Source organism: Streptococcus sp. 27098_8_12 (genome assembly GCF_041432115.1).
GTDB classification, from domain to species: Bacteria; Bacillota; Bacilli; order Lactobacillales; family Streptococcaceae; genus Streptococcus; species Streptococcus parasanguinis_V.
In genome coordinates, this window is record NZ_JAPVZA010000015.1 from 1 (window position 1) to 57,671 (window position 57,671).

General features: G+C 38.8%; 54 protein-coding genes and 1 pseudogene (1 of these 55 running past the window's edge). 38 read left to right on the forward strand and 17 right to left on the reverse strand.

Translation table 11 applies throughout. The features are described 5' to 3' along the window. The first annotated feature begins 416 nt into the window (after positions 1–416). The 4 genes from O3629_RS07135 (at position 417) to O3629_RS07150 (ending at position 4,635) form a co-directional block, all read left to right on the forward strand. On the forward strand, positions 417–1,193 hold the full coding sequence (locus tag O3629_RS07135; protein ID WP_150905024.1) for a dimethylarginine dimethylaminohydrolase family protein: 777 nt from the start codon (positions 417–419) through the stop codon (positions 1,191–1,193). 86 nt (positions 1,194–1,279) lie between these two features. Further along, on the forward strand, positions 1,280–2,716 hold the full coding sequence (locus tag O3629_RS07140) for an amino acid permease (protein ID WP_150905026.1): 1,437 nt from the start codon (positions 1,280–1,282) through the stop codon (positions 2,714–2,716). A gap of 32 nt (positions 2,717–2,748) precedes the next feature. Beyond that, positions 2,749–3,828: an alanine/ornithine racemase family PLP-dependent enzyme gene (locus tag O3629_RS07145; protein WP_150905028.1), complete on the forward strand. Its 1,080-nt coding sequence runs from the start codon at positions 2,749–2,751 to the stop codon at positions 3,826–3,828. A 27-nt stretch (positions 3,829–3,855) separates the two neighbouring features. Continuing rightward, positions 3,856–4,635, forward strand: coding sequence for a dimethylarginine dimethylaminohydrolase family protein (locus O3629_RS07150; RefSeq protein ID WP_150905030.1), 780 nt, complete (start codon positions 3,856–3,858; stop codon positions 4,633–4,635). Between the two features lie 309 nt (positions 4,636–4,944). Here O3629_RS07150 and O3629_RS07155 read toward each other — a convergent pair whose 3' ends face one another. The 12 genes from O3629_RS07155 to O3629_RS07210 form a co-directional block, all read right to left on the reverse strand. Beyond that, complete coding sequence (locus O3629_RS07155; RefSeq protein WP_150905032.1) at positions 4,945–6,429, reverse strand: RNA-binding domain-containing protein; 1,485 nt, start codon at positions 6,427–6,429, stop codon at positions 4,945–4,947. A 622-nt stretch (positions 6,430–7,051) separates the two neighbouring features. Next, positions 7,052–8,317 (reverse strand): site-specific integrase, encoded by a 1,266-nt coding sequence (locus O3629_RS07160; RefSeq protein ID WP_195412084.1) that lies wholly within the window; start codon positions 8,315–8,317, stop codon positions 7,052–7,054. Positions 8,318–8,407: 90 nt separating this feature from the next. Next, positions 8,408–8,668, reverse strand: a complete 261-nt coding sequence (locus tag O3629_RS07165) for a hypothetical protein (protein ID WP_195412083.1) — start codon at positions 8,666–8,668, stop codon at positions 8,408–8,410. Then, a complete protein-coding gene (locus O3629_RS07170) occupies positions 8,665–9,315 on the reverse strand; it encodes a replication protein (protein ID WP_195412082.1) in 651 nt (216 codons plus the stop codon). The genes O3629_RS07165 and O3629_RS07170 overlap by 4 nt, the downstream gene beginning before the upstream one ends. 302 nt (positions 9,316–9,617) lie before the next feature. Further along, positions 9,618–10,205: a hypothetical protein gene (locus tag O3629_RS07175; RefSeq protein ID WP_195412081.1), complete on the reverse strand. Its 588-nt coding sequence runs from the start codon at positions 10,203–10,205 to the stop codon at positions 9,618–9,620. Continuing rightward, positions 10,205–11,281, reverse strand: coding sequence for an ATP-binding cassette domain-containing protein (locus tag O3629_RS07180; protein ID WP_195412080.1), 1,077 nt, complete (start codon positions 11,279–11,281; stop codon positions 10,205–10,207). The genes O3629_RS07175 and O3629_RS07180 overlap by 1 nt, the downstream gene beginning before the upstream one ends. Continuing rightward, positions 11,281–11,595, reverse strand: coding sequence for a hypothetical protein (locus tag O3629_RS07185; RefSeq protein ID WP_195412079.1), 315 nt, complete (start codon positions 11,593–11,595; stop codon positions 11,281–11,283). The genes O3629_RS07180 and O3629_RS07185 overlap by 1 nt, the downstream gene beginning before the upstream one ends. A 96-nt stretch (positions 11,596–11,691) precedes the next feature. After that, positions 11,692–12,225 carry a helix-turn-helix domain-containing protein gene (locus tag O3629_RS07190; RefSeq protein WP_195412078.1) on the reverse strand — a complete coding sequence of 178 codons (534 nt, stop codon included), beginning with the start codon at positions 12,223–12,225 and terminating at the stop codon, positions 11,692–11,694. Positions 12,226–12,535: 310 nt separating this feature from the next. Next, positions 12,536–14,176 (reverse strand): ATP-binding protein, encoded by a 1,641-nt coding sequence (locus O3629_RS07195; protein WP_195412077.1) that lies wholly within the window; start codon positions 14,174–14,176, stop codon positions 12,536–12,538. After that, positions 14,163–15,524, reverse strand: a complete 1,362-nt coding sequence (locus tag O3629_RS07200) for an SIR2 family protein (RefSeq protein ID WP_195412076.1) — start codon at positions 15,522–15,524, stop codon at positions 14,163–14,165. Before O3629_RS07200 ends, O3629_RS07195 begins: the two co-directional genes overlap by 14 nt. A 4-nt stretch (positions 15,525–15,528) precedes the next feature. Continuing rightward, on the reverse strand, positions 15,529–20,217 hold the full coding sequence (locus O3629_RS07205) for a type ISP restriction/modification enzyme (RefSeq protein WP_195412075.1): 4,689 nt from the start codon (positions 20,215–20,217) through the stop codon (positions 15,529–15,531). Between the two features lie 179 nt (positions 20,218–20,396). After that, positions 20,397–21,191 carry a hypothetical protein gene (locus tag O3629_RS07210; protein ID WP_195412074.1) on the reverse strand — a complete coding sequence of 265 codons (795 nt, stop codon included), beginning with the start codon at positions 21,189–21,191 and terminating at the stop codon, positions 20,397–20,399. A 338-nt stretch (positions 21,192–21,529) separates the two neighbouring features. Here O3629_RS07210 and O3629_RS07215 point away from each other — a divergent pair, with 338 nt between their 5' ends. The 4 genes from O3629_RS07215 to O3629_RS07230 all read left to right on the forward strand — a co-directional run bounded on the left by O3629_RS07215 (position 21,530) and on the right by O3629_RS07230 (position 25,253). Beyond that, the gene (locus O3629_RS07215; RefSeq protein ID WP_195412073.1) at positions 21,530–22,303 is read left to right on the forward strand and encodes a hypothetical protein; all 774 of its coding nucleotides are present in this window, start codon (positions 21,530–21,532) and stop codon (positions 22,301–22,303) included. A gap of 13 nt (positions 22,304–22,316) precedes the next feature. After that, on the forward strand, positions 22,317–23,822 hold the full coding sequence (locus tag O3629_RS07220) for a serine/threonine-protein kinase (protein ID WP_371608967.1): 1,506 nt from the start codon (positions 22,317–22,319) through the stop codon (positions 23,820–23,822). A 16-nt stretch (positions 23,823–23,838) separates the two neighbouring features. After that, positions 23,839–24,501: a hypothetical protein gene (locus O3629_RS07225; protein WP_195412071.1), complete on the forward strand. Its 663-nt coding sequence runs from the start codon at positions 23,839–23,841 to the stop codon at positions 24,499–24,501. 62 nt (positions 24,502–24,563) lie between these two features. Beyond that, positions 24,564–25,253, forward strand: coding sequence for a hypothetical protein (locus O3629_RS07230; protein WP_195412070.1), 690 nt, complete (start codon positions 24,564–24,566; stop codon positions 25,251–25,253). 82 nt (positions 25,254–25,335) lie between these two features. Here O3629_RS07230 and O3629_RS07235 read toward each other — a convergent pair whose 3' ends face one another. From O3629_RS07235 to rpmF, 3 genes are all read right to left on the reverse strand, one after another. Then, on the reverse strand, positions 25,336–26,583 hold the full coding sequence (locus O3629_RS07235) for a hypothetical protein (RefSeq protein ID WP_371608968.1): 1,248 nt from the start codon (positions 26,581–26,583) through the stop codon (positions 25,336–25,338). 400 nt (positions 26,584–26,983) lie between these two features. Next, entirely contained in the window at positions 26,984–27,133 is a 150-nt protein-coding gene (gene rpmG, locus O3629_RS07240; RefSeq protein WP_001265622.1) for a 50S ribosomal protein L33, read from the reverse strand. 15 nt (positions 27,134–27,148) lie between these two features. Next, positions 27,149–27,331: a 50S ribosomal protein L32 gene (rpmF, locus tag O3629_RS07245; protein ID WP_003009516.1), complete on the reverse strand. Its 183-nt coding sequence runs from the start codon at positions 27,329–27,331 to the stop codon at positions 27,149–27,151. A 214-nt stretch (positions 27,332–27,545) separates the two neighbouring features. Between rpmF and ilvD the strand changes: the two genes are divergently transcribed. Both ilvD and O3629_RS07255 read left to right on the forward strand, forming a co-directional pair. Next, positions 27,546–29,249 carry a dihydroxy-acid dehydratase gene (gene ilvD, locus O3629_RS07250; RefSeq protein WP_247923734.1) on the forward strand — a complete coding sequence of 568 codons (1,704 nt, stop codon included), beginning with the start codon at positions 27,546–27,548 and terminating at the stop codon, positions 29,247–29,249. Between the two features lie 534 nt (positions 29,250–29,783). Further along, a complete protein-coding gene (locus tag O3629_RS07255; protein ID WP_371608969.1) occupies positions 29,784–31,058 on the forward strand; it encodes a uracil-xanthine permease family protein in 1,275 nt (424 codons plus the stop codon). A gap of 162 nt (positions 31,059–31,220) precedes the next feature. On the opposite strand, the gene O3629_RS07260 is transcribed toward O3629_RS07255, so the two are convergent. Beyond that, entirely contained in the window at positions 31,221–31,562 is a 342-nt protein-coding gene (locus O3629_RS07260) for a metal-sulfur cluster assembly factor (RefSeq protein WP_013904437.1), read from the reverse strand. A 170-nt stretch (positions 31,563–31,732) separates the two neighbouring features. On the opposite strand from O3629_RS07260, the gene hisS reads away from it, so the two are divergent. From hisS to O3629_RS07340, 16 genes and pseudogenes are all read left to right on the forward strand, one after another. Then, on the forward strand, positions 31,733–33,016 hold the full coding sequence (gene hisS, locus O3629_RS07265) for a histidine--tRNA ligase (protein ID WP_070586643.1): 1,284 nt from the start codon (positions 31,733–31,735) through the stop codon (positions 33,014–33,016). A gap of 180 nt (positions 33,017–33,196) precedes the next feature. Beyond that, on the forward strand, positions 33,197–34,681 hold the full coding sequence (thrC, locus tag O3629_RS07270; RefSeq protein WP_371608970.1) for a threonine synthase: 1,485 nt from the start codon (positions 33,197–33,199) through the stop codon (positions 34,679–34,681). A gap of 50 nt (positions 34,682–34,731) precedes the next feature. Then, positions 34,732–36,009 carry an MATE family efflux transporter gene (locus O3629_RS07275; RefSeq protein ID WP_155168346.1) on the forward strand — a complete coding sequence of 426 codons (1,278 nt, stop codon included), beginning with the start codon at positions 34,732–34,734 and terminating at the stop codon, positions 36,007–36,009. After that, complete coding sequence (locus tag O3629_RS07280; RefSeq protein WP_155168348.1) at positions 36,006–36,635, forward strand: HAD-IA family hydrolase; 630 nt, start codon at positions 36,006–36,008, stop codon at positions 36,633–36,635. The genes O3629_RS07275 and O3629_RS07280 overlap by 4 nt, the downstream gene beginning before the upstream one ends. Positions 36,636–36,903: 268 nt before the next feature. Then, positions 36,904–37,332 carry a MarR family winged helix-turn-helix transcriptional regulator gene (locus tag O3629_RS07285; RefSeq protein WP_003009542.1) on the forward strand — a complete coding sequence of 143 codons (429 nt, stop codon included), beginning with the start codon at positions 36,904–36,906 and terminating at the stop codon, positions 37,330–37,332. Positions 37,333–37,347: 15 nt separating this feature from the next. Continuing rightward, entirely contained in the window at positions 37,348–37,710 is a 363-nt protein-coding gene (locus tag O3629_RS07290) for a DUF1304 domain-containing protein (RefSeq protein ID WP_003009544.1), read from the forward strand. Positions 37,711–38,208: 498 nt separating this feature from the next. Further along, a complete protein-coding gene (trpE, locus tag O3629_RS07295; protein ID WP_201089607.1) occupies positions 38,209–39,567 on the forward strand; it encodes an anthranilate synthase component I in 1,359 nt (452 codons plus the stop codon). Further along, positions 39,564–40,124, forward strand: a pseudogene (locus O3629_RS07300) (aminodeoxychorismate/anthranilate synthase component II); the annotation flags it as partial. The gene trpE and the pseudogene O3629_RS07300, both read left to right, overlap by 4 nt. Before the next feature lie 9 nt (positions 40,125–40,133). Beyond that, complete coding sequence (trpD, locus tag O3629_RS07305; RefSeq protein WP_371608976.1) at positions 40,134–41,138, forward strand: anthranilate phosphoribosyltransferase; 1,005 nt, start codon at positions 40,134–40,136, stop codon at positions 41,136–41,138. Continuing rightward, complete coding sequence (trpC, locus tag O3629_RS07310; protein WP_201089603.1) at positions 41,135–41,902, forward strand: indole-3-glycerol phosphate synthase TrpC; 768 nt, start codon at positions 41,135–41,137, stop codon at positions 41,900–41,902. The genes trpD and trpC overlap by 4 nt, the downstream gene beginning before the upstream one ends. After that, entirely contained in the window at positions 41,889–42,476 is a 588-nt protein-coding gene (locus O3629_RS07315) for a phosphoribosylanthranilate isomerase (protein ID WP_049506841.1), read from the forward strand. The genes trpC and O3629_RS07315 overlap by 14 nt, the downstream gene beginning before the upstream one ends. Continuing rightward, positions 42,466–43,671 carry a tryptophan synthase subunit beta gene (trpB, locus tag O3629_RS07320; protein ID WP_049506843.1) on the forward strand — a complete coding sequence of 402 codons (1,206 nt, stop codon included), beginning with the start codon at positions 42,466–42,468 and terminating at the stop codon, positions 43,669–43,671. The genes O3629_RS07315 and trpB overlap by 11 nt, the downstream gene beginning before the upstream one ends. A gap of 1 nt (position 43,672) precedes the next feature. Beyond that, positions 43,673–44,449 (forward strand): tryptophan synthase subunit alpha, encoded by a 777-nt coding sequence (gene trpA, locus O3629_RS07325; RefSeq protein WP_371608971.1) that lies wholly within the window; start codon positions 43,673–43,675, stop codon positions 44,447–44,449. 141 nt (positions 44,450–44,590) lie between these two features. Continuing rightward, complete coding sequence (locus O3629_RS07330; protein WP_371608972.1) at positions 44,591–46,054, forward strand: alpha-L-fucosidase; 1,464 nt, start codon at positions 44,591–44,593, stop codon at positions 46,052–46,054. Between the two features lie 257 nt (positions 46,055–46,311). Continuing rightward, a complete protein-coding gene (gene polA / locus O3629_RS07335) occupies positions 46,312–48,957 on the forward strand; it encodes a DNA polymerase I (RefSeq protein WP_371608973.1) in 2,646 nt (881 codons plus the stop codon). A gap of 71 nt (positions 48,958–49,028) precedes the next feature. After that, positions 49,029–49,481, forward strand: a complete 453-nt coding sequence (locus O3629_RS07340) for a CoA-binding protein (RefSeq protein WP_021154247.1) — start codon at positions 49,029–49,031, stop codon at positions 49,479–49,481. Between the two features lie 58 nt (positions 49,482–49,539). Here O3629_RS07340 and O3629_RS07345 read toward each other — a convergent pair whose 3' ends face one another. Then, positions 49,540–50,409 carry a DUF975 family protein gene (locus O3629_RS07345; RefSeq protein ID WP_371608974.1) on the reverse strand — a complete coding sequence of 290 codons (870 nt, stop codon included), beginning with the start codon at positions 50,407–50,409 and terminating at the stop codon, positions 49,540–49,542. A 150-nt stretch (positions 50,410–50,559) separates the two neighbouring features. On the opposite strand from O3629_RS07345, the gene tgt reads away from it, so the two are divergent. From tgt to rpmC, 12 genes are all read left to right on the forward strand, one after another. Beyond that, positions 50,560–51,702: a tRNA guanosine(34) transglycosylase Tgt gene (gene tgt / locus O3629_RS07350; protein WP_371608975.1), complete on the forward strand. Its 1,143-nt coding sequence runs from the start codon at positions 50,560–50,562 to the stop codon at positions 51,700–51,702. 1 nt (position 51,703) lies between these two features. Then, positions 51,704–52,324 carry a uridine kinase gene (locus O3629_RS07355; protein ID WP_201089587.1) on the forward strand — a complete coding sequence of 207 codons (621 nt, stop codon included), beginning with the start codon at positions 51,704–51,706 and terminating at the stop codon, positions 52,322–52,324. Positions 52,325–52,881: 557 nt separating this feature from the next. After that, positions 52,882–53,190 (forward strand): 30S ribosomal protein S10, encoded by a 309-nt coding sequence (rpsJ, locus tag O3629_RS07360; RefSeq protein WP_003009585.1) that lies wholly within the window; start codon positions 52,882–52,884, stop codon positions 53,188–53,190. Between the two features lie 81 nt (positions 53,191–53,271). Next, positions 53,272–53,898: a 50S ribosomal protein L3 gene (rplC, locus tag O3629_RS07365; RefSeq protein WP_003010846.1), complete on the forward strand. Its 627-nt coding sequence runs from the start codon at positions 53,272–53,274 to the stop codon at positions 53,896–53,898. A 24-nt stretch (positions 53,899–53,922) separates the two neighbouring features. After that, positions 53,923–54,546: a 50S ribosomal protein L4 gene (gene rplD, locus O3629_RS07370; protein ID WP_003009591.1), complete on the forward strand. Its 624-nt coding sequence runs from the start codon at positions 53,923–53,925 to the stop codon at positions 54,544–54,546. Continuing rightward, positions 54,546–54,842, forward strand: coding sequence for a 50S ribosomal protein L23 (locus O3629_RS07375; protein ID WP_003009593.1), 297 nt, complete (start codon positions 54,546–54,548; stop codon positions 54,840–54,842). Before rplD ends, O3629_RS07375 begins: the two co-directional genes overlap by 1 nt. 17 nt (positions 54,843–54,859) lie before the next feature. Beyond that, complete coding sequence (gene rplB, locus O3629_RS07380) at positions 54,860–55,693, forward strand: 50S ribosomal protein L2 (RefSeq protein ID WP_000512900.1); 834 nt, start codon at positions 54,860–54,862, stop codon at positions 55,691–55,693. 96 nt (positions 55,694–55,789) lie between these two features. Further along, complete coding sequence (gene rpsS, locus O3629_RS07385; RefSeq protein ID WP_000533766.1) at positions 55,790–56,071, forward strand: 30S ribosomal protein S19; 282 nt, start codon at positions 55,790–55,792, stop codon at positions 56,069–56,071. Between the two features lie 11 nt (positions 56,072–56,082). After that, positions 56,083–56,427, forward strand: a complete 345-nt coding sequence (gene rplV, locus O3629_RS07390; protein WP_000818139.1) for a 50S ribosomal protein L22 — start codon at positions 56,083–56,085, stop codon at positions 56,425–56,427. 12 nt (positions 56,428–56,439) lie between these two features. Continuing rightward, a complete protein-coding gene (rpsC, locus tag O3629_RS07395; RefSeq protein WP_003002336.1) occupies positions 56,440–57,093 on the forward strand; it encodes a 30S ribosomal protein S3 in 654 nt (217 codons plus the stop codon). A 3-nt stretch (positions 57,094–57,096) separates the two neighbouring features. Continuing rightward, positions 57,097–57,510 carry a 50S ribosomal protein L16 gene (gene rplP / locus O3629_RS07400; protein ID WP_000960947.1) on the forward strand — a complete coding sequence of 138 codons (414 nt, stop codon included), beginning with the start codon at positions 57,097–57,099 and terminating at the stop codon, positions 57,508–57,510. Positions 57,511–57,519: 9 nt separating this feature from the next. After that, positions 57,520–57,671, forward strand: partial view of a 50S ribosomal protein L29 gene (gene rpmC, locus O3629_RS07405; protein WP_003002350.1) — the 5' portion only. The gene runs 55 nt beyond the window's last position; only the first 152 of its 207 coding nucleotides appear in the window; it begins with the start codon at positions 57,520–57,522; its stop codon lies beyond the right edge, outside the window.

Genomic DNA, 57,671 nt, shown 5'->3' on the forward strand with positions numbered 1-57,671 from the left:
TTGATTTCAAAGGCTTTTGTTTACTCAATTATTTAACTTCTATATAGATATCAACCGATATCAACTTTCTATTTTGAAATACCAAAATACTTGATATTATATGTTTTTGAAACTAGTTTCAAAGTGCTAATATTGACATGCAACAATTAAGTGGTAGAATAGAAATAGAACATGAATTGTTAACTAGAAAGGAATAATCTCGGAAACAATATTGTTAACATTTTCATGTAAAACAGGAAAAATGATGTGCAATGAACTTAGTTTTATTGTATTTCAATAGTTGCTCAAAGTAAAGATGGCGTCCATTATATGTCCCATTGTTATTTCCTCTACAAAAATGTAAGCGCATACACAATGGGGCATGTTTTCGGTTGTATCACTCAGACTTTACAGGATATATTAGAGAGGTGTAATTTATGAAACGCTTTAAGAATGTAATTGTTCGTATTCCTGGAAGAGGAATTAGTGAAGGTATTACTTCTAATCCAGAACTTGGAAAACCTGTTTATGAAAGTGCATTAGTTCAGCATGAACATTATGTTGAAGCTTTAACTAAATGTGGAGTCAAAATTAATGTGTTACCACCAAATGACGATTTTCCAGATTCATGTTTTATGGAAGATACTGCACTCTGTACAGATAAATGTGCTATAATTTCCAGACCAGGTGCGGATACTCGTCGAAATGAGACTCAACTAGAAGACTTCCGTAAACTGCTATCTAGTTTTTATTCAAATGTTCATGAAATTAAAGCTCCAGGAATGGTTGAACCTGGCGATATTATGATGGTTGGCGATACCTTCTATGTTGGGAAATCAGCCCGTACAAATGATGAAGGTTTTGCACAGATGAAAGAAATATTAGAGGGATATGGTAAAACGGTCATTCAAGTCCCGTTGGAAGAAGTATTGCATCTTAAGACAGGAGTCAATTATTTAGAGGATAATAATTTATTGGTTGCTGGTGAATTTGTTGATAATCCTTTATTTGAATCATTTAATAAGATAGTTGTTGATTCTGATGAAGCATATGCCGCAAACTGTATATGGGTTAATGGAACTGTTATTGTTCCAGCCGGATATCCTAAGGTTCAATCTGCCGTTGAACATTTAGGATATGATGTTCTTGTTGTCGATACCTCTGAATATCGTAAAATTGATGGTGGTTTGAGCTGTCTTTCATTACGTTTTTAATAAAACAATATATATGATGGGATAAAGATTTTCTTTTTCCCATCATATTTAAAAAATAATTTAATTTTTATGGGGAGGATAGTTATATGACTGAGAAAAATACTGTCCAACAAAATGTTAGTCTACTCGGCTTAGTTGCTTTAACAGTTACTACGGTAATAGGTGCAGGGGTTTTTAATTTACCACGTGATTTAGCAAAATCTGTAGCTCCAGGCCCTGCTTTAATTGCACTAGTATTTGCAAGTATTGCCTTTGCTGTTTTCGTTTACTGTTTGAAATATCTACAAGATCACTATCCAGATTTAGACGCAGGAATTTTTAGTTTTCCAGAACAAGGATTTGGAAAGTTTATTGGATTTTTATCTTGTGTAGGATATTGGCTATCTATTGTTGTAGGTAATATTTCATTAGGAGTACTTTCGGTAAGTTCTCTTGGATATTTTATTCCAATGTTTCGTGGGGGAAATAATATCCCTTCTTTAATTCTGTTATCAGTTATTTTATGGGTCTTCTACTATATATGTGCGTCAGGAGCGAGAAACGCTTCATTAGTTAATACTGTTATTTGGTTTGCAAAAATGATTCCAATTGTAGTATTTATTATAGCTTTATTGATGGCATTTAAGGTAGATGTATTTAACTCTGGACTGTGGGAAAACGCTTTTGCTTCAAATGATTTACCTTCATCTATAAATGGTCAAATTGGAACAGCTATGAGTTCAACTATTTGGGTGTATGTTGGTATTGAAGGGGCATTAATCTATTCTGCACGTGCGAAATCGAAATCAGATGCATCAAAAGCAATTGTGATTTCTTATATTGTAATTGCAGTGACGTATCTCTTGCTGACCTTCTTAACCTTTGGAGTACTTTCACAAGTGCAAGTTTCAAAAATGGAAGTACCTGCATTAGGTGGCATATTAGAGGCAGTCGTAGGCAAATGGGGAGCAATTCTAATGAACCTAGGTATTGCACTTTCAGCAATGGGATGTTGGTTCGGATGTTGTTTATTTGCTGGTGAAATTTTAGATGTTGCAGCGAAGCATGAAATTGTCCCTAAATTCTTTGGTGTTGAAAATACTGTTGGGCAACCAACAAATTCATTACTGGTATCCACAATTATTCAACAAGCATTTTTCATTACCATTATAATCAATGAATCAATTTATAATGTTATGGCTTTATTTGCTTCAAGTACAATGTTGGTTCCATATTTCACAGTTAGTTTGACTATGATTAAAAAATCAATCAGGTTTGATAACGGTTTTAAATTGAATGCTTTGCTTGGTTGTATTTCAACTATTGCAATGGGATATTTGATGTATTCAACAGGCTGGAAGTATATTATTATTACAGCACTTCTTTTCGCCCCTTGTATGATTGTTTACTATTTGGCTCGTAAAGAAAATAATAAGAAATTCCTCACTAATATCGAAAAAATTATTGCCCTAGTAATAGTAGCCTTGGCAATTGTCAGTCTAGTCCTGATTTTTAACGGTACAATTGATTTATCTACCATGTAAAAAATAATAATAATAGATTTGAGGTGAACAACGTGGGTTATCCAAAGTTTGTTATTGATAAGAAAAAGTTAAAACATAATGCCAAAAATGTATTAGACATGTGTAATGATATTGGAATTGAGGTTGTTGGTGTAATAAAAGGAATTAACGGACTTGAAGAAATTATTAAGACATTAATAGATGCAGGTTTTAAAACGTTGGCTTCTTCGCGACTATCTCAATTGAAAAGAGTAAAAGAGATTAATCCAAATATTCTTACTTACGACTTACGTATACCAATGCTTAGTGAAGTTGATGAATTAGTTTCTTGTGCAGATATTAGCTTGAATTCTTCGTTAGAGATTTTAAAAGAATTAAACCGGGCTGCTTCAGAGCAAAATAAAATTCATAATGTGATTATTATGACTGAATGTGGTGATTTGCGTGAGGGAATTTTTGACGAAGAGGAATTGCTGAATACAACACGTACTGTTGAACAAGAATTAAAAAACTTACATTTATTAGGCGTTGGAACAAATCTAGGGTGTTATGGCTCAATTATGCCTACCCCAGAAAAAATGATGGAACTGATTTCAAAGGCTGAAAAAGTTAGTAAAGCAATTGGACGTAGGATTGAGGTTGTTTCTGGGGGTGCTTCAACTAGTTTACCTTTAGTTGCAAAGGGATCTATGCCAGAGGGTATCACGCAGCTAAGAGTTGGGGATGCGTTGTATATTAGTGATTTGGATGATTGCTTTGATTATAAGGTATTTCCTGATGAAGATGAAGCATTTACGCTACAGGCGGAAATTGTTGAATTGAAAAACAAACCAAGTCATCCAATTGGTACAATTGCAGTTGATGCATTTGGAAACAAGAAGGAATATGAAGACAAAGGTATTCGTCGCAGAGCTCTGATAGCGGTTGGAAGGCAAGATTTAGGAGATTGTTTACATCTTCGGCCATTAGACTCAAACATTGAAGTAATTGGTGGTAGTAGCGACCATACGATATTAGATATTACTGAAAGCGAACATTGTTACGAATTAGGAGATATTGTTAGTTTCCATGTAATGTATGAAAATCTATTGATGTTAAGCCAATCTGAGTATGTTGAAAAAGAATATATTTAGAAGAATATGATTGCTGGAGGAAGTAATATGATAAAATATGAGAATATTATTGCTAGAAAACCATGTAAAGCAATGCTTGAAGGAATTAGTACAGGAATGTTCAGTGACGATAAGCCTATATATGAAAAAGCAATTAGTCAGCACCAAGAATATGTTGATGCAATTGAAAGTTTAGGAGTAAAAGCACTGGTTCTTGAAGCTTTAGAGGAATACCCAGATTCATGTTTTGTTGAAGATCCAGCAGTAGTAATGAAAGAATGTGCAATTATTACTAATTCCCCAAGAGAATCGAGGAACGGTGAAAAATTTGAAATTGAACCTGCTATAAAGAAATTCTACGCTGACGAACAAATCTTTCACATTGAATCCCCAGGAACGATGGAAGGTGGAGATGTAATGCTTGTAGGAAAACATTTCTATGTAGGTTTATCTGATCGTACCAATAAAGAAGGTGCTAAACAATTTGGTGAAATAGTTTCTCAATTCGGTTACACTTCTTCCACAATACCAGTGACAGAAGGTTTGCATTTGAAAGATTTTGTGATTTATCTAGAAAATAACAATATGTTGGTTAGTGCAAAAATGAATGAAGTTCCCGAGTTCAGAGAATTTAATAGATTTGTAGTTCCTAAAGAGGAATTATATGCAATTAATAGTTTGTATATAAATGGCACAGTGTTAGTTCCTGCTGGATACCCAAAAACATTAGAACATATAAAAAATCTAGGTTACCCTGTAAAAGTCGTTAATACAGACGAATTTAAGAAAATCGATGGTAGTTTAACCTGTTTATCTTTGCGTTTCTAATTTGTTTAGTTACCCTCAAGAATAAAAAGATTATTTTAAAATACTATTGAGAGTAATTTTCCATTACTTACAGCAAAAGAAACACTCTAATTCACATTCTGATATGAGACCTCTTAAGTAGACATGGTAAATACCCAAAATCTATTTAAGAGGTCTTATTATGGATTCCATATTTCCTATGGTAGTTTTACTCACTACAGAAATTATAGAGCCCAAAAATGCAGGCTTGTTAAGTCTGCATTTTAGATTCTGAAAATTTTGGAAAAGTAAGATAAAGGATAAACATTAGTTTTTGAACAGGTTTAATGTTTAATACATAGTCATGAAATCTCCAAGATTTTTGATTTGTTGTTTAATAATATGGTATTGTTCGGTTGAACTTTTGGGGAGAACATATCTTGTAGAGCGTCCCTTACCTTCTATCTCAATATACTTTTTATTTTGTAGAGATTTCAGGTTTTCTCTAAATTTATATTCGGTCATTAAAGAATTTTCGAGGACATCATTTTTAGTAATGCTACCATTTTTTATGATATATTCAAGTATTATCTTTTCATTATCTGATATGTCTGAATAAGAAGATAATAAATCTACTTTCCAGATTGTAACAACAGTACTATCAAAGGTAGTGCTTACTTCAGGAATTTTTAGTTTATATTTTTCGGAAATATCAAAAATTTTCGGTCCGCCTGACCCAGCTTTTTCTGACATCCCAATTCTACGGAATAATGAAGAGATTGTACTGTTTCGCGTTTTGGAAGTTCCGCCATGTATAAATTCAGGAATAGAAATTTTCATCTTACCTGGATTTTTAAATTCATAGAAGTCTTGATAAGCCGTAATAACTATAGGAGAATCAAAATCATAGTAAGCATGCATTAAGCAATTTACTAAAGCTTCACGTATAGATTCAGATAGGTCTTTCTTGAATGGTAAACGATGAGCAGATTCGTTATTAAACTCAAATCTATCATTTGTTGTAGTAGTTAATTTCTTATATGCTAAATTGAAAAAGTCGAACATGTTTAAATCAGGGTACATCATATCACCTGTTGAAATTCTATCGTTCCACCTAGTTGAAAGAGAGGTATCTTTTTCAAAATAGTCTAGTTGAAATTTTGGATAACGAGAAATGATAGAGTTATACTTTCCAAAGAATATCAGTCCTCCTGCGGTTAATTTATATGTATTATTTGTTCTATCTTTTTTAAATACACCAATTTCGATTAGAAAATCTCTCAAAGAAATGCTATTATATTTTGTGTTTCCAGTAAGTTCAATTAATAACTTTTTGTAATGTTCTATTGTATCTAAATTTAGGTCGTTTTCATCAAAATTATTAAGTAACTCACTATCAATATCATCATGAGAACTCGTCATCAGATACTTGAGCTCTTCTTTGTCAAGTCGAACATCACCTTCACCTAATCTTTTATATGATTCACGATAATCATTTTTTAGATGAACAGGTTTTTGGTCAGGGTTGGCTTCTCTTACAGTGACTACTATGAGTTGTTTATCTTTGTTTGGAATGTCAATGTATTCAATGTCATTATCAGTAAGTAGATTACAACTAACTTTTTGTTTGTTTGCAACCAAAGCAAATAAATTGTTTCGTATTTTTTGAGGATTATTGACTCCTTGGTAGGGGTCGATATTTTTTTCATCTATTCCGAGAATTATTTTTCCGCCATTGGTATTTGCAAATGCTGAGTAGGTTTCCCAGAAAGATTTTGGTAGACTATTTTCAGCTTTTTTGTATTCTAAATCAACCCCTTCAAAAATTAAGTTCATTTTTTCCCTTTCCTAAAATACAATATTTCTTAAAGTTTTTTACGATTATCACGCGAAAAAATAAATTTGATAGATAACTACTAATCCTTGATTTCATAGTCTTTATAAGATGTCATCTTAAACCGTCGTGCGAAAATCACGCGAAAATCACGCGAATATTTTCCATCAAAATTCGATTTAAAAGCTTGTAGGACTTTTAATTGTGAAAGATAAAACAGGCAGATTTAATTGGAACTTTTTGATGGAATTTTTAAAGCACTATTGCGTGAATATATAATTCACTCTATTATAACACAATGATAAGAATAAATAGATGTCGGAGTATACATAGGAAAAAGAGAAACCTTATCGTGAAGTTTCTCTTGCTTTTAATTGTCCGAATCTTTATTTTTATTTCAAAAAAAGTAGTGAAAAAGGTAGTGATTCGGTTGGTTTTTAGTGCAATAGTTCGCATTTGGCAAAAAGAAAAAAGTCGTTGAAATTGATTTTCAACGACTTTTTAAACGCAATTATTTAACTTCAGTAAAGGTTGTTAATGGTATTTTAGCACTCTTTAAACGCCGTCATATCAACGTTTTTAGATTGTTCTTTAGAAAATGTAGTCATAAATGTAGTCATTTTGCTATGCTGTCAATTTTGCAATTTCTTTGAGATAGATTTCAACTGCTTCTGCCTTCTTTTTCGGTGCCAATTCAGCATAAGTATCCATTGTCGTTTTAATCGACTTATGGCCCATTCTTATCTGGAGCTCTTTCCAGTTTGCACCAGCATTCAGCATTAAAGAAGCATGTGTATGGCGGAAAAGGTGAAAACCATAGTTTGGTAGTCCTAACTCGGTTAAACGCTTTTTAAGCGTTGCACGTTCATTTCTGTCACACATATAGTTCCCGTAAATTGTAGGGAAAATTAAGTCTACAGTTGGTAAATCGTGACTCACAAAATAATCACTCATCTCAGCATGAAAAGCTTTCAAGTCATCTAAGACTTGTCTCGGGACTGCAACTCTTCTGTTACCAGCATCCGTTTTGGCACTGTTCTTACAAACAATCTCGCCCTTAATCCCAAGTTTCTTATTTCCAGCTTTCCACATTAGCGTTTTATTGACGATAATTTCATTAGCATCAAAATCTAAATCATTGATCGTCAAAGCTAGAAGCTCGTTGATTCGAAGTGCAGAAGCTAATAGTGTATCGCATATAACCTTAAATCTTCGATTTGCTCGAGTATCAGGAAGAGTATCAAGATAGTTCAGCCAAATAGCCAAGTCATCTCCATGCAATACCATGATTCTCTCCTTTACCACCTTCGGTTTTGGAGGGATTTTTACTGTCCTAGCTGGATTATGAGAAAGTTCGAAATTCGTAATCCCATAATCGAAAATATCACTAAGCTTATAGATAACTGCACCGAAATCTTTGGCGTGTCCCTTTTTGGATTTTTTAACACCCGATTCAACAGACTTTTTAGATTGTAGAGCTAGCTCGTTAACCCAAATCTGAATATCAGCAGATTTTATCTCTTCAGGCTTATATTCTCCAAACTTAGGGATAAGATAGGTATCAAGATAGCTTCGAACTCGGTTGATCGTATTCTGAGAAGTCACCCAAGTTACAAAACTGACAAACCACGCTTCTGCTAATTCCTCGAAGTTATTAATCGACAAGGTCTCTTTTAGAGTTGATCCCTTCGCTTCAAAATCAATCCGAGCTTGAATGATTTTCCTATCCAGACTTTTTAGAGTTTTAGCAGTTATAGATGATGTAATTTTTTTTCCAGTCTTAACATCTACACCAATATACACACCACGTTGCGTATAGCTAATAGTTCCATTATTCTTGATACTTTTAATGACTTTTCGATTGTTGTGAATGATAGTTTCTTTCTGCATAGTAGCCTTTCACGTTCGGATATATAAAAGGCTAAAATAACAACCTCACATTATTCTATGTGATATTACTATTTTAGCACATTTTAAATATTATGGAGTCAAATAATCTATTACATCATTCATCTTATAATAGACTGTTCGAGTTCCTTCAATGGGTGGCTCAAGTCTTTTGAGTCCTGTATTTTCCCAAGATTTTAAAGTGTTTGGGGAAATCTTAAAAAGCGAAAGTAAATCTTTTTGAGTGAGAATATTGTAATGCTTATTTTCATAATTATGACTCTGAGCCAACGTTGTCAAAGAAATTAATAATCTCTCAATCTGAATTAATTTCGTTAATTCACTAGAAGTCATCGATCCAGATCTCCATCTCTTTTTTTATTATTTTTTTTAGGTTGCATGAGCAACTTACTTTTTTCCAGATCTTTAAATTGTTCTTCTCTCTTGCTATATCTCATAGAATCAAGAAGTCTCGAGAAAAAGTAAGTTTTTTGTATAATCAGACGAAGCAGATCAGGGTCATTTTTACGAGCATAACTTACTAAACTGCCAAATTCAGTGAATCCCATTGTATCAATAATATCAAGGGCGTAGGCTAATAGAGACTCATAATCATTTTCAAGTAGAAATTTTTTGCGATCAAATCCACAACCCGACTCAATATCATTTGGATCATACTTAGTTTTCTCTGGATTCTCAGCGTGAGTGAAGTAATTATACAATCCTGAAGCAGACATGACAATTTCGACATGTTGAGGAGTATGTAGTTTTTCAGTCAACAATTCAGAAACTTGTGAATAACTTTTTAGAGAATCAAAGAATAAAACACCATGTTTGTGAGGTTTTTTCAGTTCTCCTGTTTCTTTGTTAACATCTTTATCATGCCAAGGACTTAGCACGTAAGGAATTTGCGTCCCATCAAGAATATCTAAATAATCTGTTGGAGCACTATCTCGATACATTATGAACGTCCATTTATTTGAACGTCGATTTTTCACCATGATTTTTTACCTCTTAAATTACTAATTTAAAAATTTTCGATAGATGATTTTCGGTATATGTGGACTTCCTTTGTTTAACAATAATAAACATTTGATTGCTTGTTGCTTGAAATTTAACATCATTTTTACCTCTGCCTAATTCATTTTTTAAAAAATTTGTAAAAATTTCAGTGTAATGCCTAAAACTTTTGATTATTGATTATTGATTCAATGGGGGTCGTAGTAGCCCCATTGAATGTAAATTGTTTAAGAAAATAGAGTGTGTTTGACTTTCACGATGTGAGTCAAACACTCTATTTTCACTATCTTTTTGAACCTTTGTAAAACAGTCTATTTCCAATTCTCTCTGGAGATGAAAAATAAAATTTAGGATTGTAATTCGAGATTTCTTCCTTAACATGTGATTCCATGTTTCTAAAAATTTGTTGTGATTGTTGAGAAGTAGGATACTTTAGAACAACTACTACATTTTCATTTCTCACATCAACAATACTGTCAGAAACAGATTTGTTAAAATCTTGTGTAATTGGATTTCTTTGGAGACTATTTACACTAGAGATAGTCTCGTGTTGTATTAAAAAATAACGTAGTCTTATAGTTTGTTTCACTGATTCAAAATAGTTGGGTATTTTGTCTGTTTTATATCTATCCGTCAGCTCAATTGTTAATAAAATTGTAAGAAGGATAAACAACATAATAGCAACTAATAGAAATATCATAGAAATCAGATACAATTTATTTTGGATTATGATAATTTTTCTTGAAAAAACTTCATTATCAAACAAAATTATTAAAAGACGAGAAGTGATACTCAAGATAGCATTAAAAATTACAAAAACTAAAAGATATTTAGATAGATTGAATGTCTTCTGAAAAAATGTCTTCTCCATTACAAAATACCTTTCTTTGTATAATAAGTCGGACAGAGCAACGGAAGCACTTGGTAGGGATGTTCATTGTCAATGATTTGAATTAAACCTGTACCTTTGCCAATAGGAATCACAATCCCTTCTGGATCCAAATCTGGAAACAGAAATTGAGTTGTCTTCTTGTTGATATTACCAATTTGAATAAGCACATTCAGCTGTTCGCGAACGGAAACCGGTATTGTGTTATGATCGAAACGCTGACTAACTAACAGAAGATGAACTCTAGTCGCTCGCCCAAGAAGAGCAATCTGGGATAAGAGTGAAAAGAAGGATTCTTTTATTGTTTTATTCACACCTTCGGATAATGCCAAAACTTCATCTATGACAATAGTTAAATGCTTAAATTTCTCATCAGGATTATCGTATAGTGCTTCTTGTCGTTTTTGAATAAGATTCAAACACGAACTAAGGTTTTCATTAATTTCAGACACAAAGTCTGACTTAGAGCGATTGCGTTGAGGATGAATGACTGCAATACTATTTTCGCGTGCCCAGCGTGAAGGGGTGTCAAATTTAGGATCGACAATGATTAAGTCCGAAAAGTTTTTAAGTAAACTTAGAAAATAAGTCAGAGCATACGATTTACCAGATCCGCTGTTTCCTGCAATAGCCATCGAAGTTACTTTGTTAAAATCAAGAGTGAGATTCTTCATAATCGGGATAATATTTTTTTCTTGTTTCAAAACAAACTGATCTAAATCTGAAATTAAAAGCCGTTTGGAAATCCCTTGCTTCCAAGGGAAGAACAACCCTCGTTGAACATGAATATCATCTGTTTCAAGAGCAAGGAAATAAGCAGAATTTTGTTTAAGTACTGTATATCGTGGATAAAGCGCAGCGTTAGCAATCAGAAAAATCTTCTGATAGAGATCATCATCAATGATGTACCCAGCTGGCAATCGTGGGATAAATAGAAAACCATCTTGCAAAATCCTCGTTGAAAAACTGTTCGTGTAACTACTTTCTCCCTGCATAATACTGCCAAGCCCCATATTTAGGGCTTGGAGCAAGTATTGAGCGAGCTCTTTATCATTCATTATTTAACCTCTTTAAGATTATTAGCTCGAAAATAAACATTGTAACCAACTTCGCAAGCTTCAAGATTGTCAAAATCAACCATTGCTAAATAAGACGGAAGTGCAACTTCAGATTCAAATTTTACTTGAAACGGTGGTAGCCCTTTTTGAGTAAACCATGCTTTGTGTCCAATAATCTCTCCAGTTGGTTGACCGTCTTCAAATTTGATTTGCGCTTCGAATTCAGTACTTAGACAATGAATTGGTTGTTTCTGATCAACATATTGTTTAGCTGTGTTAGCTGAGTAGCCATTTTTACGATTATTTGTACGCATAAACGTACCTCCTTTATTTTTTCTTAGCTAAGATAACTACAGTTTATCAAAGAGATTATTGATAGACCGTCAAATTTTTTGACGGTTTAAAAAACATTATTGTGATAATAAACAAGCTAATTCACTAAGCCAGTCGCAGATTTTCTCTGAAATTTCATAGGATGTTTCTTCAACTGGAAACGTTGGAAAAAGATCTAACAAACTTACGATAAATTTGTCAATAATATGTTTTTCAAAATTTTCAAATTTAACTTCATTATTTCCATATCTCCTGTTCAAAAATTTAAGTAGTTGTAGTCGGAGCAATGAATTTTCAAAATGTGAATCTGTTTTTACAGCTTCTAAAATTTCTGAAATAAGTCTTGTACAAAACTCTTCGTTTGGGAAAAAAAGATTTTTAGGTATATTAATTCCCAAGCTTTCTTGAAATGCATCTGCTACTTCACTAGTCATATTTCGATTCCCTTTTAAAATTTCTCTAATCGTAGTACTACTGATCATTTTAATATCATCCTGACCACATGTTAGACCTATTTCATCTTGTTTCAATCCCTTGTTTTTCATTTCCTCTTTCAAATACTTACCTAATATTTTTACATATATTGGACAAATGATTTGTTTATTTCGCATTATACTACTCTCCTTTTTTGGGCAAAAAAAAAGAGCCATCTGAACGATGACTCTGATGGCTCTTTCATTTTTTAATATATAATAGTAGTATGCCATAAAAAGGTGAACTTAAAAAACAGCTTGGAGCACATTGCCCCCTATGTCAGATTTTAAATATAATAAATGTTTTATGTACAAACAAATACCTACTGAAGCGCTATACTTCAGTAGGTATTTGTTTGTATCAAAGTTTTAGAAAATAGTCTAATTCAACCGAGACTCTTATTACATGGATTGTTTTGTATGAGATTACTGTATAAAAGACATATAGTTATTTATTGGATTTAACCCGCTCTCCAAGACTAGGTGTATCATTATGATGAGGACGATTGCACCTTTCAACTTTTATATATAAATTTTTAAGTAAATTAATACTAGTCAGGACTGCTTCACCGGTATTTAACTTTTTAATTTGATTAATTTGATTCTCCATAAGATGGTTTTGAATAGCTTTTATTTCATCTGGAGAAGTTAGCCTATGAACTAATAAAGTGCCAACTTGCCCTAACAATATTTTATCAACATCATTTGGATTCTGAGTTGTCAAAAATAGAAATATACCTTTCTTTCTACCCTCGCGAGCAATACTATTTAATCCCGTGTAAAATGTAAAGCCCTTATTATTAATACCTTTTGTATATCTATGAACTTCATCAATAAACATAACAAACGGTTTTATTAATGATGAACTTAAATTTACTAAATGATTTGAAACGATGTCAATAATCATTCCTCCAATTCCATCAGTTGTTCCAATCTGAGAAACATCTATATATAATGATTTGTTAGTTTCTCCAGCTGAAAATCTATTGATAATATCAATTAAACTTTGACCATCTGAAGTAAAAAAATTTACAAGCGATGTGTTATTTAACTTATAATTGACCTTTTGAATGAGGTACTGGTTCACATTGAAGTTGAATAAATCCGCCTCAAATTCTCCCTTTTTATTCTGTTTAGTCGTTTCAACGGCTATTTGTGCAGATAAAAGATTAATATTAAAATTCTTATCTTCATCCGTCAGACTTGAAAGCTCTACTTCTACAGCACTAACAGATTTTCCTACTTTATGATATATTCCATCATTATTATTTTTATATTGAAAACGCAAAGAACGTATAGCTTCAGCCAATACTGCTGGTTGTGTTCCATCATTTGTTTCAAATAGAATTGACCATTGATTGATTGACATTTGTGATAAAGGTAAAAAAGCAGTTTTTCCAAGTACGTATTTATCTACTTCATCGGCTGTAAATGAGTCTGAATACTCCCCTGTTGGATCTATTATTAAAGTCCTTATACCATCATTGATTAGTTTATCCAATATACTCAAAGCTGATGTAGATTTTCCACTATTTGTAGTACCAACAGTCATTAAGTGTCTATTAAATAATGTTTTAGGCTGTAATTTAACAGAGTAATCCTGTGGACCAAAAGCAAGATTAGCAAAAGATGACAACTGTTTTTCAATACCAGGATCGACCTCTATTGATTGAATAAAAAGCTCCACAGCATTTTCATTTGCGATATAAACCTTATCAGTGATACCAACTGTCTTAGTTCCATTTAATTTAAAATACTTTTCACCAAGTGGTATATATCCCAATACATCAATACTTATGTCGGGAAATATTTTTTCCTGCTGACCATTTGTCAACATCTCATGAACACTATCTGAATTCGGTACCTTAGATTGAAATATTTCTCCGAAGAATAAACCATTGCTTGAATCAATTAAAACATAGTAATTAATCGTATTAGGTGAAAGTATATCTTTCCTTAACTTCCTATATGAGAATAAAGATAAGTTCTCAATTTGAATTGTTGCATAGGAACGATTTACTTGTGAAATCATTCCAAGATAATAATTACTCTTATCAGCTACTTCATAAAAAATATCAATCTTTGGCATTTAAGTACTTTCCTCTCAAGAAATCAACTAAATCACTGTTCATGGTCGCCTTTAAAAATGTAATTGGATATCCTTCATCCATTAAATCTATAAGTTCTGCCCAATTTTGATTGTATTTCGAATCAGTATCATTAATTAACTTGAATTTTCCCTCATCCTTGCTGTACTCTCTATTTGGATCAATATTAAAATCAGTAATCAAAAGTTTTAAACTTGTGTTATTTTTCAATGCCTGAGTAATCATTTTGGAAATGTGAACATCCGCGAAACTGAATCCAGATGAAATTAACAAGGTGTTTGGACGTTTTATAAGATCTTGAAATTTTGTAAAGAGTTCAAAATATGGTTCTTGGTAACTTTGGGCATATTTATCAGAACTTGGAAAGACCATTACCATTCTATCTGTATCTGTTATGCTATCTTTATCTTTTCTCAGAATGGTTCCATCATCTTGTTTTTCCCAGGTAAGTGAACCATGTATTTTTAAAAGATTGAATGTCTTATCCTTATATTCAACTTCTCTGGTGTTGATATTCTGAACCTCCTTTACAAGATTCCATTCAAACATACTGCTGTCAAACTTCGGTATTGGAGTGAAATTAAAACCATCAAAAATAACAAAATTATTTGCAGCAGCAGCTTCTTCGATTAAAACATCATAGTTTGTCGTAATAACCGAAAACTTATTCCCCTCCTTACCTGATAGACTTGACAAAAAGTTTAATAACGTACCGTGTTTCAATTCCTTACTGTCATATGAATAGTTTGTATTTTCTTTAATTAGCTGTAAAATCTTTTTGATACTATTATTAAATTTATCTTTATCTGTATCCGGTACATATGGTCGATAATGGAATAGTGTTGATAAGAAATCCTCTAGGTTAAAATTGTCTGCCAATTTATATGTCTCAGTTTCCTCAGATTCTTTATCTAATATATTCCCATCTTTGTATCTACATTGACTAGCCAATTCCTTTAGTGTATATAATTCATCCGATTTATCTAGTTTTAAAAACACATCATCAGCAATCATTTTTACTGTCTTTCCAAAATTTGGATTTAAATCTTGTGTCACTGATGCTCCTGCACCTACTAGAAAAACAATGTTTGAATATTTTTCACCGTAAACTATTTTGTGAATTCTTTCGCTAATCATACGTTGAAAGTCAATTTTTGTAAAGACTTTTGGCTGTTCTTCTTGAGAGTCAGGAAGTTCCAGTTTTCCGTTAGAATCATAAAAAAAAGAATTTCCATCTTCATTTTTCTCTATACCGTAGGAAATTGTATTAGATAGATAATGCAATTCAATTTTCTCATAATCTTTTTCTTTGTCGTAAAAGAAATCCATGTTCTTATTCCTCCACCTCAAATCTAGGTAAGCTATTGATTAAATCAACTGTTTGGACAGATACATTAATGATTCTCAATAGCAAATTGAAGATATACTTTTCATCCTCACTGTAGTCATTTGGATCATCTGTAATTCCAGATTTTTTATCAGTTTTAACTTGATACTGATCTATTATCCATTCAATAGCCGAGCGACCATTAACAACGTATTCATATGCTTTTTTTGGAATATTGCTAATTGTGATATCACTGTTAAATATTATTGTAGATAAATCATTCACCGATTTACCATTTTCATCACGTTTCTTTGCAAATTTCATCTTGGTTACTTTGTAGCTCGGATTAACAAGAGGTGTAATTTCAACTCCATCATAAACAGGAACCTCTTCATAGTTGAGATGTAGATCCATTAAAGCTTTACCAACTTCAACATATCTATCTGTATTTTTTACAATTGGAATTCTTGCGAAATCTTTCTTCAAATCGTTAGCATACTTTTCTTGATATTCTTTAGAGTTGAGTAACCCATAGACATAAGCAAAGGTGTCATCCAAATTTAAACCTAACTTATCAGCAAATTCCTGATTCATATTATCGTTATTTTGGAACAATGATAATTCGTCAACTTCATTGTCATAACGCATAAAGCCTTGTCCTTTCTCTTGCAAATCTAAATTTGGTATTTGAGTTGAAACTAAAGCAGAAAAATCTCTAGAAGCTCCACGACCAGTAGTGACTATAACTTTATTACTTTCACCAAACTTTTTGTACCATTGTCCTGGGCTTTCCACAACTTCATTTTGGTAATATATCCATTTTTTAGTAAAAGGTCTATACATTATTGGAATTAAGTTTTGTTCATCAAATTCAATTAATTTGCATTTATCTAATAATTGCTCTAATTTTCTTGTCCATTTAACAAACGACTCATTACGGTTGATGTCAATTGTAGCACTTTTACTAAGACGTTCCACCTCGCTATTATAGTTGGTTATCAATGTTCTTGCTTTACTCAATGTGGCTTTATTATTAAAACCAATTACCCATGAGTCACGATTTGTACTTACACCGACTGCACTATTTGTAAAAATAGCTCTACTTTCTCCAGCAAGTTTAGTATATTTCTGATAATTCGGGTCTCTTTGATTGAGCCAATCGTTGTTTTCATCTGGTTGAATAGTATTCCAAGTAATGTACGATATATCAGAGAAATTTTCAATAATATTTAACTTTTCCTTTTGCGATAAATAATCACCAATATCATAATAATGGAGTTCATGACTATCTGAGCCATCTTTAACCAGAATTGAAATTGCAACGGGTGTACGACTACCCGAGCCAAAGATTTTCCCACCCTCTCTTCGAGATTGTTCTCCTAGTGTTCTCTGGTCACCACGGAGATTAAAAATATAAAGATGGTTAAACTCTTCATAAAGTCCAGCACGTAAACCATCAGCTGAATTTGTATTAAGATAGTTACCATTCGTTACAAATCCAATCACTCCTTGACTTGTAAGACGATCAGATGCCCAACGGAAGGCTTTAATATAGGAATCATAAAGACCTTTAGACAAAGTTGTACTAGATCTGGAAACATATGTTTCTTCTAGTCTTTGCTCTAATTTAGGATATGAAATATTTTTGTTGTTATCGTTAGCGTTTGTTTGTCCAATAGAATAAGGTGGATTACCTATAATAGCAGTGATCGGTTTTTCTTGTTGGCGTTTCAAGCGTTTGTCATTGGTTCCAAAGAAGGTATCATCAAGAGTATCTTCTGTTTCAGTTGATTCAAAAGTATCCGTTAAGACAATCCCTTCAAATGGTACATACGGTTCATCTCCGTTAATTTCATCAAAGACAGCTTCGATATTGATAGCAGCAATGTAATAGCTCAGAAGAACAATCTCATTTGCATGCAGTTCTTGTGTATATTTTCTTAGAATGTCATCAAAGGTAATTTCACCATTATCCATCAGTGATTTCAAGTAATGCAATGTTCTAGTGATAAATGTTCCAGTTCCAGTAAATGGATCTAAAATATGAACATTTTCACTCGCTAAAGTCTTACCAAAGTGCTTTCTCAAGACTACATCGACTGATTTGACAATAAAATCTACAACTTCTACAGGAGTAAAGACGATACCTAATCTTTCTGTAGTTGATTTGAATCCTGTAGAAAAGAATTTATCGTATAGAGTAATAATGATTTTCTGCTTAGCCTGAGCGTTATCAATTCCCTCTGCACGTAGACGAACCGAATCATAAAATGGTTGCAACTCTTTCTGCTCTTTTTCAAAACCAAATTGTGATAATTCTTCTACAATTTGTTCCATCGCAGAACTTACTGGATTGTTCTTAACAAAACTGTATTCTCCAAAGAGTGCATCAAAAATTGGTAAAGTGATTAAGTGTTGCGCTAACATCTCAATCGCTTGACTTTGGTCAATTGATTCATTGATATTGTGTTGAAGGCTTTGAAGAAATTTTTCAAAAGCAGATTTACTATCAGGATTTTGTTCTAAGATGAACTCAATTCCTTGAATGTGACGTCTCGCAATATCAGCTACATCTTTAGACCAATCCTCTAGATAACGTCTATCACCGACTTTTTGGACAATTTTACCATAGATTGCCCCTTCAACAGCTTCCCAGTCTAGTTCTAATTCTGTCTGATAAGCCACTGTCGGCTCTTTCACAAAACCGTCATTAAAATTAGGGTCGTCTGGTGCCGCACCCACTCCAATAACTTGGATATTTTTAGGCTTCTGTTTGTTTAATTCCAGTTTATTAATAGTTGCTTCAAAGCGTTCATCAACTGAACGCAATGCGTTTAACACCTGCCAGATAACATCGTATGTTTTATTATTGTCTAAAATTGATTCTGGCGTTGCGCCCTCAGGAACTACAATAGGTAAAATAATGTAGCCATAATCTTTACCTTCAAATTTACGAATGATTCGACCGACAGCCTGAACAATATCCACTTGGGATTTTCGAGGAGACAGAAAGATAATAGCATCTAGGTTAGGAACATCAATTCCTTCTGTTAGGAAGCGGACATTTGATAAAATACGTGCTGAATCTTCTGGTATATCATTACTTGCTAACCAATCTAATGCTTCATTTTTTTCAAGGGCGTTCATACTGCCATCTACATGACGAACATTTACAGAATAACCTTCATCACTATTTAGATAGTCATTAACAACATTCTCAAACTGTTGTGATAGGCGCTTGCTATCTTCAATGGTTCGTGAGAAGGCTATAGCTCTTTTCATTGGTTCTCCAGAAACTTTATCCGAAAAACTTTCTCGTTTAATCATTCCATTCCAAACACCAATGATACGTCCCACATCATCAATATTTAGCCCATTCTCTGAATCAGCCAGAGATTTTTGCATGTCTTTCTGAACAACTGTTTCATCAACTGCCAAAACCATCAGTTTATAATCAGTTAGGATATCGTGACTAATAGCATCTCCAAAACCTAAACGATAGAACACACTGCCGTACAAGCTTTCATCATCCATACTAGAAATAACAATTGAATTTTCTTCAGCTTTTTTCTTAGCATCAGTACCATATAATTTTGGTGTTGCTGTTTGGTAAAGGCGCTTTGTCCCCTTTACATTTAGGTTACTATGTACCTTCGTAAACGCTGATGCTTCATCTCCTAAAGCTTTTGCTCCTGTAGTTCGGTGAGCTTCATCTGCAATAATCAAATCGAATTCTGGGAAACCGTCCTTTTGAGCTTTTCCAAGAACGTCAATTGACTGGTAAGTTCCAAAAACAACTAATAGTTCTTTTTTGGGTCTAGTCATTAATTCCAAATAGTTCTCAACAACCTTTTTTGAAGAAGTTGTTGCTGGATATCCAATGTCACTGGCTTTGATAGCTATATTGGACTCATCTTGCTTGACACTACCACGACTTGCATTTCTATCGCTAGTAACTGCCATAGAAGACATGGTCATTTCTGTATCATTATTCCAACCTCTCAATGTTTGAGTAAGAAGTTGAATACTTGGTACTAAATAAAGAATAGTATATTGTTCTTTTTTCGCTTCCTCTGCCATTGCTTCAGCAATTTTTAAACTTGTAAAAGTCTTACCTGTTCCTGGAGCCATTATAAGTTGTCCACGATCATTTTCTCTAAAATGATTCAATGCAGACTGAATCGCACTTTCTTGATAATATCTTAATTTCTTTTTAGCTTTAACAGTGACTACTTCTGGTGATTCAAAAGAGAATTTTGACCAATCAATCTGAGAATTTCTAAGATCTGAAAGACCAATACGAATAACATCACTACGATCTGCTAGAGCTTTCTCAGCATTTTTGCCCCATTTATCAGTCGAAGCAACAATAATACCTGATTCATAATAGTCTTTCCCAAGTTCCCCTAAAAAAGAATCAATATTAGATTTTTGTATTGTATGGTTATAGAATTTTGCCTGAATTGCCACCAATTCACCAGTATACTTTTCAGCAACTAAATCTACTCCGAGATCAACTTTGGGAATCCCATATTCCTCTGGAACATTAGCTAGCATCCATACATTCTTGAATTCATTTTTGTATGTGGGTTCATTTTGAAAGTATGCACGTGCTAGATACTCAAAATATGTCCCCCGGTCTCTTTGAGTTTCAGCAAGTTCATTAATTTGATGTACTAAATTATCAAAAGTCATTTAATTTCTCCGTTTTGAAATAAAAACTGGTATTAAATTGATAGCAGATAAAAAGCTAACAATAACTGTTTTTTTGTTACTATTATACCATACTTAGATACTTCATATTATTGCTATTTATATCAGAAAAATAGCAACTATAAGAATAGTTGCTACAGGATTTTATGAAGAAGTTAAATTTATAGTTGAATTACCTTTAATAGCTTAGAATGGGTTATTTTTCCATCAAAAAATGACGATTTTTTCTCAATTGTAGAGATAAAAGCTATTCTTGCAAGAACGGAATTTTCCATAGAGTTATTTACATCTAAATCTTTTTCACAAGGAATAAAATTAATTTCATCTGATAAGTAATTGAAAACATTTTTTGGAATTTTTAGACTACATAGAAAATTGGTAGTTTCATCATTACGAAAAATTCTCAGATAGAAGTTGTCCCACTTACCTTGCGCTATAAACAATCTGCATTCTCCATAGTACATTACTAAATGATCAGATTCTTCCATTTTTCTTAACTGTAATGACCTTCTAGGTAAGTATTTTCTAGTCCCGTTTTCATTTGTCAATTTGTAGTTGTCACCCTCGTCTTTGTTAACATCATCATTAAGATTCTGATTATGAGGTGGATTTACCACAGCTACTCTGTCTTCTAAAATATGTTCTAACATTTTTTCAGCTCTATCAGGAGAAATTTGATCATAGAATACTTTTAATTCTCGTTTAGTTGCAGGGTTAAGTAAATACTCGCAATTTTCAGAATGATGAGAGTTTGGATAAGCAGCAAGATAAATACTATTATTATTACTATTCTCTTTTATAGATAATCGTACTTGTCGGCACCCAGGGCATAGTAGTTGACCTCTGTACCTGTTTTTTGTTTCTTGCTTGTTTCTGTAGAATTCTTCTTCTAGTACGTGAAGTTCAAGCATTTCATTGTTGTTTATACAATACTGATATTTATTTGTTTCGGGCATAATTATTCCTTTCTAGTCATATGAATAAAATAAAAACTTTATAGATTAATATATATAGTATATCATAGTAAATAAAAAAAGTCTAACAAATAGGTAAGGTGTTGCTGCCATTCAATAAAAAGTATATGAAATGCTAACCAAAAGATCATAGTGATTAATATGTTTAGGATATCTCTCGTACGTTCTAATATATTAAGTTTGTTCCAGAAAATTTTATTATTTTTGTTATTAATAATTTTTTAAACGACGTATAATTGATTAATTAGAAATAATTGTTTATTATTACCAAAAATCTAAATCTTGACATATTAATGGTATAATAACATAGAGGAATTACTATGGAAGAAAATTTAAACCCTAATATTGATCCACGAATAAAATTTAAACTGCTGCCACCAGCTACTATTATTAAAAATTTTGTTGACGGAGAACCTGATTGTAATTATGAGAACTATTTGCTAGAGCTACTTAATAAGTCATCTCATTTTAAAGAAAAAGGTCAATCTCTTTTCTCTAAACCGTTAAATGAGAATAATGGTCAATGTGATGCAATATCGAAAAATTATGAAATAGACTTTAAATTATTATCATCTAGCACTAGATTACAAGCTAGTCATTTGTTTTCTCCGGGTATTAGCAATGATGGTGACGGTATAATTGGTATTCATGAAAGTAAAAATAAATTCGGTGAAGTAAAAGCTACTCAGATCCATGTGGCATTCAGAACAAGAGATATATCGGAGCTTACTCAATTAGGGGGAAACTCCTTAAATATTAGAAAGTATGGTATTGAAAGAGATATCATAAAAGTGTTGAAAATGCTTGAAAAACAGAAAAACCTTTTATTATTTTTTCCATATTCGTTTGAGCTGATTGATATACTAGAGACTGATAATCCGGATGATATTATTGTAAGCGCGTTAAATTATGATTTCAAATCATTATTTGAATACAGAGATTTAAAAGCGAAGGAATTTGATACCTATTTTGTAACTATATTTCAAGATAGATTTTATATTTTTTCTATTCTAGACGATACCCTCTGTTTAATCGAGAAAGTAGATTATATGTCACTGCCTACATTTATTAAGTTAAAGAATTACCATTTATAAGGAGAACGAACTATTGATCAATCCAGATTTTTACAAAAGACTAGCAAAGATATTCTGTGGGGATGAGATGGAGCTGTTTACTTATAAATCAGGACCTCAGCTAGTTTCTTTTTTCAATACCCATTTCCATACTCAAGATAGTTATGGTCATGGTTTTCCTACAAGATGGATATATGTGAATGACAAGCTGTTGGACTTTTCATCTAGAGGTATTATCAATTCATTTTTCAACCTTATACTCAGCAAACAATATCTTTTAACAGAGCGTCAGATAAGCGAAGTGGATGCTCTAGAGCAGCAGCAGAAAATAATAAATGAATTAGATAAAATTTGTTCTGTTTATTCTTTAAAAATCTCAAAAAAGGGGAATGAGTTTTATTTAGTGGAAATTGATGCAGATTTAGTTGAGATTGGGAAAGGGGGCTTCGCTGATATTTATTTCCAAAAATCTACAGGATTGGTGTTAAAAAAGTTAAATGAGGAATCTGTTAGACGTGAGGCTTTGAGAAGTAGATTTAAGAGAGAGTATGAAATAACTAAATCTTGTTCTGATATTGAAAATGTTATCAGAGTGTATGATTTTGATAGTGGTAGTTACTCTTACACAATGGAAAAAGCTGATTATACATTGGCTGATTATATTGAAGAAAGTGAATTAACAGGGGATTCCAAAATCAATATACTACGCCAGATACTTCACACTATGTCTCTTGTCCATCAAAAAGGAGTTTTGCATAGAGACTTAAGCCCAACCAATGTTTTTTTCGTGAATGGGATAATTAAGATTGCTGATTTTGGTTTAGGAAAAAACCTAAACACTCTGACATCTCATCAAACAATGGACACAACTTCCTTTGGTCAACTCTTTTATTGCGCACCAGAGCAATTAATGCTTTTAAAAGATGCCGATAAACGAAGCGATGTGTATTCGCTGGGACGTATTATTAATTTTGTTATGACTAAGTATCCTAATATTTCTTCTCATTCACTTCGTTCTGTTAGTGAAAAAGCTACGAATTTAGAACCTGATTATAGGTATCAAGATGCTACTGAAATGTTGAGTGCATTAAATGCATGGTTGAGAATTAGAAGCGACGATGCTTTTAAGAAGACAATATGGGAAAAAATTAGCAACGGTGTTTTTGATGACGACATAGAAAACTATATCTATGAAATGCCAGCAAGAGAGTTATGTCAAGCATGTATAAAAAAAAGTAATGTTTTTATTGAAAGCTTAATGATCTTTATGAAGTTAGATGATACACATGCGATTTATATCATTCAGACGATTCATTCTAACTATGAGCAATATTTGAAACGATTTGAAGATGCAGACTCTTTTGCTACCCTTTCTTATAGAGTTCTAAAGGAACAATTTTCATTCAATGTTAAAGAAGTGGCTGCTCAGATTTTACACTATGTAGCCTACGAAGTTGGGCGCTTTTCTGCTCAGCGTAAGATAGATAACTTGATTGAAAATGGGATTGAACCAATGATTGAATCCATATTAGAAAGATAAATTAGGAGGAAATGTAATGACAAATGATGAATATTTCAATGAAATAGAGACATATTTCAATAAATTAAGAGAATATCGTGAGGAATCAAAGTCAATAGCTGCTGGTATTATTGGTGAAAATCTTACTGAAGATGATTTATTTTTTATTTCTGCGCTTAACAGACGAGTTCAATTTATTGATGGAATAATGAACTTATTAAGAACGAGAAATCTGACTTGTGCAGGAATTATAGTACGAACACAACTTGATAACCTTATGAGAGTCTTTGCGGCTTTTATATCAGAGGACAGAAGATCATTTATTAAAGAAACATTAAGTGGTACACCTATTAAGAATATGAAAGATAATCAAAATAGAAAGATGACTGATGCCAATCTTAAGAAAAGGATGTCGAAGTATTATCCCGAGATTGAAGAAATTTACAATAAATCATCTGGTTATGTTCATTTGTCTGAAGTCGCATTTCATCAGGCTTTTTGGACAGAATGTTTTGAAAAAGGAGACAAAATTAAATTTTCAGTTGGATTGCCCCCAAGAGAAAAACTAAATCCTATTTTAATTGAGTGTGCTGAAGTATTCTGTCACTTTACAGAGATTGAATATGATTTTTACCAAAAAATCATTGATTCAAAAAAAGTTTTTGATAATAAACAAAAAGAGATTTTAGAATTAATGTGAGCTATATTAAACTATCAATAATGACGAAGATAAAAAATAAATAATAGGTGAGAAAATGAATTATGACAACAAATAGTAGTAACTCAGATATCACATTGATATCGATTGCTCATAACCAATATGGTGATGAGTTGAACATTGATAATTGGAACTGTGAGTTTAAAAATTGGGAAATGCAGTCAATTTCAAATGGTAAATATTATAATTTTTTGAAGAAAGTAGAAATAGATTGGAGAGTGACCCAAGAACCTATATATCGGGAAAACCCAATAATGTGGAAGATTATACTTAGAAAAAATCCTAAAACTAACTATTTCGTTGCTGCTCTAAGTAATGTTAACCATGTTAAGGAAAGAAGTCATAATGCTGATGACCCATCCATTCCAGGTAAGAATACAAAAGATCGAGGTCATTTTATTGCTGACTCATTTGATAAGTATTTACTTACAAGTGATGAACGTAATGCTAATAACTCACAATCCAATCAATTTTTTGGTATAAATAATAAAAGCAATATCTCACCTCAAGATTTTAGAGCAAATCGAAACTCCAAGGAATATGCTGGACAGTTGAGATTTGAGCAACAAGTGAAAAATTATCTTGAGAAAAGTACTAATGCAAATGAAGAAGTTTATTATGAAATTGAAGAAATTAAGATAGAAGAAAAGATATTAGGTCGCAGAATATTCATTCATTGGAATCAAAGTGATGAAGCTGATATTCATGTATTTATTCCAGAAGACCGTGATTGAGAGTTTATACGTATATTAAAAAGAGCAATATTGCTCTTTTTTGATTTTAGACGTATTGCTTATTTGTAATTTTTCCATTGGGCTATAAGCTATCTTTTTCAATTATTTTTACATCAATTCGAGGTAGTAATTTTGTAATTTCATCAAAAGCAGACTCTTTCATATCCATAAATTTTCTATAGTTTGGAACTGATATCACATTTCCATCGGTTATTCCTCCTCCTATTGGTCGTAACTGACAGTAAAAGAAATTATTTTCTAGTTTTTCCATAACTTTATTAGCAAAATCTTCATCCTGTGCTTCTTTAAATAATTTTCTAAACAATTTCTCCCATGCTGCATCATATTTACGAAAAACAAAAACTGGTTTTTGTGATTTCTTATTATTTAAATATTTATATATTCTTCTTAGTACAATGAACGCAGCCAACTTAGATAAGTCTGAATTGAGAATAATTTTTTCACCAATGCCATTTTCACCTAAATCAGGTTGAGCACATGAAAAAGGATAAATTTCTAAATTACATATTTGTTGAGCGATCTTTTCAATTTCCTTTTGCTTTCCTTCCAGTTCTATAAAATCTAATACCTTATTTTTCTGAATGAGTTGAGAATAATACTCTCTTAAATAGTAATAATTTTCTAATAGATTTTTTTGACTTTTTTTAGACTTGTTTTTGAAATCAAACTTAGATTCTAATTCAAACATATGTTTAATTTCACTCATTAAATTGCTTTGATTACTATAAATGATATCTTTAACGTCTTTAATACTTTTTAATTTATATCTTCTTTCTATAATTGATTTAATATCAACTTCCTTTTCTTTATATCCTTTTAAGATCTTTTTAATATTTTTAATAGTTTTCTTTTTTTCAGTATCTGCTATCAAAATCTCGGTTTTTCCATAGTATCCTTTTAGGCTTGTTTCCTCAAGACCTTTATCAATTTGATTATCTTGATAATCCCCTAAATAGCCTCTAGGATTTTCCAAACAGTGGAAAATAGTAGCTGTATCTATATCTCCATGAAAATGAGTTGGAATTTGGTAGCGCATATTTAAATGTCTACCTTCTTTTTCTATTTCTTTTTTTAAGTCATCCGGTAGAATCTTCAGCCAAGAGAAGTCCTCAGTTGTATTAGAAGTCTCAACTTGTTTTATAAAGTCATTAATCAGATTGCCACCTTTATCTTGATGCCAAGGGCTAAACTGTTCTAAAAATTTTTTCTTATCTTTAAAGTAAAAAATCTCTACGTCTTTTTGGGGGATAATTTCTTTAAAATAATTTTCTAAATCTAATTTTAAATCTTCATCTTCATAATTTTTCATGATATGTCCATCCTACTTTATTGATTTTTCACTATGAATTCTTTAAACCCATTATACTACAGTATTTCTACATTAGTTCAAAATCAATTTTCTAGAAATTGAAGGGGTTACTACATTTAATTTTGTTGTGAAGTTAGTTCTTCCTGTTTATTATCTCATGATCTAATCTAATAATTCATTTATCTACATAAGAAAATTATTGATTTAGCTTATAAAAAACACCCTAGTTCATTTGAACTAGGGTGTCTCTTATATATCCGAACATCTAATTTATTTCACAAAAAATGTAGTCAAAAATGTAGTCATTCGGTTGATTTTTATTGCAATACATTGAAATTCGAAAATTCAAGAATCGCGTTAAATCAAGGCTTTTTCGTTTCTACTGAAACGTAATGACCTATTATTTAACTTCAGTAAACACGACGTGTTTGCGAAGTTTTGGTGAGTATTTCTTCAATTGAAGACGGTCTGGAGTGTTACGTTTGTTTTTAGAAGTAAGGTACAAGCGTTCACCAGATTCTTTGTGTTCAAGTGTAATATTTACGCGCATGGTATCTCCCTTCTATTATTCAGCTGATGCAGCTTTAGCGATCTTACGTCCTTTGTAGTATCCTTTAAGTGATACACGGTGTGAACGTGAGTAATCTCCAGTTGCTTCGTCAAAGTTTACAGATGGAGCTGTTACTTTGTAGTGCGTACGACGTTTGTTTTTCTTCGCTTTTGATGTGCGACGTGCAGGTACTGCCATTTCGTTTTTCTCCTTTTAAGATATAAATTCAATTAGGTTTGATTTTCATCAACTTTAACAGTATAACAAAAGTTTTTTGTAAAGTAAAGTTACTTGACAAAAAAATTGAAATTTTTGAAAGAAACTTTTCTATTGTCTGTTTCTCCAAAGTCCATGCCTATCTTTGTGGCCTATTTTATGCTATAATGGTAAAAAATGTAACGAGAGGAATGACATGACAGAATTAGACAAACGCCATCGTAGTAGTGTCTACGATAGCATGGTAAAATCTCCCAACCGTGCCATGCTTCGCGCGACGGGAATGACCGATGAAAGCTTTGAAAAACCGATTGTCGGAGTGATTTCGACATGGGCGGAAAATACCCCTTGTAACATCCACCTTCATGATTTTGGAAAATTGGCCAAAGAAGGTGTGAAAGATGCAGGTGCTTGGCCGGTCCAATTTGGCACCATTACGGTTGCGGACGGGATCGCTATGGGGACACCAGGGATGCGCTTCTCCTTGACGTCACGTGATATTATTGCGGATTCTATCGAAGCTGCTATGGGTGGTCACAACGTCGATGCCTTTGTAGCCATCGGGGGCTGTGATAAGAACATGCCTGGTTCGATGATTGCCATTGCCAATATGGATATCCCAGCGATCTTTGCCTACGGTGGGACTATTGCCCCAGGGAATCTCGATGGAAAAGATATCGACTTGGTTTCTGTTTTCGAAGGGATCGGAAAATGGAACCATGGTGATATGACTGCTGAAGAAGTGAAAGATCTTGAGTGTAATGCCTGCCCTGGCCCTGGTGGTTGTGGTGGTATGTATACTGCCAATACAATGGCGACAGCAATCGAGGTCCTTGGTATGAGCTTGCCAGGTTCCTCTTCTCACCCTGCTGAATCAGCTGATAAAAAAGCCGATATCGAAGAAGCAGGTCGTGCAGTTGTGAAAATGCTGGAAATGGGACTGAAGCCATCTGACATCTTGACTCGCGAAGCCTTTGAAGATGCGATTACAGTGACCATGGCGCTCGGTGGATCCACCAATGCGACCCTTCACTTGCTTGCGATCGCTCACGCAGCTAACGTGGACTTGACGCTGGAAGACTTCAACGATTTCCAAGAGCGCGTGCCTCACTTGGCGGACTTGAAACCTTCAGGGAAATATGTCTTCCAAGACCTTTACAATGTCGGTGGTGTGCCAGCTGTCATGAAATACCTTCTGAAGAATGGTTTCCTTCACGGGGATCGCATCACTTGTACTGGTAAAACAGTAGCTGAGAACTTGGAAGCCTTCGCTGATTTGACACCAGGTCAAAAAGTCATCATGCCACTTGAAAATCCAAAACGTGCGGATGGTCCATTGATCATCTTGAAAGGGAACTTGGCTCCTGAAGGGGCGGTTGCCAAAGTATCAGGGGTGAAGGTCCGCAACATCACGGGTCCTGCTAAGGTCTTTGACTCGGAAGAAGCTGCCATTGAAGCCGTTCTTTCAGATGAAATCGTGGATGGCGACGTTGTTGTTGTTCGTTTCGTTGGTCCTAAGGGTGGTCCTGGTATGCCGGAAATGCTGTCCTTGTCATCTATGATCGTTGGAAAAGGCCAAGGGGACAAGGTGGCCCTCTTGACAGACGGACGCTTCTCAGGTGGGACTTACGGTCTCGTTGTCGGACACATCGCACCTGAAGCTCAGGTTGGTGGCCCAATCGCCTACCTCCACACAGGGGACATGGTGACAGTTGACCAAGATACCAAAGAAATCACCATGCACGTTTCAGACGAAGAGTTAGCAAAACGCAAGGCTGAAACAACCTTGCCACCACTCTATAGCCGTGGGGTTCTGGGTAAATACGCCCATATCGTTTCTTCAGCATCACGTGGTGCCGTGACCGACTTCTGGAATATGGAACAGTCTGGTAAACAGTAATTACAAGGACGACTTTGTCCAAAGAGAGAGTGGGACAGAAATCGGTAATTCGTTAGAATTCGATTTCGTCGTCCCACCTCCACTCAACCACTGCGTCTTGCTCGACAATCCAAAAATAATTGAGAGGCTGGGACTTTTGTCCAGCCTCTTTTTTGGCTCAAAGTGGCTATTTTCGACCCTGTCGCTGAAACGTATGAATATTACTTTTTGGGGGATTTGAGTGTATCATCTGTCATTTTTTCTTGTAAATCCGTCTATAATTTGCTATAATTGTGACTAATCGAATCAATCCTTTAATACTGTCCAGAGAGGCAGGCAAGGAGCTATGGAAATGAAAGGCCTGGGAAGACCAGCCTATATTTTGTGTATCTCCTTGTTGTGGGGGATTTTTTTGTATATTGAAAAGTGGTTTGATAAAAAAGAAATCGCCGATGATGGAGCATGAAGCGCTCGCTTACAATTTGCTCATCGAAGGTAGATATTTTTGTCCAGCTACAAGCCGTTGCATCTGAATTTTAGGAGGTTTTTACGATCGTGAATAATGTAAAATATGATGTATCTGATATGCCAAAACCTGGTTTATTGCTTGGTTTGTCATTTCAGCATTTGTTTGCCATGTTTGGGGCGACAGTGCTGGTGCCGATTTTGGTTGGAATTGATCCTGCCATCGCCCTCTTCTCATCTGGTTTGGGAACTTTGGCTCACTTGACAGTGACCAAGTATAAGATTCCTGCCTACATGGGGTCCAGTTTTGCTTATATTGCTGCTATGCAGATGTTGATGAAAACAGATGGGATCGCGGCAGTTGCGCAAGGTGCCATGGCGGGTGGTTTGGTCTACTTGTTTGTGGCTCTGATTGTTAAGCATGCGGGGAAAGACTGGATTAATAAGGTCCTTCCACCAATCGTGGTTGGTCCCATTATCATGGTAATTGGTTTGAGTCTTGCGAAGAATGCCGTCACTGATGCGACAACCTTAAATAAAAGCTATAGCGGCTATGCTCTATTGATTTCGATGGTGACCCTCTTTGCAGTTATTCTATTTAATATGTATGGCAAGAAGATTGTCGGTGTCGTCCCAATTTTACTTGGATTAATTGTGGGCTATATTTTCTCAGTGGCTCTTGGTTTGCTGACAGGACATAGTTTTATCGATTTCTCAGAGGTCAGTGCGGCGCATTGGATTCAAGTTCCAAACTTTGACATTCCATTTGTGGATTATAGCTTTAAGCTCTATCCAAGTGCGATTTTGACCATGGCTCCGATTGCCTTTGTGACCATGACGGAACATTTTGGTCACCTCATGGTTTTAAATAGTTTGACGGAACGTGATTACTTCAAGGATCCAGGGCTTGACCATACGCTTACTGGTGATGGTTTGGCACAGATTATTGCCGGATTCTTTGGAGCTCCTCCAGTAACCTCTTATGGGGAAAACATTGGGGTTATGGCCCTTAGTAAGGTCTACTCAGTTTATGTTATTTCAGGCGCAGCAGTGATTGCGGTTGTCATGAGCTTTATTGGGAAGCTATCAGCACTCTTGCACTCTATTCCAACTCCTGTATTGGGAGGGTTGTCTATTGCCCTCTTTGGGGTTATCGCTGCTAGCGGTTTGAAAATTTTAGTTGAACATAAGATTGATTTTGATAATAAAAAGAATCTCTTGATTGCTAGTGTGATCTTGGTATCAGGGATCGGTGGTTTGATGATTGACCTCGGTGGTCTTCAAATCACGGGTGTGGCAACTTCAACGATTCTAGGAATCGTGTTGTATCAAATTCTTCCAGAACCAAAAGCTGACGAGGCTTAGTTTGTTCTGGTGTTGAAAAAGTTTAATGGATTTAATCATCATAAAAAACGAGGAACAAACTCTGATGGCAGAGCTGGTGTTCCTCGTTTTTTTATTGTGGATTGGATTTCCAAAGAGGCATTCCTTCATTAGTTGACTACATTTTTAAAAAGGCAATGCTTATTATCGTGGCGGAAGGCCAAGGGCGATGCGCCCGTATCGGCTGATTCGTGTAATTTTCCAAGCGGGTGACCAAGTCACTTCAACCTTGACATCTTCGATCCCCTCAATTTCTTTTAGGCGAGCGACGATTTCAATCGGAAGGCTCTCAGCACAGCTACAAGCCGTATCGGTGAAGGTCATGACCACCTTGCAAGTACCGGCTTCATCTAGATGGATCTCGTAGATCAGTCCTAGGTTATAGACATCTAACTCAACATCGGTATCAAATACAAGCTCCAATTTTTCGATTAACGACTTCTCTAGTGCGAGGGCGCGGTCATTGATTTTGATATCCTCTCTCATCGCAAGATCCTTTCAGTGTAGTATGGCTTCCATTTTCTCATAATTCGGCTGATAAGGCAAGAAGAGAACGATGATTTAAACGTGTGGGACAAAGGAAATGCGGTCCAGCCTCCATTTCTCTTCGAATTTGTGGTAAAATAGAGGCAAAAGTAAGACAAAGGATGAAGGCTATGAAATTACAAAAACCAAAAGGGACCCAGGATATCCTTCCTGGCGATTCAGCGAAATGGCAATATGTAGAAGGCTTTGCACGCAAGGTCTTTGCGCGATACAATTATGATGAAATCCGCACACCGATCTTCGAACATTATGAAGTCATCAGCCGTTCAGTAGGGGATACGACGGATATCGTTACCAAAGAAATGTATGACTTCTATGACAAGGGAGACCGTCATATCACGCTTCGTCCAGAAGGAACAGCTCCTGTTGTCCGCTCGTATGTAGAAAATAAACTCTTTGCGCCTGAGGTACAAAAACCAAGTAAGTTCTATTACATAGGCCCAATGTTCCGCTACGAGCGTCCTCAAGCAGGTCGTTTGCGTCAATTCCACCAAATTGGGGTAGAATGCTTTGGATCAAGCAATCCTGCAACGGATGTCGAAACCATTGCCATGGCAGCGCAATTCCTGAAAGAATTAGGGATTGACAATGTGACCTTGCACTTGAACACCTTGGGAAGCCCTGCCAGTCGTCAGGCTTATCGTCAAGCCTTGATTGATTATCTCTTGCCAATGAAGGATCAATTGTCTAAGGATAGTCAACGTCGTTTAGAAGAAAATCCGCTTCGTGTCTTGGATTCAAAAGAAAAAGAAGACAAGGTGGCGGTTGAACAGGCTCCTTCCATCCTAGACTATCTAGATGAAGAAAGCCAAGCGCATTTTGATGCGGTTCGTCGGATGTTGGAAGACTTGGGGGTAGCCTATGTCATCGATACCAATATGGTGCGTGGCTTGGATTACTACAACCACACGATTTTTGAGTTTATTACAGAAATTGAAGGCAATGAATTAACTGTCTGTGCGGGTGGTCGCTATGATGGTTTGGTGGAATACTTCGGTGGCCCTGCGACAGCTGGTTTTGGATTTGGTATCGGTGTGGAACGGATCCTTCTCGTTCTTGAAAAGAAAGGCATTGAATTACCGATCGAAAAAGGATTAGATGCTTATATTGCCGTTCTAGGAGATGAGGCCAATGAAGCAGCGCTTAGCTTGGTTCAAGCTCTTCGAGTCCAAGGTTTCAAGGCAGAACGTGACTATCTTGGACGTAAGCTTAAGGCACAATTTAAGTCAGCAGATGTCTTTGCGGCCAAAACCTTGATTACCTTAGGAAGCAGTGAGGTTGAAAGTGGTCAAGTCACTGTGAAAAACAACCAAACTCGTCAAGAAGTAACGGTAGCTCTTGAAAGCTTGAAGAAAGACTTCCCATCTGTTTTAGCAGAGTTGGGATTGGCTTGATCGAACGGGAAAGACAAGGGGAGACAAGATTTATCTGGGAGTAGGGGCAAAATGGTTGCTCCTGCTCTCTTTTATTTTGATTCTGTTTGCCGACCTTTGCCAAGATTTGGCGAAAAGCCGTTAAATTTTCTGACATTTATGATATAATGAGAAGACTACTAGTAAAGGAATGAAACAGTCATGACATTAGTTTACCAATCAACACGAGACGAAAAAAATACTGTAACAGCTAGTCAAGCCATCCTTCAAGGTTTGGCAACAGATGGCGGCTTGTTTACTCCGGTCTATTATCCTCAAGTGGAGCTAGATTTTAACACCCTCAAAGACGCTTCTTACCAAGAAGTGGCTAAGCTTGTCTTGTCAGCCTTTTTGGATGACTTTACGGCAGAAGAATTGGACTACTGTATTTCTCATGCCTATGACAGCAAGTTTGATACGCCAGCCATTGCTCCGCTTGTCAAACTCGATGGGCAATACAACTTGGAACTTTTCCACGGCTCCACCATTGCCTTTAAAGATATGGCTTTGTCGATCTTGCCTTACTTCATGACAACAGCAGCTAAAAAGCACGGTTTGGAAAATAAAATCGTCATCTTGACAGCGACATCCGGGGACACTGGTAAAGCTGCCATGGCAGGTTTTGCCGATGTTCCAGGTACTGAAATTATCGTCTTTTATCCAAAAGACGGTGTCAGCAAGGTGCAAGAATTGCAAATGACCACTCAAACTGGGGACAATACCCATGTCATCGCGATCGATGGAAACTTTGACGATGCCCAAACCAATGTCAAACATATGTTCAATGATGTGGCGCTCCGTGAAAAATTAGCAGCCAACAAGATGCAATTCTCATCAGCCAACTCTATGAACATTGGTCGTTTGGTGCCTCAGGTTGTCTATTACGTATACGCCTATGCGCAATTGGTGAAGACAGGCCAAATCACAGCGGGAGAAAAAGTCAACTTTACCGTCCCAACAGGAAACTTTGGAAATATCTTGGCAGCTTTCTATGCCAAACAAATCGGTCTTCCAGTTGGAAAATTGATCTGTGCGTCAAACGAGAACAATGTCTTGACAGACTTCTTTACAACACGTGTCTATGATAAGAAACGCAGCTTCAAAGTAACCACTAGTCCATCGATGGATATCTTGGTCTCTTCAAACTTGGAACGCTTGATCTTCCACTTGGTAGGCAATGATGCCACAAAGACCAAAGAGTTGATGGAAAGCCTCGTTGCAACAGGTCAATACCAATTGTCCGACTTTGATGCAGATATCTTAGATTTGTTTGCGGCTGCATACGCAGATGAAGCAGAAACTGCTGCAGAGATCAAGCGGGTCTATGAAGCGTCTGATTACATCGAAGATCCTCATACAGCTGTAGCATCAGCCGTTTATCAAAAATACCGGGCCCAAACAGGGGATGCTGCTAAAACAGTCATTGCCTCTACAGCAAGTCCTTATAAATTCCCAGTTGTGGCAGTAGAAGCGGTGACGGGCGAGACAGGTCTAGGCGATTTCGAAGCCTTGGCCAAATTGCACACCCTCTCAGGTGTTCCTGTGCCACCGGCTGTAGACGGTCTTGAAACTGCGCCGGTTCGCCATCGTACAAGCGTAGCTGCTAAAGACATGCAAGCAGCCGTAGAAGAGTACTTGGGACTGTAATTCTCCCTATTAGAAAGATCAAAAGAGCCGTTTGGCTCTTTTATATACTCATGAATTCATACAAAAAAATCTTAAACATTGCCCTTCCTGCCATGGGTGAAAATTTCTTACAAATGCTGATGGGCATGGTGGACTCTTATTTAGTGGCTCACCTGGGCTTGGTTGCCATTTCAGGTGTTTCCGTCGCAGGAAACATCATCACCATCTATCAAGCCATCTTTTTGGCACTGGGTGCAGCAGTTGCCAGTGTCATGTCTAAAAGCTTGGGTGAAAAAAATCAAGACCACATTGCCTACCATGCGACAGAGTCCCTAAAGGTGACCTTGTTGGTGAGTGCTCTCTTAGGAGGGGCTTCGCTGTTGTTTGGACGCCAGATGATTTCGCTGTTGGGAACGGAAGCTGCAGTCGCCGAAAGTGGGGGGATTTACCTTTCCTTGGTCGGCGGGACCATTGTTCTCTTAGGATTGATGACGACCTTGGGCTCCTTGGTTCGGGTGGCCAACAATCCACGTATTCCCATGTATGTCAGCTTGTTGACCAATGTTTTGAATGCTTTATTCTCCTCTGTGGCTATTTTCCTTTTTGGTTGGGGCATTGTCGGAGCAGCTTTGGGGACTGTGCTAGCCCGTCTGGTTGGGGTCATCCTCTTGTGGCAAAAAGTCCAGTTACCCTTTGCCCCCCTTCGTTGGGGATTGGATCGTAAGCTCTTGAACTTAGCGCTTCCAGCTGCCGGAGAACGGCTGATGATGCGAGCTGGAGATGTGGTGATCATTGCGATCGTGGTTGCTTTTGGGACTGAGGCAGTCGCCGGAAATGCCATCGGAGAGACCTTGACCCAGTTTAACTACATGCCGGTGTTTGGAGTGGCCACAGCGACGGTCATGCTCGTAGCACGAAGCCTCGGTGAAGGGGATTTTGAGCAGATTGACCGCCTTCGAAAGCAGTCTTACTGGCTGTCCTTTGTATTGATGTTGCCCATTGCTCTGGGTATCTTTTTCGGGGGCACCCTTCTGACCCATCTCTACACACAAGATGCGAAAGCGGTAGAAGCTAGCCTATCGGTTGTCCTCTTTTCTTTGTTAGGAACACCCTTTACAGCAGGAACAGTCATCTATACTGCTGTTTGGCAAGGCTTAGGAAATGGGAAACTTCCATTTTATGCAACGACCATTGGCATGTGGGTCATTCGAATTGGAGCCGGTTATCTGCTTGGAGTAACCCTTGGCTTGGGTCTTCCAGGGGTCTGGACGGGGACGCTGCTGGATAATGGCTTTCGCTGGCTATTTTTGAGTCAGCTTTATAGACGAAAAGTAGGAGAGAGAAAATGACAAAACGAGCTTTTATTTGGGATTTGGATGGGACCTTGCTGGATTCCTATGATGCTATTCTGGCGGGTCTTGAGGAGACTTATGCATCTTATCAGCTTCCGTTTGACCGAGCGAGTATTAAAGACTATATCTTGAAGCATTCGGTTCAAGATCTTTTAGTAGCGGTGGCAGCAGAGTATCAACTGGATGTGACGGACTTAAATCATCGCCGAGCAGAAAGTCTAGCAGAGAAAAATGCCCAGGTCCTTCTGATGGAGGGGGCGCGTGATGTCCTGTCCTGGGCGAAGGATGCTGGTATAGAACAATTTGTCTATACCCATAAGGGAGAGAATGCCTTGGTCATCCTACGGGACTTGGGTTTGGAATCTTTTTTTAAAGAGATTTTGACCAGTCAAAGTGGTTTTGCACGCAAGCCTAACCCAGAAGCAGCCATTTATCTGATGAAGAAGTACGGGTTGCATCCGGAAAAGATCTACTATATTGGGGATCGGAGCCTGGATATTGACTTTGCAAGAAATAGCCAGATTCAGAGTATCAATTTCTTGACGTCTGACTATGAAGGTAATTATCAGATGGAAAGTTTACTAGATATTCCAGCTATTTTAAACGCTGAAAAGAATCTGTAAAGAGATTGTTTTCATTTTGAAATAAAGTCGTAAGCTTTCTTTAAGAAATGTCCGCTATAATAGAACCATAAACAAAGACCTCCTAACTTTGTTTAGAAAAATCCTAAAACTTTTCTTTTTCATAATAATCTCCCTAAGAGTCGCCCAATCAGGCGGCTTTTTTTGTGCGAAAAAACAGTGCCAGCTTTTTTTCTTGCCCGGATGGAAGAAAAAGTTTATGATTGACTAATCAATTATTGATGCATCAAAAATAATTTGGAGAAGGAATATGGCAGAAATAAATGATTTGCTCTACCAACTACGCTTGGCAGATCAATCAACTACACAGTTATTTGAAAAGCGCCTAGGGATTAGCTTAACGCGTTACCAAATCTTGCAGGATTTGTTAGAACAAGCGCCTTGCAATCAGATCGCGGTTCAGGAGCGCTTGCAGATTGATCCAGCGGCTTTAACCCGGCATTTCAAAATATTAGAAAAGGAAGGATTTGTCCATCGGAGTCGAAATCCAAAGAACCAGCGGGAAATCTTAATTCATTTGACGGATACGGCCTATAATCGTTTGGTCAAACATCCCCCTCGCCATCATGTAGCGGTGAAAGAACAGATGAGTCGGATTTTGACTGCTCAAGAACAAGAGCAATTTTCTTACCTGCTGGACAAATTAGTATCTGGCATTGAACAAATAACAGTTGAATAAAAAGGAGAATCTACGATGTCATTACTGACGATTATTTTAGCAAGTCTTGCTGCACTGGAGCATTTATATATTTTTTATTTGGAGAGCATCAGAACCACATCTGATACCACAAGTCGGGTTTTCAACATGGATAAAGAAGAACTCGCTCGCCCATCTGTGACCTCTTTATTTAAGAATCAAGGGATATACAATGCCTTGATTGGTGTGTTTCTCTTGTATGGATTGTTTGTTTCTAAAAATAGTGAAGTTGTTACAATTTTTGTGCTTTTTATTATTGGAGCTGCGGCCTACGGTGCGATGACAGCCAATAAAAAGATTATCTTGACCCAAGGTGGTCCTGCAATTTTAGCTTTATTGAGTATCCTATTGTTGGGATAAAAAGGACGGGCCGCTAGGGCTCTTTGAGCTGATTTTATTAAATAAGTGTAGAAAAAAGTATAAAAAAAGACTAAAAATTTTATTGACTTTCTAAGAAAAAGGGTTATAATGGTAGCAACAGAAAAGTAATGAGTCAGCTATTTTCAGGGAGCTTGTGGGAATTGTGAACAAGCAATAGCGACTGATGAAAATTGGACTGTTGTTATCAATGAATTCTAACCCATGTGAATTCGGTTGGCACCCCTTACCGTGCAACTCCTTGATAGAGGAGATAGAGATGTAGGGAAAGACCAGCTATTTTTCCCTATAAAAGAGGTGGCACCGCGGACACTACGCCCTCACACAGTTTTTGTGTGAGGGCTTTTCTATGTGCCTTAGCAAGCGTGCACATTGATCCCAAAGCGGAAATAGAGCGTGGGATAACCGTGATCGCCTTAGCAAGCCAAGGTGCGGTTGAATTTATTAGAATAAAAGAGTTCTAGAAGAGAGGTTTCTGATATGAAAAAAGTTTTATCTGCTGATGTGTTGAGTCCAATTTTGGCTTATATGCGTTTGGATGCGCCCCATAAAATGATCTTGGAGTCGATCCCTCGTGAAAAAGAGAATGCGCGTTTTTCAATTGTAGCCTATCGGCCAGTCAGTGAAGTCAAGTTTGAAAATGGCGTCCTCTATTACAATGATCAAATTGTTGAAGAGGATCCTTTGGACTTTTTGAATCGCATCACGGTCAAAACGAAAACTTCTGAAGAGCTTCCTTTTAACGGTGGGGCGATTGGATTTGTCGGCTATGACTTGATTGGCCTCTATGAGAACATTGGTTCCATTCCTGAAGATACGATCGGCACACCAGATCTTCACTTTTTCTTATATGAGAGCTATGTGATTTTTGATCACAAAAAGGAAAAGGTCTATGTGGTGGAAGAGAACCTCTATAGTGGACGGAGTGAAGCAGAGCAAACGTCGAGCTTGGAGCAAGTATTAGCACAATTGGCAAGACCTGCAAAAGAAGAGTTTCAGGACAAGGACCTGCATGCGCTTCATTTCCACAATCATTTGGAGCAAAAAGAGTTTGAGGAAATGGTGGCCCTAGCGCGGGACTATATTCGAAAAGGGGATATGTTCCAATGCGTGCTTAGTCAACGTTTTTCAGCTGATTTTTCAGGTAAACCATTGGATTATTACCGCAATTTGCGCGTGACCAACCCTTCGAATTATCTCTACTTTTATGATTTTGGGGAGTACCAAATTATCGGTGCTAGTCCAGAAAGTCTGGTGTCGGTCAAGGATCGAGTGGTGACAACCAATCCTATTGCTGGCACGCGTCCAAGAGGGATCGATGAAGAGGCTGATCGGCAATTGGCAGCTGATTTGGCAGGGGATCCAAAAGAAGTCGCAGAACACCGGATGTTGGTGGATCTAGGGCGAAACGATATTGGGCGTATCGCCCAAAATGGGTCGGTTGAAGTGACCAAATATATGGAGGTGGAGTTCTTCCGTTATGTGATGCACCTGACGAGTGTGGTCAAGGGTCAATTGCTTCCTGGACTAGCCTCCATTGAGGCTCTGAAGGCAACTCTTCCAGCGGGGACCGTTTCGGGTGCTCCCAAGATTCGAGCCATGAAGCGAATCTATGAAGCAGAAAAAGAAAAACGAGGCGTCTATGCGGGTGCTATTGGCTATCTCTCTGTGACGGGGGATCTCGATTTTGCTATTGCGATTCGAACCATGATCCTCAAAAATAAGAAGGCTTATGTGCAGGCTGGAGCAGGAATTGTTTATGATTCGATCGCTGAAAATGAATACCAAGAAACCGTCAATAAGGCAAAATCAATGACTAGGATTGGAGAAGAAGGATGATTTTATTAGTCGATAATTACGATTCATTTACCTACAATTTAGCACAGTATATCGGAAAATTTGATGAGGTCCAGGTGCTTCGAAATGATGATCCGGATTTGTACCAGGTTGCCCAAGAAGCAGATGCCTTGGTCTTTTCTCCAGGTCCAGGTTGGCCAAAGGATGCGGGCAAGATGGAGGAGATGATCCGAGATTTCGCAGGGGTCAAACCAATCTTGGGGATTTGCCTGGGACATCAAGCGATTGCGGAAGTTTTTGGAGGGCGCTTGGGATTGGCACCACAGGTCATGCATGGCAAACAAAGCCAGATACAGCTAGAAGCTCCCTCTCCTCTATACGCGGGTGTCGCAAAAGAAGTCCCAGTCATGCGTTACCATTCGCTGACGATTGAAGACATGCCAGAGGATTTTGTCATTACCTCTCGGACGACGGATGATCAAGCCATTATGGGAATTCAACACCGCAGCTTACCGATTTATGGTTTTCAATACCATCCAGAAAGTATCGGGACGCCAGATGGGCTCAAGACCATCGAAAATTTTGTCAAACTAGTCAAGGAGCGGAAGATGAAACAAGTGCTTGCAAAAGTAGCAGAAGGCATGGATCTTAGCGGTGCAGAGTTAGAAGCGGCCATGGAGGAAGTCGTTGCTGGTCGTGCTTCAGAAGCACAGGTGACGGCCCTTCTTCTAGGTCTCAAAATGAAGGGAGAAACTATTGAAGAGCGGACAGCTATTGCAAAAGTGATGCAGGCCTATGCAGTCGCTATTCCTACAGAAGTTCAAGGAGCAATGGACAATTGTGGAACGGGGGGCGATCGTTCGTATAGTTTCAATATTTCAACAACAGCTGCCTTCGTCCTTGCTGGTGGTGGCATCAAGATGGCGAAACACGGAAATCGTTCGATCTCTTCTAAATCTGGTTCTGCGGATGTATTAGAAGCTCTAGGGATTAACCTTGATTTGGGTCCAGAAGACTTGGGACGAGTGTTTGAAAAGGCGGGGATTGTCTTTCTATTTGCTAAAAACCTGCATCCTGGCATGCGCTATATTATGCCCGCTCGCTTGGCGCTAGGGGTTCCAACAGTGATGAACTTAACCGGTCCTCTTATCAATCCGATTCCTCTAGAAACCCAGCTATTGGGAACCAGTCGTCCAGATATGCTGGAAAGTACGGCGGAGATTCTAAAGAATTTGGGTCGAAAACGCGCAGTGGTGGTGAGTGGCCCACAAGGCTTGGACGAGGCAGGCCTTGATGGGGAAACCCAGCTCGCTGTTCTGGAAGATGGACAGGTTACCTTATCCAGCTTTCAACCAGAAGATATTGGAATGGAGCGCATCGAAATTGATCAAGTACGAGGTGGAGACGCCAAACGCAATGCGGAAATTTTGCTCAGTGTCTTGAAGAATGAAGCGAGTCCCTTCTTAGAGGTGACTGTCTTGAATGCTGGCCTTGGTTTTTATGCCAACGGCAAAGTAGATTCTATCAAGGAGGGGATTGCCTTGGCACGTGAAGTGATTGCCAGTGGGGCTGCCCTTGAGAAATTGAGATTATTACAGGAGTATCAAAAATGAGTCAAGAATTCTTGCCAAAGATTCTAAAGGAAAAGGCGCGTGAAGTGGCTGCGATGAAGGAAGAGGAGCTCCAACCTTTGCGCGAGACCTACCGCTTGTATGATTACCTAAAGAGTCATCCAGAAAAGCTTCAGGTCATTGCGGAAGTGAAAAAGGCTAGCCCGAGTCTGGGAGATATTCATGTCGATGTGGATATCGTCGCGCAGGCTAAGACTTACGAAGAAAATGGGGCCGTGATGATTTCTGTCTTGACCGATGAAGTGTTTTTCAAGGGCAGTATCGAGTATCTCCGGGAAATATCTAGTCAGGTGCGTATCCCCACCCTCAATAAAGATTTTATTGTGGATGAAAAACAAGTGATTCGGGCGCGAAATGCAGGGGCGACCGTGATCTTGTTGATTGTTGCAGCCTTATCAGAGGCTCGTCTGAAAGAACTCTATGAGTTTGCGACCCATCTTGGCCTGGAGGTCTTGGTGGAGACCCATAATCTGACAGAACTAGAGGTTGCTCACCGGATTGGGGCTCAGATCATAGGGGTCAATAATCGCAACTTGGTGACCTTTGAGACAGATCTCCATACTAGCCTTGAATTAGCGACCAATTTTGAACAAGAACCGGTCTACATCTCTGAGTCTGCTATTTTCACAGCAGCAGACGCGCGTATGCTGGCTCCTTATTTTAATGGTATTCTCGTTGGGACAGCCCTCATGAAGGCAGACAATGTGGCTGAAAAAGTAAAGGAGTTGCAGATTGACAAAGGTTAAAATTTGCGGACTGTCCACTCCAGAAGCTGTCCAGACAGCTGTTGAAGCTGGTGCAGACTACATTGGTTTTGTCTTTGCACCAAGCAAACGGCAAGTGACGCTGGAGCAAGCCCGGGAGTTGGCTACAGGGATTCCAAAGGGGGTTCAAAAAGTCGGTGTTTTTGTATCACCACAAAGAGAAGAAGTGGAGCAAGCTTGCCAAGTTGTGGGCTTGGACCTGATACAAGTGCATGGATCGATGGATGATGCCATCTTGCAAGAGTTTCCCCAACAAACGATTCGCGCTGTTCAAGTGGGGAAAGATGCAGCACTTCCTGAGACCGGTGCCGATTATCTGCTCTTTGATGCTCCTGTAGCAGGAAGTGGAGAGACTTTTAACTGGCAAGAACTCGAAAGTCAAAACGTTACAAAGCCCTTCTTTATTGCAGGAGGCTTGACGGTAGACAATGTAGCAGATGCTATTTGCTTCTTTCATCCTTATGCGGTGGATGTATCCAGTGGGATCGAGACAAATGGAAAAAAAGATCAAGAAAAGATAAAACGATTTATAGAAAGGGTCAAGCATGGCATATAAACAACCAGATCAAAACGGATTTTACGGGCGGTTCGGAGGACGTTTTGTCCCTGAAACCTTGATGACAGCAGTTTTAGAATTAGAAAAAGCCTACAGAGAAAGTCAAGCAGATCCTTCTTTTCAAGCCGAATTGGATCAGCTTCTGAAACAATATGTCGGTCGGGAAACACCGCTCTATTACGCTAAGAATCTAACCAAGTATGTCGGCGGAGCCAAGATTTTTCTTAAAAGAGAAGACCTCAACCACACAGGGGCTCATAAAATTAATAATGCCCTAGGACAGGTTTTGCTGGCACACCGAATGGGTAAAAAGAAGATCATCGCAGAAACAGGGGCTGGACAGCACGGTGTTGCAACGGCAACAGCTGCTGCTTTATTTGATATGGAATGTACCATCTACATGGGGGAAGAAGATGTCAGACGCCAAGCCCTCAATGTCTTTCGGATGGAGTTGTTGGGCGCCAAGGTTCAATCGGTAACAGATGGGTCGCGTGTCCTCAAGGATGCAGTCAATGCTGCCCTTAGAGCCTGGGTAGCAAATGTGGAGGATACCCACTATATCATGGGATCTGCTCTAGGACCTCATCCATTCCCAGAGATTGTCCGTGATTTTCAAAGTGTCATTGGGAGGGAAGCTAAACGCCAATTTGCAGAGCAAAATGACGGGGCGCTGCCAGATGCCGTCCTAGCCTGTGTAGGAGGCGGATCGAATGCCATTGGGCTCTTTTATCCTTTTGTTGAGGATGCGTCTGTCGCCATGTATGGGGCGGAAGCTGCTGGACTTGGAGTAGATACAGACCAGCATGCAGCAACCTTGACCAAGGGGCGTCCGGGAGTCCTTCACGGTGCCTTGATGGATGTTTTACAGGATGCGCATGGACAGATTTTAGAAGCTTTCTCGATTTCAGCAGGTCTCGATTACCCAGGGATTGGGCCAGAGCATTCTTATTTCCATGACATCAAGCGGGCGACCTATGTGCCAGTGACAGACAAAGAAGCCCTAGAAGCCTTTCAATTGCTTTCAAAAGTAGAAGGGATCATTCCTGCTCTAGAATCGAGCCATGCTATTGCCTATGCGGTGAAATTGGCCAAGGAAATGGGGCCTGAAAAATCCATGATCGTTTGCTTATCAGGTCGTGGGGATAAAGATGTGGTACAAGTCAAAGACCGCCTAGAACAAGAGAGGGGAGAGTAAGATGGGAAAGACCTTGACAGAGCATTTACAAAAGCTGAAAGACCAGCAGCAAGGGATCTTTGTTCCTTATATTATGGCAGGAGATCATGAAAAAGGCTTAGCAGGTTTGCAGGAAACCATCCAATTTTTGGAGGAGCTTGGTGTCTCAGCTATTGAGGTTGGCATTCCTTTTTCGGATCCGGTGGCAGATGGCCCTGTGATTGAAGAGGCGGGACTACGAAGTTTAGCCCATGGGACGACGACAGAGGAACTGGTGCAAACGATCCAGCACTTAGAGACAACTGTTCCTTTGGTCATCATGACCTATTTCAACCCCTTGTTCCAATATGGGCTCGAAAACTTCTTTAGAGATGTAGAAGGAACAGCGGTCAAGGGAGTGATTATTCCGGATCTCCCTCATGAGCATGCGGATCTGGTAGAGCCTTTATTAGTGGATAAAGACATCGCTTTGGTGCCGCTTGTGAGCTTAACCACAGGAATCGAGCGCCAGAAGAAATTGATCCAAGATGCAGAAGGATTTATCTATGCCGTTGCTGTCAATGGAGTGACGGGGAAAGCTGGTAGCTATCGAGATGATTTGGATCACCATTTGGCCCAATTACATGAAATAGCGTCTATTCCTGTTTTAACAGGTTTTGGAGTTTCCAGCATGGAGGATGTTCACCGTTTCAACAAGGTCTCAGATGGGGTTATTGTGGGGTCCAAAATCGTTAAGGCTCTCCACCAAGGGGAGACAGACGCCATTGCTCGTTTTATTTCTCAAGCAGTGAAGGGCTAGAAGCTTCATTCCATTCATCATCAGCTTGATTCTCCTAGATCAAGCTCTTTGTCTACTATTTTAAACATTCCCCTCGTTGGTCTTTACAAACGAGGCTTTCTCGTTACAATAGAGGTAGTAACAAGAAAAGAGGAGAAGAGCATGATAAGCCTTGAAGAGATTGATCAAGTCATCCAGTCAGGTCCTTTTGAACCAACCTGGGACTCTCTTAGCCATCAAGTCTGTCCAGATTGGTATCGGGATGCCAAATTTGGAATGTTTATCCACTGGGGCGTCTACAGTGTACCTGCCTTTGGTTCGGAATGGTATTCGCGAAATATGTATATCCAAGGGAATCCTTGCTATGACTATCATCGAGAGCATTTTGGAGACCAGGCTATCTTTGGCTACAAGGATCTCATTCCTCTTTTTACAGCCGATCAATTTGATCCGGCATCTTGGCTAGATCTCTTTCAAAAAGCGGGAGCTCAGTATCTTTTCCCAGTTGCGGAGCACCACGATGGTTTTCAGATGTATGCCTCTACTCTCTCGCCTTATAATAGCTTAGAAATGGGGCCGAAACGAGATGTCTTAGGGGAGTTGAGGGAGGAAGCAGAAAAACGTGGCCTGCACTTCTGTACGTCTTCTCACCGGGCAGAGCACCAGTTTTTCTTTTCACATGGCAAGGAATTCGTCAGTGACATTTCGCAGGAAGTCCCAAGAGACAGTCTTTATTGGCCAGCGGAGCCAGAGCCCAAGGATCATTTTGATCTGACTTCCAAGCCTTATCCAAGCAAAGAATTCTTGGAAGATTGGCTTTTGCGAACCTGTGAACTGGTGCGGGACTACCAACCAGAGCTCCTATATTTTGACTGGTGGATCCAGCATGAGAGTTTCCGTCCCTACTTGATGCGCTTTTTGGCTTATTATTACAATCTAGCAGCACAAGAGGATCGCAAGGTGGCTGTTTGTTACAAACAGGATGCCCTCCCTTTCGGTTCAGGAATCGTTGAGATGGAGCGGGGAGGATACGGAGAGACGCAAGCCTTTCCGTGGCAAATGGATACCGCGATCGCCCGTAATTCTTGGTGCTATACCCAGGATCTAGCCTACAAGACCAGTAAGGAATTGCTACAAAATTTAGTTGATGTTGTGGCAAAAAATGGCAATCTTCTGCTCAATATTGGCCCCAAGGCAGATGGTACCATCCCTGAGCAAGACCGAGACATCCTCACAGAGATCGGGGACTGGCTGGCGGTAAATGGAGAAGCCATTTATCAGAGTCGGCCTTGGCGGGTGTCATCGGACGGACCAACCGAGGCCCAGGAAGGTTCCTTCTCAGATGGAGAAGCGCCACTCTATACCAGCCAAGATTTCCGCTATACCATGCGTGATGGCTTTCTTTATGCTATCCAGCTGGAACCAAGTGGAAGGATAGAAGAGCTGACCTTACCGTCTCTCGCCTATGATCTCAAGCAACCGAGAATTCTTCATGCGCGCATTCAAAAGCTAGAGCTCCTTGGAGAAAATCAGCCCCTTTCTTGGAGCCAAGATGAGACAGGGCTCCATCTTCAGTTACCAGCTTGCAGCAAAAAACAACCGCGTGTTTTGCGCCTCAGCTTTTAGTTTTCTTGAAGCTTTCTATAAGGAATCGTTTAGGTTTCTCTTGTATACTGTACTCATCCAATAAGAAATGAGGTACAGAAAATGAAAATCTCAGTTAATTATCCAAAACGCTTTAAGAAATTGCCACAACAAGGTTCTTGTTACGGCGAATAAACACTTCTCTTCATTTTTCATAAGACACTCCTAAAGAAGGCTCTACCCGAAAGGGTAGAGTTTTTATGTACCAGAGACCTTGTGATTCGTGGTATAATAGGCCTATGGAAAAAAAGAATAAATTACTACTCATCGACGGGTCTTCCGTCGCTTTTCGTGCCTTTTTCGCACTCTATCATCAAATTGATCGCTTCAAAAATGCCAATGGTTTGCATACCAATGCGGTCTATGGCTTTAACCTCATGTTGAGCCATCTATTGGAGCGCATCCAACCAACCCATGTCCTCGTTGCTTTTGATGCAGGAAAGACGACCTTCCGGACAGAGATGTATGCCGACTACAAAGGGGGCCGTGCAAAAACTCCAGATGAGTTCCGTGAGCAGTTTCCTTTCATTCGTGAGCAACTGGATCATTTGGGAATCCGCCATTATGAGCTGGCCCAGTATGAAGCGGATGATATTATTGGGACGCTAGATAAGATGGCAGAAACTAGCTCGGTGCCATTTGATGTGACCATTGTCTCTGGGGACAAGGATTTGATTCAGCTGACAGATGACAATACGGTGGTTGAAATCTCTAAAAAAGGGGTAGCGGAGTTTGAGGAATTCACTCCATCCTACCTCAAAGAAAAGATGGGGCTGACACCAGAGCAATTTATCGACCTCAAGGCCTTGATGGGAGATAAGTCGGATAATATCCCAGGTGTCACAAAGATCGGAGAAAAGACCGGGATCAAACTACTCCTAGAATACGGCTCTCTCGATGGCATTTACGAGCATATCGACGAGATGAAGGCTTCTAAGATGAAGGAAAACCTCATCAACGACAAGGAGCAGGCCTATCTGTCTAAGACTCTCGCAACCATCGATACCAATGCGCCTATTGAAATTGGCCTGGACGATATCACCTATACGGGCCCTCATCTAGAAAATCTCGCCAAGTTTTATGAGGAGATGGGCTTCAAGCAACTCCGTCAGGCTTTGGATCTCAGTGGAGAAGAAGCAGCTCCTGTAGCCATTGACTATACAGAAGTCGAGCAAGTCACTTCAGATATGCTCACGGAAGATAGTTTCTTCCATTTTGAGATTTTTGGGGACAATTACCATACGGAACCCATCATCGGTTTCGCATGGGGGACCAAAAGTCAGCTCTACGCGAGTACAGATACTGGTCTTTTACAAACACCGATTTTCAAAGAATTTCTCGAAAAAACGCCCCTCAAGGTCTATGACTTCAAGCGGGCCAAGGTCTTGCTCAGCCACTTGGGCATTTCCCTTCAAAATCCCGCGTTTGACAGTCGATTGGCCAAGTATCTCTTGTCGACCGTAGAGGACAATGAAATTTCAACCATTGCGAGTCTCTATAGTCAGATTGCGCTGCCGCTGGACGAAGTCGTTTATGGCAAGGGAGTCAAAAAAGCTATCCCAGAGAAGGCGGTCCTATTAGAGCATTTGGCACGGAAAGTCGCTGTTCTACTGGATACCGAAGAGCCCATGGTGGAACAGTTGCAAGCCCATGACCAGCTAGATTTGCTCTATGATATGGAGCAACCACTAGCAGCTGTTTTGGCCAAGATGGAAATCGCAGGGATTAAGGTAGAACGCCAGACCCTAGAAGACATGCAGGCGGAAAACGAAGTGGTTTTGGAGCGCTTGACTCAAGAAATCTATGAGCTTGCTGGAGAGGAATTTAACATAAATTCTCCAAAACAATTGGGGGTCATCCTCTTTGAAAAATTGGAACTTCCTCTTGAATATACGAAGAAGACCAAAACCGGCTATTCAACAGCTGTTGATGTCTTGGAACGCCTGGCTCCAATTGCACCGATTGTGTCTAAGATTCTTGAATACCGCCAAATTGCTAAGATCCAATCGACCTATGTCATTGGTCTTCAAGACTGGATTTTGGAAGATGGGAAGATCCATACCCGCTATGTACAGGATTTGACGCAGACAGGCCGTTTGTCCAGTGTGGATCCCAACCTGCAAAACATTCCTGTCCGTTTGGAACAAGGTCGTCTCATTCGTAAAGCCTTTGTCCCAGAAGAGGAAAACAGTGTCTTGCTGAGTTCGGACTATTCACAAATCGAATTGCGCGTCTTGGCCCATATTTCGGGAGATGAGCATTTGATTGATGCTTTTAAGCATGGGGCAGATATCCATACATCGACTGCTATGCGAGTTTTCAATATTGAAAAACCAGAAGACGTGACGCCGAACGACCGTCGCAATGCAAAAGCAGTAAACTTCGGTGTGGTTTATGGAATTTCCGACTTTGGACTGTCTAATAACCTAGGGATCAGTCGAAAAGAAGCCAAGGCCTACATTGAGACTTACTTCAAACGCTACCCTGGCATCAAGGACTATATGGAGAGAGTGGTACGGGAAGCGCGTGACAAAGGCTATGTGGAGACCCTCTTCAAGCGTCGTCGGGAGATTCCAGATATCAATTCTCGCAACTTCAATGTTCGAGGCTTTGCGGAGCGGACAGCTATCAACTCACCCATCCAAGGATCGGCAGCAGACATCTTGAAAATTGCTATGATCCACTTGGACCAAGCGCTAGAAAGAGGAGCATACAAGACCAAGATGCTCCTTCAGGTGCACGATGAAATCGTTCTGCAAGTACCAAGTGATGAACTGGCAGCGATCAAAGAACTTGTCAAAGAGACCATGGAATCTGCTATCGAACTTGCAGTACCACTTGAAGCCGATGAAAATGAAGGCAAAACATGGTATGAAGCCAAATAAAATGGAAGTCGCACAAGCACGTCCAGTACCATATAAATTCTTAAGACAAGAAACACAAAAAGGAGATTCTTATGGCTTATTCATTTCGCAATCCTAGTGATGGCATTATCAAACATTACCTAGAAACGAGCAAGATCATCGCTGTAGTTGGATTATCTGATCGTGAAGATACGACCAGTCATCGTGTCAGTAAGGAGATGCAAGAGCGGGGCTATCGGATTATTCCTGTCAACCCCCGCGCAGCTGGTGGCCAGATCCTTGGAGAAACGGTGTACGCTAGCTTGCAGGAGATCCCTTTCCCAGTAGATATCGTCGATGTATATCGTCGCAGTGAGTTTTTACCAGATGTGGCACGTGATTTTATTGAGACGGATGCGAAAATTTTCTGGGCACAATTGGAGCTGGAAAATCAAGAAGCAGAAGAAATCCTTCGTGGAGCTGGACGAGAAGATATCGTCATGAACCGCTGTATCAAACGGGAACACACCCGACTGATCTTAGGAGACTCCCTATACGGTTTATAAATGATAAACAATTGATCATAGAAGAAAACCCCAGCTTGCTGGGGTTTTCTTCTTACTCTTATTCAGTTTCATGGCTTGGATGGCCTGTAAAATGGCGCGGCCCTTGTTTGATCTGCTTGATTTGATCATAAAAGGCAATTTGGCAGTTGATAAAGTAAGGCATGGTATAAAAGCCGATGACATCGCGCGTGAAGTAATTCAAGAAGTACCAACCAATCAAGGTTAGATCGAGCACTAGGCGATTGCTGCGGAACCCTTTCATGGTTTCACGACTTTGGCGAAGGACTCCAAAGGCTCCCTTGTAGTCGCCGTCTCGTAATTGCTCATAGAGGATCAATTCGACCAAGCTGAGACTGTAGTATTGTGGCAGGTAAAAGAGGAGGCCGATCAGGCCAAGTACGACGCCAGCAGTCATCAGAGGCATTTGTTGCATGAGAGATTGAAATTCAGGACTGGAAGCACTCAGAGTGCTAGGGTTGCTCACCTTATCGTAGATCGCCAAAAATCGAATGCTGGCGTAGGTGCTGATGAGACTCCCCACATAGAGGATGAGTCCCCATAAAAAGAGGACGGCTTGCTTCAAAATCAAGGTGGCAAATACAGAGGTAAAGCGATCTTGTTTAAAGATATCTAAGACGCGTGTTCGGTGTTCAATCTTGGGATTAATCGTATCTAAATAGCTAAAAGTCGCACCGACCACTAAAATGGAGATGACAAAGGAGACGACGGAAGGAAAGAGCTGTCGCTGGATCATGTAGATACTTGCTTGCTGCAAGGTCATATCCGGTAGTAGATCGACCAGATCTTGCCCACTTAAGAGGAAGTTAGCAAGAATGGTCAACAGGACCGGAAGAGCAAAAAGGATAGCTAAGCCCGGTTGCTGGACTTGCATGGTACGTGCCCGGAGGCGAATCAGTTTAAGGTTCATAGATGACACTCTCTTCATAGTAGTACTTTTTATTATAACATAAGTCCGTGACAGAGCCGGTAAAATTTGGTACAATCGTACAGGTGCTCACAGGAAAACTGTGACAGGAATAAGAAGGCTGGGACTGTTTTTCCCAGTACGGAGGTAACCATGACAGATTCACCGATTCAATATCGATTAATCAAAAAAGAAAAGCATACAGGTGCTCGTCTGGGAGAAATTATCACCCCTCACGGGACCTTCCCGACCCCAATGTTTATGCCTGTAGGAACTCAGGCAACCGTTAAGACCCAATCGCCAGAAGAACTCAAGGAAATGGGCTCCGGCATTATCTTGGCCAACACCTACCATCTCTGGCTTCGTCCCGGGGACGACTTGGTCGCAAAAGCAGGAGGACTGCACCAGTTCATGAACTGGGATCAGCCGATTTTGACAGATAGTGGAGGCTTCCAGGTCTATTCATTAGCGGATACCCGCAACATCACTGAAGAAGGGGTAACCTTTAAAAACCACCTCAACGGCTCGAAGATGTTCCTTTCTCCAGAAAAAGCCATCTCCATCCAAAACAATCTAGGGAGCGACATCATGATGTCCTTTGATGAATGCCCGCAGTTCTATCAGCCCTATGATTATGTGAAAAAATCAATCGAACGGACCAGTCGTTGGGCAGAACGTGGCCTGAAGGCTCACCGTCGTCCTCATGATCAAGGTCTTTTCGGGATTGTTCAAGGGGCTGGATTTGAAGACTTGCGCCGTCAGTCTGCTCAAGATTTGGTCAGCATGGACTTTCCAGGCTATTCCATCGGTGGCTTAGCTGTTGGGGAAAGCCATGAAGAGATGAATGCGGTGCTGGATTTCACAACTCCGCTCTTACCGGAGAACAAGCCTCGCTATCTCATGGGAGTAGGAGCTCCAGATAGTCTGATCGATGGCGTTATTCGTGGAGTGGACATGTTTGACTGTGTCTTGCCGACGCGGATTGCGCGAAATGGTACCTGTATGACCAGCCAAGGACGCCTAGTAGTGAAAAATGCGCAATTTGCAGAAGACTTTACACCGCTGGATCCTGAATGTGATTGCTACACTTGTAAAAATTACACCCGAGCTTATCTTCGCCACCTCCTCAAGGCAGATGAGACCTTCGGCATTCGCTTGACCAGCTACCACAACTTGTATTTCTTGATCAACCTCATGAAGAAGGTCCGTCAAGCCATCATGGATAACAATCTCTTAGAATTCCGTGAGCATTTCGTTGAAAAATATGGCTATAACAAATCAGGACGGAATTTCTAGGATGGATCGCGAAAGACTAGTAGACTCCTTGGTAAAAAAGATCCAGGCAAAAGAATTACAGACCCTTGGGATCTATGGTCATGGTGGTTCAGGAAAAACAACCTTTACAAGAGCGCTCTGTGAGCGATTGGACCCCACAAAAGTTAACCTTTTAGAGACGGATCCCTATATTATTGGAAGCCCAAGAGGATTGGTTGTGCCAAAAGACTTACCGGACCAAAAAGTAACCGCATGTTTGTCAAGTGCCCATGAATTGGCTAGTCTAGAACGAGATATTCGAGCCCTTCAAGCAGGAATGGATATACGGACAATTGATCAGCCATGGTCTCCAAGCCACATATTATCTGGCAACAAGCCTATTCTCATCGTAGAAGGGATGTCAGTAGCTTTTTTACCCAAATCTTTGTTTGATCAAACCATTTGTTTTTACACAGATGATCATACGGAGCTAGAAAGACGATTAAGCAGAGATGTCGCCCAACGGAATCGAGAAATAGACTTCATCTATCGAACTCACCAAATCAGACGAGAACAATACCATCAGTACTACCAACCTATGGAAGGTGAAGCGGATATCCTGGTCAATACATCACAAGATCAGTTTCGTATTGAAAAAGAATAAAAAGTTCTACAAAGAAGCAATATTTAGAACATTGCTAAACTATTTTTTATCTAAAACAATTTAAGTGATGATAAAAAAGGTTAAAATGATATACTAGAAGATTCATTTAAACATATACTGAAACTTTCTGCTGTGAGAAAAGTGGTAGAAACATGATTGTTTCTACCACTCGGTAGTTTTGAAACATTAGGTTCAAAACTAAGTCATGGAACTTCTTCGAAGTTCGCTGACGTCCGTACTCACCTAAAGAAAGTTTCTAAAATAACTTTGTTTTCAATCTGAAGTTCTACGGAAAAGTAGAACTTTTTTCTATATAATGGCAACATTTTTAGCATTCTATATTTTTCGAAAACACTTTCATTAAAAAAACGAAAAAAATCTTCTCAAATCCCTTGCATTGGGCCTTTGTTTGTGTTAAACTACTATGGTGCTGTGAAAAACAGCTATTAGCTTTGATGCAAGAGGTTGCGACACGCTCGGTTGCATTGCCACGCAACGCGCGTCGGTTTTCTTGTGGAGCTAGCCTATTATCTTAAATAGACGAAAAGGAGAAAAAGATGGCAAACAAAAAAATCCGCATCCGTTTGAAAGCGTACGAACACCGTACACTCGACACAGCGGCTGCAAAAATCGTAGAATCAGCTACTCGTACAGGTGCACAAGTTGCGGGTCCAATCCCACTTCCAACTGAACGTAGCCTCTATACAATCATTCGTGCGACTCACAAATACAAAGATTCTCGCGAACAATTCGAAATGCGTACACACAAACGTTTGATCGATATCATCAACCCAACTCAAAAAACAGTTGACGCTTTGATGAAATTGGATCTTCCAAGTGGTGTAAACGTAGAAATCAAACTTTAATCTAAAGCTTGATCAAGAGCATGAAAAACGCTCGTTAAAAACTTTTTGAATAAAAAACTATAGAAAAGGAACTATTTTCTCATGACAAAAGGAATCTTAGGGAAAAAAGTGGGAATGACTCAAATCTTCACTGAAGCTGGCGAATTGATCCCTGTAACAGTTATCGAAGCAACTCCAAACGTTGTTCTTCAAGTTAAAACTGTTGAAACAGATGGTTACAACGCTATCCAAGTTGGTTTCGATGATAAACGCGAAGTATTGAGCAACAAACCTGCTAAAGGACATGTAGCAAAAGCTAACACGGCTCCTAAGCGCTTCATTCGTGAATTCAAAAACGTTGAAGGCTTGGAAGTTGGTGCTGAAATCACAGTTGACACTTTCGAAGCTGGAGACATTGTTGATGTAACTGGTACTTCTAAAGGTAAAGGTTTCCAAGGTGTCATCAAACGCCACGGACAATCACGTGGACCTATGGCTCACGGTTCTCGTTATCACCGTCGTCCAGGTTCTATGGGACCTGTTGCACCTAACCGCGTATTCAAAGGTAAAAACCTTGCAGGACGTATGGGTGGCGATCGTGTAACAATTCAAAACCTTGAAGTTGTACAAGTTGTTCCAGAAAAGAACGTTATCCTTATCAAAGGTAACGTACCAGGTGCTAAGAAATCTCTTATCACTATCAAGTCAGCAGTTAAAGCTGGTAAATAATAAGGAAAGGGGAATACAGTCAAAATGGCAAATGTAACATTATTCGACCAAACTGGTAAACAAGCGGGCGAAGTTGTTCTTAACGATGCGATCTTTGGTATCGAACCAAACCAAGCAGTTGTATTTGATGTGATCATCAGCCAACGTGCTAGCCTTCGTCAAGGAACTCACGCAGTTAAAAACCGTTCAGCCGTTTCAGGTGGCGGACGCAAACCATGGCGTCAAAAAGGAACTGGACGTGCTCGTCAAGGTTCTATCCGCTCTCCACAATGGCGTGGTGGTGGAATTGTCTTCGGACCAACTCCACGTAGCTATGCGTACAAACTTCCTCAAAAAGTTCGTCGCCTTGCACTTAAATCTGTTTACTCAGAAAAAGTTGCTGAAAACAAATTTGTAGCCGTTGATTCTCTTGAATTTACAGCTCCAAAAACTGCTGAATTTGCAAAAGTTCTTGCAGCTTTGAGCATCGATTCTAAAGTCCTTGTTATTCTTGAAGAAGGAAATGAATTCGCAGCTCTTTCAGCTCGTAACCTTCCAAACGTGAAAGTTGCGACTGCTACAACTGCAAGTGTTCTTGACATCGCAAATAGTGACAAACTTCTTGTTACTCAAGCAGCTATCTCTAAAATCGAGGAGGTTCTTGCATAATGAATTTGTATGATGTTATCAAAAAACCTGTTATCACTGAAAAGTCAATGGCTCAACTTGAAGCAGGCAAATATGTATTCGAAGTTGACACTCGCGCTCACAAACTTTTGATCAAACAAGCTGTTGAAGCTGCGTTTGAAGGTGTAAAAGTTGCGAATGTGAACACTGTAAACGTAAAACCTAAAGCAAAACGCGTTGGACGTTACACTGGTTTTACTTCAAAAACTAAAAAAGCTATCATCACGCTTGCAGCTGATTCTAAAGCAATCGAGTTGTTTGCTACTGAAGCTGAATAATCTAAGGAGGAAATATCGTGGGAATTCGTGTTTATAAACCAACAACAAACGGTCGCCGTAATATGACTTCTTTGGATTTTGCTGAAATCACAACAAACACACCTGAGAAAACTTTGCTTGTTTCTCTTAAAAACAAAGCAGGTCGTAACAACAACGGTCGTATCACTGTTCGTCACCAAGGTGGTGGACACAAACGTCATTACCGTTTGATCGATTTCAAACGTAACAAAGATGGAGTTGAAGCAGTCGTTAAAACGATCGAATACGATCCAAACCGCTCAGCTAACATCGCGCTTGTACACTACACTGACGGTGTGAAAGCTTACATCATTGCCCCTAAAGGTCTTGAAGTAGGTCAACGCATCGTATCAGGACCAGAAGCAGATATCAAAGTCGGAAATGCTCTTCCACTTGCTAACATCCCAGTTGGTACTTTGATCCACAACATCGAATTGAAACCTGGTAAAGGTGGAGAATTGGTACGTGCTGCTGGAGCTTCTGCTCAAGTATTGGGTTCTGAAGGTAAATATGTACTTGTTCGTCTTCAATCAGGCGAAGTTCGTATGATTCTTGGAACTTGCCGTGCTACAGTTGGTGTTGTCGGAAACGAACAACATGGACTTGTTAACCTTGGTAAAGCGGGACGTAACCGCTGGAAAGGTGTTCGCCCTACAGTTCGTGGTTCTGTAATGAACCCGAATGATCACCCACACGGTGGTGGTGAAGGTAAAGCACCAGTTGGACGTAAAGCGCCATCTACTCCTTGGGGTAAACCTGCGCTTGGTCTTAAAACTCGTAACAAGAAAGCGAAATCTGACAAACTTATCGTTCGTCGTCGCAACCAAAAATAATCATAAGCAACTAGCTTACACTTTCCGCCAGCTCGGTAGCGCTGCATAGCAGCGCAAGCCGCTGTGGTACTAAATTTTAAAGGAGAAAATTACAAAATGGGACGTAGTCTTAAAAAAGGACCTTTCGTCGATGAGCATTTGATGAAAAAAGTTGAAGCTCAAGCAAACGACGAAAAGAAAAAAGTAATTAAAACTTGGTCACGTCGTTCAACGATCTTCCCAAGTTTCATCGGATACACTATCGCAGTTTATGATGGACGTAAACATGTACCTGTTTACATCCAAGAAGACATGGTAGGTCACAAGCTTGGTGAATTCGCACCAACTCGTACTTACAAAGGTCACGCGGCAGACGACAAGAAGACACGTAGAAAATAAGGAGAACATAAATGGCAGAAATTACTTCAGCTAAAGCAATGGCTCGTACAGTGCGTGTTTCACCTCGTAAATCACGTCTTGTTCTTGACAACATCCGTGGTAAAAGCGTAGCCGATGCCATCGCTATTTTGACATTCACACCAAACAAAGCTGCAGGGATCATCCTTAAAGTGTTGAACTCAGCAGTAGCAAACGCTGAAAACAACTTTGGTTTGGAAAAAGCTAACTTGGTAGTATCTGAAGCATTCGCAAACGAAGGACCAACAATGAAACGTTTCCGTCCACGTGCGAAAGGTTCAGCTTCACCAATCAACAAACGTACAGCTCACATCACAGTAGCTGTTGCAGAAAAATAAGGAGGTAAACTCGTGGGTCAAAAAGTACATCCAATTGGTATGCGTGTTGGTATCATCCGTGATTGGGATGCCAAATGGTATGCTGAAAAAGAATACGCGGATTACCTTCATGAAGATCTTGCAATCCGTAAATTCATTCAAAAAGAATTGGCTGACGCAGCCGTTTCAACTATTGAAATCGAACGCGCAGTAAACAAAGTTAACGTTTCTCTTCACACTGCTAAACCAGGTATGGTTATCGGTAAAGGTGGAGCAAACGTTGATGCACTTCGTGCAGCTCTTAACAAATTGACTGGTAAACAAGTACACATCAACATCATTGAGATCAAACGTCCTGACTTGGATGCTCACCTTGTTGGTGAAGGAATCGCTCGTCAATTGGAACAACGTGTTGCTTTCCGTCGTGCACAAAAACAAGCAATCCAACGTGCTATGCGTGCTGGAGCTAAAGGAATCAAAACTCAAGTATCAGGTCGTTTGAACGGTGCAGATATTGCCCGTGCAGAAGGATACTCTGAAGGAACTGTTCCACTCCACACACTTCGCGCTGATATCGATTACGCTTGGGAAGAAGCAGACACTACTTACGGTAAACTTGGTGTTAAAGTATGGATCTACCGTGGTGAAGTTCTTCCGGCTCGTAAAGACGCTAAAGGAGGTAAATAACCAATGTTAGTACCTAAACGTGTAAAACACCGTCGCGAATTCCGTGGTAAAATGCGCGGTGAAGCAAAAGGTGGAAAAGAAGTAGCATTCGGTGAATACGGTCTTCAAGCTACAACTAGCCACTGGATCACAAACCGTCAAATCGAAGCTGCTCGTATCGCCATGACTCGTTACATGAAACGTGGTGGTAAAGTTTGGATTAAGATTTTCCCACACAAATCATACACCGCTAAAGCTATCGGGGTACGTATGGGATCTGGTAAAGGGGCTCCTGAAGGTTGGGTAGCACCAGTTAAACGTGGTAAAGTGATGTTCGAAATCGCTGGTGTATCTGAAGAGATCGCACGCGAAGCACTTCGTCTTGCTAGCCACAAATTGCCAGTTAAAACTAAATTTGTGAAACGTGAAGCAGAATAAGGAGAGGTCATGAAACTTACAGAAGTAAAAGAATTTGTTAAAGAACTTCGTGGTCTTTCTCAAGAAGAACTCGCGAAGCGTGAAAATGAATTGAAGAAAGAATTGTTTGAACTTCGTTTCCAAGCAGCTGCTGGTCAATTGGAACAAACTGGACGTTTGAA

Bases quoted from the DNA above. Each gene is read 5' to 3' on its own strand.
- O3629_RS07135 (WP_150905024.1), top strand. From the start codon at position 417: ATGAAACGCTTTAAGAATGTAATTGTTCGTATTCCTGGAAGAGGAATT.
- O3629_RS07140 (WP_150905026.1), top strand. From the start codon at position 1,280: ATGACTGAGAAAAATACTGTCCAACAAAATGTTAGTCTACTCGGCTTA.
- O3629_RS07150 (WP_150905030.1), top strand. From the start codon at position 3,856: ATGATAAAATATGAGAATATTATTGCTAGAAAACCATGTAAAGCAATG.
- O3629_RS07155 (WP_150905032.1), bottom strand. From the start codon at position 6,429: ATGAACTTAATTTTTGAAGGGGTTGATTTAGAATACAAAAAAGCTGAA.
- O3629_RS07160 (WP_195412084.1), bottom strand. From the start codon at position 8,317: ATGCAGAAAGAAACTATCATTCACAACAATCGAAAAGTCATTAAAAGT.
- O3629_RS07165 (WP_195412083.1), bottom strand. From the start codon at position 8,668: ATGACTTCTAGTGAATTAACGAAATTAATTCAGATTGAGAGATTATTA.
- O3629_RS07170 (WP_195412082.1), bottom strand. From the start codon at position 9,315: ATGGTGAAAAATCGACGTTCAAATAAATGGACGTTCATAATGTATCGA.
- O3629_RS07175 (WP_195412081.1), bottom strand. From the start codon at position 10,205: ATGGAGAAGACATTTTTTCAGAAGACATTCAATCTATCTAAATATCTT.
- O3629_RS07180 (WP_195412080.1), bottom strand. From the start codon at position 11,281: ATGAATGATAAAGAGCTCGCTCAATACTTGCTCCAAGCCCTAAATATG.
- O3629_RS07185 (WP_195412079.1), bottom strand. From the start codon at position 11,595: ATGCGTACAAATAATCGTAAAAATGGCTACTCAGCTAACACAGCTAAA.
- O3629_RS07190 (WP_195412078.1), bottom strand. From the start codon at position 12,225: ATGCGAAATAAACAAATCATTTGTCCAATATATGTAAAAATATTAGGT.
- O3629_RS07195 (WP_195412077.1), bottom strand. From the start codon at position 14,176: ATGCCAAAGATTGATATTTTTTATGAAGTAGCTGATAAGAGTAATTAT.
- O3629_RS07200 (WP_195412076.1), bottom strand. From the start codon at position 15,524: ATGGATTTCTTTTACGACAAAGAAAAAGATTATGAGAAAATTGAATTG.
- O3629_RS07205 (WP_195412075.1), bottom strand. From the start codon at position 20,217: ATGACTTTTGATAATTTAGTACATCAAATTAATGAACTTGCTGAAACT.
- O3629_RS07210 (WP_195412074.1), bottom strand. From the start codon at position 21,191: ATGCCCGAAACAAATAAATATCAGTATTGTATAAACAACAATGAAATG.
- O3629_RS07215 (WP_195412073.1), top strand. From the start codon at position 21,530: ATGGAAGAAAATTTAAACCCTAATATTGATCCACGAATAAAATTTAAA.
- O3629_RS07225 (WP_195412071.1), top strand. From the start codon at position 23,839: ATGACAAATGATGAATATTTCAATGAAATAGAGACATATTTCAATAAA.
- O3629_RS07230 (WP_195412070.1), top strand. From the start codon at position 24,564: ATGACAACAAATAGTAGTAACTCAGATATCACATTGATATCGATTGCT.
- O3629_RS07235 (WP_371608968.1), bottom strand. From the start codon at position 26,583: ATGAAAAATTATGAAGATGAAGATTTAAAATTAGATTTAGAAAATTAT.
- rpmG (WP_001265622.1), bottom strand. From the start codon at position 27,133: ATGCGCGTAAATATTACACTTGAACACAAAGAATCTGGTGAACGCTTG.
- rpmF (WP_003009516.1), bottom strand. From the start codon at position 27,331: ATGGCAGTACCTGCACGTCGCACATCAAAAGCGAAGAAAAACAAACGT.
- ilvD (WP_247923734.1), top strand. From the start codon at position 27,546: ATGACAGAATTAGACAAACGCCATCGTAGTAGTGTCTACGATAGCATG.
- O3629_RS07260 (WP_013904437.1), bottom strand. From the start codon at position 31,562: ATGAGAGAGGATATCAAAATCAATGACCGCGCCCTCGCACTAGAGAAG.
- hisS (WP_070586643.1), top strand. From the start codon at position 31,733: ATGAAATTACAAAAACCAAAAGGGACCCAGGATATCCTTCCTGGCGAT.
- thrC (WP_371608970.1), top strand. From the start codon at position 33,197: ATGACATTAGTTTACCAATCAACACGAGACGAAAAAAATACTGTAACA.
- O3629_RS07275 (WP_155168346.1), top strand. From the start codon at position 34,732: ATGAATTCATACAAAAAAATCTTAAACATTGCCCTTCCTGCCATGGGT.
- O3629_RS07280 (WP_155168348.1), top strand. From the start codon at position 36,006: ATGACAAAACGAGCTTTTATTTGGGATTTGGATGGGACCTTGCTGGAT.
- O3629_RS07285 (WP_003009542.1), top strand. From the start codon at position 36,904: ATGGCAGAAATAAATGATTTGCTCTACCAACTACGCTTGGCAGATCAA.
- O3629_RS07290 (WP_003009544.1), top strand. From the start codon at position 37,348: ATGTCATTACTGACGATTATTTTAGCAAGTCTTGCTGCACTGGAGCAT.
- trpE (WP_201089607.1), top strand. From the start codon at position 38,209: ATGAAAAAAGTTTTATCTGCTGATGTGTTGAGTCCAATTTTGGCTTAT.
- trpD (WP_371608976.1), top strand. From the start codon at position 40,134: ATGAAACAAGTGCTTGCAAAAGTAGCAGAAGGCATGGATCTTAGCGGT.
- trpC (WP_201089603.1), top strand. From the start codon at position 41,135: ATGAGTCAAGAATTCTTGCCAAAGATTCTAAAGGAAAAGGCGCGTGAA.
- trpB (WP_049506843.1), top strand. From the start codon at position 42,466: ATGGCATATAAACAACCAGATCAAAACGGATTTTACGGGCGGTTCGGA.
- trpA (WP_371608971.1), top strand. From the start codon at position 43,673: ATGGGAAAGACCTTGACAGAGCATTTACAAAAGCTGAAAGACCAGCAG.
- O3629_RS07330 (WP_371608972.1), top strand. From the start codon at position 44,591: ATGATAAGCCTTGAAGAGATTGATCAAGTCATCCAGTCAGGTCCTTTT.
- polA (WP_371608973.1), top strand. From the start codon at position 46,312: ATGGAAAAAAAGAATAAATTACTACTCATCGACGGGTCTTCCGTCGCT.
- O3629_RS07340 (WP_021154247.1), top strand. From the start codon at position 49,029: ATGGCTTATTCATTTCGCAATCCTAGTGATGGCATTATCAAACATTAC.
- O3629_RS07345 (WP_371608974.1), bottom strand. From the start codon at position 50,409: ATGAACCTTAAACTGATTCGCCTCCGGGCACGTACCATGCAAGTCCAG.
- tgt (WP_371608975.1), top strand. From the start codon at position 50,560: ATGACAGATTCACCGATTCAATATCGATTAATCAAAAAAGAAAAGCAT.
- O3629_RS07355 (WP_201089587.1), top strand. From the start codon at position 51,704: ATGGATCGCGAAAGACTAGTAGACTCCTTGGTAAAAAAGATCCAGGCA.
- rpsJ (WP_003009585.1), top strand. From the start codon at position 52,882: ATGGCAAACAAAAAAATCCGCATCCGTTTGAAAGCGTACGAACACCGT.
- rplC (WP_003010846.1), top strand. From the start codon at position 53,272: ATGACAAAAGGAATCTTAGGGAAAAAAGTGGGAATGACTCAAATCTTC.
- rplD (WP_003009591.1), top strand. From the start codon at position 53,923: ATGGCAAATGTAACATTATTCGACCAAACTGGTAAACAAGCGGGCGAA.
- O3629_RS07375 (WP_003009593.1), top strand. From the start codon at position 54,546: ATGAATTTGTATGATGTTATCAAAAAACCTGTTATCACTGAAAAGTCA.
- rpsS (WP_000533766.1), top strand. From the start codon at position 55,790: ATGGGACGTAGTCTTAAAAAAGGACCTTTCGTCGATGAGCATTTGATG.
- rplV (WP_000818139.1), top strand. From the start codon at position 56,083: ATGGCAGAAATTACTTCAGCTAAAGCAATGGCTCGTACAGTGCGTGTT.
- rplP (WP_000960947.1), top strand. From the start codon at position 57,097: ATGTTAGTACCTAAACGTGTAAAACACCGTCGCGAATTCCGTGGTAAA.